This is a genomic window from Nocardia nepalensis, from assembly GCF_048910785.1.
Lineage (GTDB): Bacteria > Actinomycetota > Actinomycetes > Mycobacteriales > Mycobacteriaceae > Nocardia > Nocardia nepalensis.
Map to the genome: position 1 here is coordinate 286,890 of NZ_JBKBET010000036.1, position 57,173 is coordinate 344,062.

The 57,173-nt window shown below is 66.0% G+C and carries 53 protein-coding genes and 3 pseudogenes (2 of these 56 cut by a window edge); 37 read left to right on the forward strand and 19 right to left on the reverse strand.

Going from position 1 to position 57,173, the window contains the following annotated elements; genetic code table 11:
* A protein-coding gene (locus ACHQ4I_RS31075; protein ID WP_420775438.1) for a dihydrofolate reductase family protein crosses the window boundary here: on the forward strand, nt 1–464 show its 3' portion. 82 nt of this gene lie to the left of the window's left edge; the window shows 464 of its 546 coding nt (coding positions 83–546); the start codon falls outside the window, past its left edge; the stop codon is at nt 462–464.
* 144 nt (nt 465–608) lie between these two features.
* Here the strand turns inward: ACHQ4I_RS31075 and ACHQ4I_RS31080 are convergent, their stop codons facing one another.
* From ACHQ4I_RS31080 to ACHQ4I_RS31090, 3 genes and pseudogenes are all read right to left on the reverse strand, one after another.
* A complete protein-coding gene (locus ACHQ4I_RS31080) occupies nt 609–1,292 on the reverse strand; it encodes an IPT/TIG domain-containing protein (protein ID WP_420775544.1) in 684 nt (227 codons plus the stop codon).
* Between the two features lie 129 nt (nt 1,293–1,421).
* Nucleotides 1,422–1,853: pseudogene (locus ACHQ4I_RS31085) on the reverse strand (IPT/TIG domain-containing protein); the annotation flags it as partial.
* 279 nt (nt 1,854–2,132) lie between these two features.
* Nucleotides 2,133–2,936, reverse strand: coding sequence for a LuxR C-terminal-related transcriptional regulator (locus tag ACHQ4I_RS31090; RefSeq protein ID WP_420775439.1), 804 nt, complete (start codon nt 2,934–2,936; stop codon nt 2,133–2,135).
* Between the two features lie 381 nt (nt 2,937–3,317).
* Between ACHQ4I_RS31090 and ACHQ4I_RS31095 the strand changes: the two are divergent.
* Nucleotides 3,318–3,567 (forward strand): annotated as a pseudogene (locus tag ACHQ4I_RS31095) (transposase); the annotation flags it as partial.
* Here the strand turns inward: ACHQ4I_RS31095 and ACHQ4I_RS31100 are convergent.
* From ACHQ4I_RS31100 to ACHQ4I_RS31110, 3 genes are all read right to left on the reverse strand, one after another.
* On the reverse strand, nt 3,542–4,165 hold the full coding sequence (locus ACHQ4I_RS31100) for a hypothetical protein (protein ID WP_420775440.1): 624 nt from the start codon (nt 4,163–4,165) through the stop codon (nt 3,542–3,544). The pseudogene ACHQ4I_RS31095 and the gene ACHQ4I_RS31100 overlap by 26 nt on opposite strands.
* A complete protein-coding gene (locus ACHQ4I_RS31105) occupies nt 4,155–5,966 on the reverse strand; it encodes an alpha/beta fold hydrolase (RefSeq protein WP_420775441.1) in 1,812 nt (603 codons plus the stop codon). The genes ACHQ4I_RS31100 and ACHQ4I_RS31105 overlap by 11 nt, the downstream gene beginning before the upstream one ends.
* Before the next feature lie 82 nt (nt 5,967–6,048).
* Nucleotides 6,049–6,219 carry a hypothetical protein gene (locus ACHQ4I_RS31110; protein WP_420775442.1) on the reverse strand — a complete coding sequence of 57 codons (171 nt, stop codon included), beginning with the start codon at nt 6,217–6,219 and terminating at the stop codon, nt 6,049–6,051.
* 337 nt (nt 6,220–6,556) lie between these two features.
* On the opposite strand from ACHQ4I_RS31110, the gene ACHQ4I_RS31115 reads away from it, so the two are divergent.
* Together ACHQ4I_RS31115 and ACHQ4I_RS31120 are read left to right on the forward strand one after the other, a co-directional pair.
* Nucleotides 6,557–6,775, forward strand: coding sequence for an LppP/LprE family lipoprotein (locus ACHQ4I_RS31115; protein WP_420775545.1), 219 nt, complete (start codon nt 6,557–6,559; stop codon nt 6,773–6,775).
* Between the two features lie 141 nt (nt 6,776–6,916).
* Nucleotides 6,917–8,059, forward strand: coding sequence for an alpha/beta hydrolase family protein (locus ACHQ4I_RS31120; RefSeq protein ID WP_420775443.1), 1,143 nt, complete (start codon nt 6,917–6,919; stop codon nt 8,057–8,059).
* A 189-nt stretch (nt 8,060–8,248) separates the two neighbouring features.
* On the opposite strand, the gene ACHQ4I_RS31125 is transcribed toward ACHQ4I_RS31120, so the two are convergent.
* Entirely contained in the window at nt 8,249–8,863 is a 615-nt protein-coding gene (locus ACHQ4I_RS31125) for a class F sortase (RefSeq protein WP_420775444.1), read from the reverse strand.
* Between the two features lie 29 nt (nt 8,864–8,892).
* Nucleotides 8,893–9,906 (reverse strand): hypothetical protein, encoded by a 1,014-nt coding sequence (locus tag ACHQ4I_RS31130; protein WP_420775445.1) that lies wholly within the window; start codon nt 9,904–9,906, stop codon nt 8,893–8,895.
* A gap of 457 nt (nt 9,907–10,363) precedes the next feature.
* Here ACHQ4I_RS31130 and ACHQ4I_RS31135 point away from each other — a divergent pair, with 457 nt between their 5' ends.
* From ACHQ4I_RS31135 to ACHQ4I_RS31160, 6 genes are all read left to right on the forward strand, one after another.
* Nucleotides 10,364–11,350 (forward strand): GlxA family transcriptional regulator, encoded by a 987-nt coding sequence (locus ACHQ4I_RS31135; protein WP_420775446.1) that lies wholly within the window; start codon nt 10,364–10,366, stop codon nt 11,348–11,350.
* 114 nt (nt 11,351–11,464) lie between these two features.
* Nucleotides 11,465–12,289, forward strand: a complete 825-nt coding sequence (locus ACHQ4I_RS31140) for a dienelactone hydrolase family protein (protein WP_420775447.1) — start codon at nt 11,465–11,467, stop codon at nt 12,287–12,289.
* A gap of 148 nt (nt 12,290–12,437) precedes the next feature.
* Nucleotides 12,438–12,677, forward strand: a complete 240-nt coding sequence (locus ACHQ4I_RS31145; protein WP_420775448.1) for a hypothetical protein — start codon at nt 12,438–12,440, stop codon at nt 12,675–12,677.
* A 9-nt stretch (nt 12,678–12,686) separates the two neighbouring features.
* A complete protein-coding gene (locus ACHQ4I_RS31150) occupies nt 12,687–13,727 on the forward strand; it encodes a hypothetical protein (protein WP_420775449.1) in 1,041 nt (346 codons plus the stop codon).
* Complete coding sequence (locus ACHQ4I_RS31155) at nt 13,727–14,704, forward strand: hypothetical protein (protein ID WP_420775450.1); 978 nt, start codon at nt 13,727–13,729, stop codon at nt 14,702–14,704. Before ACHQ4I_RS31150 ends, ACHQ4I_RS31155 begins: the two co-directional genes overlap by 1 nt.
* A gap of 124 nt (nt 14,705–14,828) precedes the next feature.
* A complete protein-coding gene (locus tag ACHQ4I_RS31160) occupies nt 14,829–15,269 on the forward strand; it encodes a hypothetical protein (protein ID WP_420775451.1) in 441 nt (146 codons plus the stop codon).
* A gap of 37 nt (nt 15,270–15,306) precedes the next feature.
* Here the strand turns inward: ACHQ4I_RS31160 and ACHQ4I_RS31165 are convergent, their stop codons facing one another.
* Nucleotides 15,307–15,903, reverse strand: a complete 597-nt coding sequence (locus ACHQ4I_RS31165) for an MBL fold metallo-hydrolase (RefSeq protein ID WP_420775452.1) — start codon at nt 15,901–15,903, stop codon at nt 15,307–15,309.
* 12 nt (nt 15,904–15,915) lie between these two features.
* On the reverse strand, nt 15,916–16,386 hold the full coding sequence (locus ACHQ4I_RS31170) for a MarR family winged helix-turn-helix transcriptional regulator (RefSeq protein WP_420775453.1): 471 nt from the start codon (nt 16,384–16,386) through the stop codon (nt 15,916–15,918).
* 484 nt (nt 16,387–16,870) lie between these two features.
* On the opposite strand from ACHQ4I_RS31170, the gene dpgA reads away from it, so the two are divergent.
* The 8 genes from dpgA to ACHQ4I_RS31210 all read left to right on the forward strand — a co-directional run bounded on the left by dpgA (nt 16,871) and on the right by ACHQ4I_RS31210 (nt 25,654).
* Nucleotides 16,871–18,013, forward strand: coding sequence for a 3,5-dihydroxyphenylacetyl-CoA synthase DpgA (gene dpgA / locus ACHQ4I_RS31175; RefSeq protein WP_420775454.1), 1,143 nt, complete (start codon nt 16,871–16,873; stop codon nt 18,011–18,013).
* A gap of 34 nt (nt 18,014–18,047) precedes the next feature.
* On the forward strand, nt 18,048–18,782 hold the full coding sequence (gene dpgB / locus ACHQ4I_RS31180) for an enoyl-CoA-hydratase DpgB (protein WP_420775455.1): 735 nt from the start codon (nt 18,048–18,050) through the stop codon (nt 18,780–18,782).
* Complete coding sequence (gene dpgC, locus ACHQ4I_RS31185; protein ID WP_420775456.1) at nt 18,779–20,092, forward strand: (3,5-dihydroxyphenyl)acetyl-CoA 1,2-dioxygenase DpgC; 1,314 nt, start codon at nt 18,779–18,781, stop codon at nt 20,090–20,092. The genes dpgB and dpgC overlap by 4 nt, the downstream gene beginning before the upstream one ends.
* On the forward strand, nt 20,089–20,895 hold the full coding sequence (dpgD, locus tag ACHQ4I_RS31190; protein ID WP_420775457.1) for an enoyl-CoA-hydratase DpgD: 807 nt from the start codon (nt 20,089–20,091) through the stop codon (nt 20,893–20,895). Before dpgC ends, dpgD begins: the two co-directional genes overlap by 4 nt.
* A 39-nt stretch (nt 20,896–20,934) precedes the next feature.
* Nucleotides 20,935–22,743, forward strand: a complete 1,809-nt coding sequence (locus tag ACHQ4I_RS31195; protein ID WP_420775458.1) for a thiamine pyrophosphate-binding protein — start codon at nt 20,935–20,937, stop codon at nt 22,741–22,743.
* A gap of 85 nt (nt 22,744–22,828) precedes the next feature.
* Nucleotides 22,829–23,905: a catalase family peroxidase gene (locus ACHQ4I_RS31200; RefSeq protein ID WP_420775459.1), complete on the forward strand. Its 1,077-nt coding sequence runs from the start codon at nt 22,829–22,831 to the stop codon at nt 23,903–23,905.
* Nucleotides 23,902–24,459 carry a cytochrome b gene (locus tag ACHQ4I_RS31205; RefSeq protein WP_420775460.1) on the forward strand — a complete coding sequence of 186 codons (558 nt, stop codon included), beginning with the start codon at nt 23,902–23,904 and terminating at the stop codon, nt 24,457–24,459. Before ACHQ4I_RS31200 ends, ACHQ4I_RS31205 begins: the two co-directional genes overlap by 4 nt.
* 4 nt (nt 24,460–24,463) lie before the next feature.
* Entirely contained in the window at nt 24,464–25,654 is a 1,191-nt protein-coding gene (locus tag ACHQ4I_RS31210) for a CynX/NimT family MFS transporter (protein ID WP_420775461.1), read from the forward strand.
* A 123-nt stretch (nt 25,655–25,777) separates the two neighbouring features.
* Here the strand turns inward: ACHQ4I_RS31210 and ACHQ4I_RS31215 are convergent, their stop codons facing one another.
* Nucleotides 25,778–26,224, reverse strand: coding sequence for a hypothetical protein (locus ACHQ4I_RS31215; protein ID WP_420775462.1), 447 nt, complete (start codon nt 26,222–26,224; stop codon nt 25,778–25,780).
* Between the two features lie 324 nt (nt 26,225–26,548).
* On the opposite strand from ACHQ4I_RS31215, the gene ACHQ4I_RS31220 reads away from it, so the two are divergent.
* Nucleotides 26,549–27,670: a CapA family protein gene (locus ACHQ4I_RS31220; RefSeq protein ID WP_420775546.1), complete on the forward strand. Its 1,122-nt coding sequence runs from the start codon at nt 26,549–26,551 to the stop codon at nt 27,668–27,670.
* Here ACHQ4I_RS31220 and ACHQ4I_RS31225 read toward each other — a convergent pair.
* A pseudogene (locus ACHQ4I_RS31225) lies at nt 27,651–28,304 on the reverse strand (dienelactone hydrolase family protein); the annotation flags it as partial. The gene ACHQ4I_RS31220 and the pseudogene ACHQ4I_RS31225 overlap by 20 nt on opposite strands.
* A gap of 74 nt (nt 28,305–28,378) precedes the next feature.
* The gene (locus ACHQ4I_RS31230; protein ID WP_420775463.1) at nt 28,379–29,095 is read right to left on the reverse strand and encodes a carbonic anhydrase; all 717 of its coding nucleotides are present in this window, start codon (nt 29,093–29,095) and stop codon (nt 28,379–28,381) included.
* A 457-nt stretch (nt 29,096–29,552) separates the two neighbouring features.
* On the opposite strand from ACHQ4I_RS31230, the gene ACHQ4I_RS31235 reads away from it, so the two are divergent.
* Both ACHQ4I_RS31235 and ACHQ4I_RS31240 read left to right on the forward strand, forming a co-directional pair.
* Nucleotides 29,553–30,035 (forward strand): cupin domain-containing protein, encoded by a 483-nt coding sequence (locus ACHQ4I_RS31235; RefSeq protein ID WP_420775464.1) that lies wholly within the window; start codon nt 29,553–29,555, stop codon nt 30,033–30,035.
* Between the two features lie 147 nt (nt 30,036–30,182).
* Entirely contained in the window at nt 30,183–31,370 is a 1,188-nt protein-coding gene (locus ACHQ4I_RS31240; RefSeq protein ID WP_420775465.1) for an NAD(P)/FAD-dependent oxidoreductase, read from the forward strand.
* Here ACHQ4I_RS31240 and ACHQ4I_RS31245 read toward each other — a convergent pair.
* A complete protein-coding gene (locus ACHQ4I_RS31245; RefSeq protein ID WP_420775466.1) occupies nt 31,343–32,407 on the reverse strand; it encodes a sulfite oxidase in 1,065 nt (354 codons plus the stop codon). The genes ACHQ4I_RS31240 and ACHQ4I_RS31245 overlap by 28 nt on opposite strands.
* A 413-nt stretch (nt 32,408–32,820) precedes the next feature.
* Here ACHQ4I_RS31245 and ACHQ4I_RS31250 point away from each other — a divergent pair, with 413 nt between their 5' ends.
* The 6 genes from ACHQ4I_RS31250 to ACHQ4I_RS31275 all read left to right on the forward strand — a co-directional run bounded on the left by ACHQ4I_RS31250 (nt 32,821) and on the right by ACHQ4I_RS31275 (nt 38,419).
* On the forward strand, nt 32,821–33,852 hold the full coding sequence (locus tag ACHQ4I_RS31250; RefSeq protein WP_420775467.1) for a peroxiredoxin family protein: 1,032 nt from the start codon (nt 32,821–32,823) through the stop codon (nt 33,850–33,852).
* Between the two features lie 176 nt (nt 33,853–34,028).
* Entirely contained in the window at nt 34,029–34,364 is a 336-nt protein-coding gene (locus ACHQ4I_RS31255) for a BP74-related protein (RefSeq protein WP_420775468.1), read from the forward strand.
* A gap of 248 nt (nt 34,365–34,612) precedes the next feature.
* On the forward strand, nt 34,613–34,882 hold the full coding sequence (locus ACHQ4I_RS31260) for a hypothetical protein (RefSeq protein ID WP_420775469.1): 270 nt from the start codon (nt 34,613–34,615) through the stop codon (nt 34,880–34,882).
* Between the two features lie 361 nt (nt 34,883–35,243).
* Nucleotides 35,244–36,359, forward strand: a complete 1,116-nt coding sequence (locus ACHQ4I_RS31265; protein ID WP_420775470.1) for a TerD family protein — start codon at nt 35,244–35,246, stop codon at nt 36,357–36,359.
* 156 nt (nt 36,360–36,515) lie between these two features.
* Entirely contained in the window at nt 36,516–37,673 is a 1,158-nt protein-coding gene (locus tag ACHQ4I_RS31270; protein ID WP_420775471.1) for an FIST signal transduction protein, read from the forward strand.
* On the forward strand, nt 37,670–38,419 hold the full coding sequence (locus ACHQ4I_RS31275) for a Mut7-C RNAse domain-containing protein (protein ID WP_420775472.1): 750 nt from the start codon (nt 37,670–37,672) through the stop codon (nt 38,417–38,419). Before ACHQ4I_RS31270 ends, ACHQ4I_RS31275 begins: the two co-directional genes overlap by 4 nt.
* 25 nt (nt 38,420–38,444) lie before the next feature.
* On the opposite strand, the gene ACHQ4I_RS31280 is transcribed toward ACHQ4I_RS31275, so the two are convergent.
* A complete protein-coding gene (locus ACHQ4I_RS31280) occupies nt 38,445–39,158 on the reverse strand; it encodes a FadR/GntR family transcriptional regulator (RefSeq protein WP_420775473.1) in 714 nt (237 codons plus the stop codon).
* A 147-nt stretch (nt 39,159–39,305) separates the two neighbouring features.
* Here ACHQ4I_RS31280 and ACHQ4I_RS31285 point away from each other — a divergent pair, with 147 nt between their 5' ends.
* The 8 genes from ACHQ4I_RS31285 (at nt 39,306) to ACHQ4I_RS31320 (ending at nt 51,068) form a co-directional block, all read left to right on the forward strand.
* On the forward strand, nt 39,306–40,778 hold the full coding sequence (locus tag ACHQ4I_RS31285) for an amino acid permease (protein WP_420775474.1): 1,473 nt from the start codon (nt 39,306–39,308) through the stop codon (nt 40,776–40,778).
* Nucleotides 40,775–41,842: an asparaginase gene (locus ACHQ4I_RS31290; protein WP_420775475.1), complete on the forward strand. Its 1,068-nt coding sequence runs from the start codon at nt 40,775–40,777 to the stop codon at nt 41,840–41,842. Before ACHQ4I_RS31285 ends, ACHQ4I_RS31290 begins: the two co-directional genes overlap by 4 nt.
* 13 nt (nt 41,843–41,855) lie before the next feature.
* Nucleotides 41,856–43,280: an aspartate ammonia-lyase gene (locus tag ACHQ4I_RS31295; protein WP_420775476.1), complete on the forward strand. Its 1,425-nt coding sequence runs from the start codon at nt 41,856–41,858 to the stop codon at nt 43,278–43,280.
* Between the two features lie 118 nt (nt 43,281–43,398).
* Nucleotides 43,399–43,980 (forward strand): DUF2267 domain-containing protein, encoded by a 582-nt coding sequence (locus ACHQ4I_RS31300; protein ID WP_420775477.1) that lies wholly within the window; start codon nt 43,399–43,401, stop codon nt 43,978–43,980.
* Nucleotides 43,981–44,278: 298 nt separating this feature from the next.
* Complete coding sequence (locus tag ACHQ4I_RS31305) at nt 44,279–45,946, forward strand: fatty acyl-AMP ligase (RefSeq protein WP_420775478.1); 1,668 nt, start codon at nt 44,279–44,281, stop codon at nt 45,944–45,946.
* Between the two features lie 14 nt (nt 45,947–45,960).
* Nucleotides 45,961–46,227 (forward strand): acyl carrier protein, encoded by a 267-nt coding sequence (locus ACHQ4I_RS31310; RefSeq protein ID WP_420775479.1) that lies wholly within the window; start codon nt 45,961–45,963, stop codon nt 46,225–46,227.
* Entirely contained in the window at nt 46,224–50,423 is a 4,200-nt protein-coding gene (locus ACHQ4I_RS31315) for a type I polyketide synthase (protein WP_420775480.1), read from the forward strand. The genes ACHQ4I_RS31310 and ACHQ4I_RS31315 overlap by 4 nt, the downstream gene beginning before the upstream one ends.
* 150 nt (nt 50,424–50,573) lie before the next feature.
* A complete protein-coding gene (locus ACHQ4I_RS31320) occupies nt 50,574–51,068 on the forward strand; it encodes a YbhB/YbcL family Raf kinase inhibitor-like protein (protein WP_420775481.1) in 495 nt (164 codons plus the stop codon).
* Between the two features lie 35 nt (nt 51,069–51,103).
* On the opposite strand, the gene ACHQ4I_RS31325 is transcribed toward ACHQ4I_RS31320, so the two are convergent.
* Entirely contained in the window at nt 51,104–51,880 is a 777-nt protein-coding gene (locus ACHQ4I_RS31325) for an NAD(P)H-dependent oxidoreductase (RefSeq protein WP_420775482.1), read from the reverse strand.
* 669 nt (nt 51,881–52,549) lie between these two features.
* Nucleotides 52,550–53,908 carry a flavin monoamine oxidase family protein gene (locus ACHQ4I_RS31330; RefSeq protein WP_420775483.1) on the reverse strand — a complete coding sequence of 453 codons (1,359 nt, stop codon included), beginning with the start codon at nt 53,906–53,908 and terminating at the stop codon, nt 52,550–52,552.
* 178 nt (nt 53,909–54,086) lie between these two features.
* Here ACHQ4I_RS31330 and ACHQ4I_RS31335 point away from each other — a divergent pair, with 178 nt between their 5' ends.
* The gene (locus ACHQ4I_RS31335; RefSeq protein WP_420775484.1) at nt 54,087–54,641 is read left to right on the forward strand and encodes a TetR/AcrR family transcriptional regulator; all 555 of its coding nucleotides are present in this window, start codon (nt 54,087–54,089) and stop codon (nt 54,639–54,641) included.
* Here ACHQ4I_RS31335 and ACHQ4I_RS31340 read toward each other — a convergent pair.
* Nucleotides 54,611–55,297, reverse strand: a complete 687-nt coding sequence (locus ACHQ4I_RS31340) for a transporter (RefSeq protein WP_420775485.1) — start codon at nt 55,295–55,297, stop codon at nt 54,611–54,613. The genes ACHQ4I_RS31335 and ACHQ4I_RS31340 overlap by 31 nt on opposite strands.
* Nucleotides 55,298–55,305: 8 nt before the next feature.
* The gene (locus ACHQ4I_RS31345) at nt 55,306–56,559 is read right to left on the reverse strand and encodes a saccharopine dehydrogenase family protein (protein ID WP_420775486.1); all 1,254 of its coding nucleotides are present in this window, start codon (nt 56,557–56,559) and stop codon (nt 55,306–55,308) included.
* A gap of 515 nt (nt 56,560–57,074) precedes the next feature.
* Here ACHQ4I_RS31345 and ACHQ4I_RS31350 point away from each other — a divergent pair.
* Nucleotides 57,075–57,173: the 5' portion of a helix-turn-helix transcriptional regulator gene (locus ACHQ4I_RS31350; protein WP_420775487.1), read on the forward strand. The gene runs 768 nt beyond the window's last position; 99 of the gene's 867 nt are visible here — the first part of the coding sequence; its start codon is at nt 57,075–57,077; the stop codon falls past the right edge of the window.

Genomic DNA, 57,173 nt, shown 5'->3' on the forward strand with positions numbered 1-57,173 from the left:
AGGATGCGGCCTACCTGCGCGACGGCCTCGGCTTACTCGAGGCGTGCGACGCACTGCTGTTCGGCCGCCGTACCTATGAAGACTTCGCCAATCTGTATGGCGGCGGTACTCACAAGCCGATGTGGGCCGATCGGCTCAACGAAATCCCGAAGTACGTATTCAGCTCCACGCTGGAGAAGGCCGACTGGGGCGACCCGACCATCATCCGAGGCGACGTCGCCGCCGAAGTGGCACGGCTCAAGCAGCAGGATGGGAGAAACCTGCTCATTCTTGGGCACAGCCTGCTCGGGGAGACACTGCTCCGCGAGCAGCTCATCGATGTGATCGACCTCGCTATCTATCCATTTCTCATGGGCAAGGGGCGGCAGTTCTACTTCCGTGCCGGTCAGCACGCCACATTGAGACTCGCTGCCGTCAAGGCCTTCTCCAAGGTCGTAAAGCTGACCTACGAGGTGGAGAGATAGCCCGCTGAACTCGCAGACACTCTGATCCGGGCCGGACGCGACTGAGAGACATTTCCACCGAAGGGACCGGCCCGTGCATCCGGGTCGGTCCCATTGGTGATCGCATATGTCCTAGCCCGGGCTGAGGCCCGTGCGGGGGTGCGGTCAGATGTAGGTGTAGGAAACGCTGTTACTCGTTCCGGCCGCAGTGGTGACTGTGACCGGCACAGTACCGGTCCCCGCAGGTGTCACCGCAATAATCAGCGAATCCGAGAACACGAAATAGAATGTCGCCGGAGTAGCGCCGAAACTCACCGCAGTAGCACCCGTGAACCCGGTGCCGGTCAAGATCACCAAAGTTCCCCCGACCACCGGCCCCGAAATCGGCGTGATCGAAGCCAGAATGGGAAGCGCGGGCACGGACAGGTAGGTGAACGCCAGCCCGTTACTCGAACCGACCGCAGTGGTGACCGTCACCTGCACCGTACCGACCCCAGCAGGAGCAACCGCCGTAATCAGCGTGTCCGACACGACCGTGAACGAAGTCGCTGGCGTAGCACCAAAACTCACGCCCGTGGCACCGGTCAGACCCACACCGGTCAGAGCGACCGTTGTTCCCCCAGCGGCCGGCCCCGAAATCGGAGTCAACGAAATCAGGATCGGAAGCGGCACATAGGTGTAGAAGACCCCGTTACTCGTACCGCCAGCCGTGGTGACCGTGACCGGCACCGTGCCGAGGCCTACCGGACTGACCGCGGTGATCTGCGTATCCGAATTCACCGTGAACGAAATCGCCGGAAGAATACCGAAACTCACCGCAGTAGCACCCGTGAACCCGGTGCCGGTCAAAGTGACCGTAGTCCCGCCGGTCACCGGCCCCGAATTCGGACTGATCGAAGTCAGCGTGGGAACCGGCACATACGTGAACGGAATCCCGGCGCTCGTACCAGCCGCAGTGGTGACCGTGACCGACACCGTACCCGTCCCGGCAGGAGACAACGCAACAAGCAGGTTGTCCGACAACACGAAAAAGGACGTTGCGGGAGTAGCGCCGAAACTGACCGCAGTAGCACCCGTGAACCCGAAGCCGATCAAGGTGACCAAAGTTCCGCCGGTCACCGGGCCCGCAATCGGAGTGAGCGAAATCAGCGTGGGAACAATGGGAACCGATACGTAGGTGTACGAAACGCCGTTACTCGTACCGTCCGTAGTGGTAACAGTGACCGGCACCGTACCCGTTCCCGGCGGAGCGATCGCGGTGATCTGCGTACTGGAATCTAGGGTGTAAGTGGTCGCGGTCGTACCGAACCGCACCGTCGGCAGGCCGGTGAAGCCGGTGCCGGTGATGACCACACCGTTGAACCCCGAAGCGGGCCCCGATGTCGGCGAGAGCGAAGTGATAGTAGGCATGGCGCTGCCTCCTTGTTGATGTGGTGAAGAGGGGTGGGGTGAATAGGGCTCCGTCTGCACCGGGGTGCCGACTCCTGTGGTGGCCGGGCTCTATCCAGTAACGCCCCGGCACCGGCACTCGGACAATGAGTCCTTGGATCCGTTTTCGAGTGAACCCGGATCCGGACCGATGTTCGCGCTGGTCGGGACGTACTCCAGCAGAACGAAGTCCGGCCGCGGCCACGCCGGCCGGGCGCAGGAGAGGCAGCCGGGTCGGCTACCCGGATCCGGATAGGTCGGTCACTCGGACGGAAGGCAGTTGTCCGGGCGGGATCGGATTCTGTGCCCGAGATGTTCTGCCACGTCCGCGCGTTGAGTCACGCCGAGCTTCTCCAGGATGTTGTGCACATGATTCTTGACGGTGCAAACCTCGATCCCCAAGCAAGCGGCGATCGCACGGTTGCTCAGGCCGAGCGCGATGTGATCGGCGACCTCCGACTCGCGGGCGGTCAGCAGTGGGCGTGAGCGGCGCAGACGATTCTCGTTGGCAAGCGCGGCGACTCGGCGCATCAGCCCGGCCGCGATCTGCGGTGAGCAGAGCGTTTTCCCTTGTGCCGCATGCCGTATCGCCGCCATGAGATCGTCGATAGATCCTTCGCGCGGGACGTATCCGACCACGCCTGCTTCAGCACAGTCGACGACATGCTGCTCGGTTTCCGGAAGCGCGAGAGCCACGATCTTGGTCTCCGGGAACTCTCTGGCGTACAGACGTGCGCTTGCCGAACTGTTCACCGCGGACATGTCCAGCAGGAGGATGTGCGGGACGACCTGACGGGCCAGGTCGAGTCCTTCGACGGGATGCTCGCACGTGGCGATCTCACCGATGCCGCCGAGCGCGGACAGTACCGACGCCAGCCCTTCGCGGTACAGCCGGATCGGCGAGACGATGACTATCCGCAAAGCGGATTCTTCACTTCGGCGAACTGCATTGGCCCCCTCGAACATCCCCCTCAGCACCCCTTCGTGAAGTCCGGCATCAGCAGAGCAACAAGGGTCTTCGCGGTCTCCAGGTCGGTAGCCGAACGGATTCAGTGACGCCATCATTCCTCCTCGACCGCGGCTAGGATTGCGTCCACCTTCACCCCGATCGCCCCCAGTGGCGATATCTCCTTGTTGCTGGTCCTCGGTACCTGGGGGTCCCCGACCTAGAGGTGCCCGGCTCTATACCATTAAGGCCCCTGGACTCGTACCCGGGCAATCTTTTTCAGATTGCTGGTCGAGCACTGAGGAAGTGGCCCTTGGTCTTATGCCGGGCCGAGCCCGCCGTCGGGCCGCGCGCCATCCCGAACGACTCGCGCAATGGTGCGGTCGCGACACGCCGCCGCGCGCCTGAGCCAGCGCCGAGGACCCCGACCAGGGAGCCCTCGACACCGGCCAGGCCGGACACCTGCCGCGCCCACACACCCCAATAACCCGCTATCCCCCGGAGTGTCCACCCGCCGCATGCCGAAAACTGGCCGAAAACCTCGGCATCACAACACTTTCCAAGTCCCAGGTGTCGAGAATGGCCCGCGATCTGGATGCCCGGGTCGAAGCCCGCACCCCCGCTCGCCCCAGGCCCTACACGTTCGTCGCCGCCGACGCCCTCATGTCGAAGGTTCGCGAGAACGGGCACGTGGTCAACGTCCGCTGTCTCGTCGCGACCGGCGTCAACGCCCGCGGCTACCGCGAAATCCGCTCGTGGTGCGCCGTTTATCGCGAGTCGCACACTCAGCGGTTCGACTTTCCGGTGCCCACGGGATGTATTCGGATATGAGTAGGCAGTCGGGTTCGTGGCCGGTGTCGTGACCAGTGTCGGTTGCGATGAGGAATTGGAAACCGCATGGTGGTCCGTCGGGGTGGTCGGTGGTAATGACGCGGCGGACATGTTCGCGGAGCAGGGTGTAGGCGGAGGTCCGGGTGGCGACGGCCGGATGGTTGGCGACGGTGTCGAGTATGTCGGCACAGATGTCGAACAGCGCCTTGTCGTGGCGGCGGCGCGGGAACCACACGGTTTCACGCCAGATTCGTGGAGCGACAGCGGGGATGTCGGTCCATGGGGTCGTGGAGCCGGTGGTGTCGAGCAGTCGGTAGAGCACGTGAAAGTCGGAACGGGCCGGCTCGGGTGCGAAGAAGCGCCAGTTCGGGATGAGTAGCGCGGTGGGGTCGGCTTGCCGCAGGCGCTGGAACATGGGATGGGGGTGCTGGCTCAGTGCGGTGGCCACGAACCAGGCCGCCAGTCCCGCGGCGACGGCGCGTCCGGCGATCCGCGCGTCGGTTCGTTCACCGGCCATGTCCGCCCGGCCTTTCGCTGATGCGCACTGTGCGGGCCGCATCGACGAACAGTGTCAGGCGCTGGGCCACCTCGGATGCGATCGACTCATCGATGAGCAGGCGCAGGTGGTCGGCGCCGCCGATGACCGCCCGCTGCGAGCCGGTCCGGGAGGTGGCCAGCTCGTCACACAGCCTGCCGTAGGCCGGATCGGCACTCTCGGAGTACTCGGCGGTCAGGACCAGCAGAGGTGATCCGAGTACGGGTGTCGCCGTTTCTGCTCGCGCGTCGGCCACGGCCGCGCGGTACTCACGCAGTGCCGCCGACCACGTCCCGGGGTGCCGGTGATGGGCCGCGGCGAGCCGGCGCGACCGCGGCGGCAGGACGTCGATCCAGGGTGGGCGTTGCGCGAGCAGCCCGAGGCCGAGCCGGGTGGACGCGGCGATGAGCCGCAGACCGGCCTCGGCGTCGAGGGCATGCACGGCGCTCCCCGTGGCGGTGCGTAGTTGAGCCGGGTGGCTCGCGTCCAGCAGGACTGCGCCGGCGATCGAGGGATCCTTGGCCGCCGCGCGCAGCGCGAGGTATCCGCCGAGGGAGTGCCCCACGAGGGTCACGGGGCTGTGCCCGCGGACGTGCTGGCCGAGTTCGATCAGATCCGTGATGGCCGAGTCGATGCCGCCGTCACGTCCGGACCATTCGCTGGGGCCGTATCCGGCGCGCTGATAGGTCACGACGCGGAACCGATCGCCGAGGATCCGGACGATTGGATCCCAGGTCTCGGCTGCCATGCCGAGACCGTGGACGAAGACCAGCGTGTGCGCGGGTCGGGCCGGTCCGAATTGCCGGTACGCCAACCGATTTCCCGCCGACGTGGTCAACCACTGCTCGTCGCCGTGTCCGGCGGCCGCGATCCGCCGCGAGAAGCGGGACGCCACGGCGTGGGTGACGAGGGCCGCTATCGTCGCGGTTGCGGTGGCGGGCACGAACGAGTCGTCACGGTCGCGGTGGCGGGGGTCTGTCACGTAGAGCACGGCCGGATACATGGCGGTGAACGCCCACAGGAACCGGCCGAGTCCCATGATGCGTGTGTTGGCGACGTGGAAGCCGCCCATCGCTGCCAGCAGCGGCGGGGCGAGCCTGCCCTGCAATGCGAACACTGCCGGGAATCCGCATTCCAGCGCCACGACACCGTGTGTGGCCAGCCGGGCCAGATGCGGGTGATCGCGAAAGAAGCGCCACACCGCGGCGTCGCCGAAGGTGAGGGTTCGGGTGACACCGGTCAGCGCCTCGGCCTGGCGCCAGGTCGGGCTGATCGCCTTTGCCCAGCCGGCCGCGGTGTAGGACAGCACCGACTGGGCCGCGATGAACCACAGGCAGGCATCGGTGACCTGCGGGCGCGTCCCCGCGGCGCGGGCGACCGTAGCTGACGCCTGCACCACGAACGAGGCGTGGTCGGCACCGTCACTGCCGCGGGCGTAGCGAGTGTGCAGCAGCGGCGCCGTCACCGTCAGAGCGGCGTTCGCAGCCAGGCGCACCCGCCACGGCGTCGGTGCCAGTAGTGCGCCCGCCGCTGCGACGCGGGTGACATGCACGGCCTCGGTGATACCCGGCCGCGCGACCACATCGACAAGCCGTGCCAGCCACGGGGCCCGGGCACGCACCGCCGGCCTGATCAGTGTCCAGTCCTGCAGTCCGCCCTGATATTGCTCGGATCTAGAGGCCAGGTACTCGAGGCTCGCGATCAGCTGACAAACTGCGCTGAGCCGTTCGGCCGCCGACAAGGTGGCCTCACGCGATATCGCGGGAGGGCGCGGTATGGCCATTCCGGTACCCCTGTCAGGTCGGAAACGATCACTGCCCCAACCGAACTGCGTAGGACGGTCCGAGACCGCGCCCGCGGTGAACTCAACCAACCGCCACGGCGGCCGCGGCGTGCACGCCGTCGACAGCGGCGACTACGTTCGCGGCAACGCAGGTAATCGGCCGGGTGCCGCCGAGATACCGAAATTCCTTGCCGGCGATCGGAATCCCGGCGAGTTCATGCTGACGGTTGATCTTGTCGGAAAGTGCAGACATGGCATACTTCCTCGGATGTGCGGGAACACTAAATTAATGCCACTCGGTGTGTGGCATCGAATATCAACTCATCGAATTCTGTCGGGCAAATGCGCCGGACCATTTCACGGTAACATCGAAAACTTTCCAGAACAGCGAATTCCATCCCCCTGGACAAAGCTGGACCGCCCGTCCAGGATGCTCGAGCGCGCAAACCGACCGGATTGTTATATATGAACCAGTGGCCAGCAATCCGAAAACCGAACGCCCTGCATCGATTTCACCATAGTGCGTCAGTCGATCCGATCGCAGCCGTAATTGGCGATACTTTCTGCGGTGCCTCCGAATTACTCGGCGCCTGAGCCGAACAGCCGGCACCTACCTCGGCACTGCGACTGCCGAGCCGTACCCGCACACCGCGGTCATCGGAAAGACCCGGAATACGGTGTCGGTGCAATATCGATGGGCGAATCCAAGTGACCCGCTGTGTTGTCCACAGGGCGGCCCGAGCGTGGTGACATTCACCTCGGCCGGCAGCCAGGTCCAAGCGAGCGGTCAGTTCTCTCCGAGCAAGTGAGCGTCCGTTGCCGATCAGGCCTTCCGCGGCGCCATTGTCGCCGCTGAATTATGGTGCAGGCCGCTGAGTCGGCCAACTTCGAGGGCGTGTCTCACCAGCGGTGGGGAGGATGTGCGGATTGGGCCGGTACGGTTGTGCAGCATGTCCTTAGTGTCCTTTCGGCGAGTGGCGCTGATGGCGGCCGCGATCGTGTGTGCCTCACTCACTGTCGCGAGTCCGCCCGCGACGGCGAAGGTCGCGGATACCGGACAGCTGAGCAGGATCGGACTACTCGATCCCGCATGGTCGTTCGCCGAGGCCGCGGTGTCGCTCGAGGTCGTCTACTCGACGAAGGATCAGCATGACGCGCCCGCCGAGGGGTCGGGTGCGCTGTATCTGCCGTCCGGTGTGCCACCGCTGGGCGGTTGGCCGCTGGTCGTGTGGGCGCACGGCACCGTGGGCATCGGAGATTCCTGCGCACCTTCACATCGGCCGCAAACGGCGCGAAACAGCGCCTACTTCAACCAGATCCTGGACCGCGGGTATGCCGTCCTGGCACCCGACTACCAGGGGCTGGGCACTGCGGGACAGTTCAGTTACTACAACAGGAATGTCGAAGGACTGTCGATACTGGACGCGGTCGCGGCGATTCGCACCACCCCCATTCCGTTGTCGAGCAAATGGGTCGTCATCGGCCAGTCGGAAGGGGCGCACGCCGCGATGAGTGCGGCCAGCCTGTACGCCGAGCGCAGCGGCGGGCCGGCGGCGGGGCTGAGCGGGGTGATAGCCACCGGCCTGCGCACCAATCCGAGTGCGAGCCTGCGGAAGATGTTCGAGCGATCCTCGACCGGCTCCGAGAACCAAGTCGGGTACGCCGGGTACTTCCTGGCCTCGTTGCAGGAGTTGAACCCCGACAGTGTGACCCCGTACCTTTCCGACTTCGGAAAGGAATACGTGGCAAAGGCAACTTCGGAATGCCTTGCGGATCTGGTTGCGCGCGCGGAAGGCCGACGGCCCGCAGCACTTGTCGCCGACCCGGACGAACCGACGCCGACGTTCGAAGCGGACATCACCGCGCTCGCCGGTTACCCGGAGGACCATTTCACCAGTGACCTCATGATCGGCTATGGCACCGCCGACATCGATGTTCCTCCCACAAACACGGAAAGTTACGGGAAAAGCCTCCAAGAGTTGAATCCCGGCATACAGGTGACGGTCGATAAATATCCCGGTAAAGACCATAGCGGCGCGTTCCTGGCATCACTTCCGGATGCGTTGGCTTTCTTGGATACACACCTGCGCTGACTCGAATGGTTTGATCGACTGGTTCTTCGGTTGATCCGCACGGGTGATCGTGAGCGCCGGCCGCAGGCGCGGGACCGGCTGCACGGAGTGATCGTTGACGAGTTGGTCGATGACCGCGACGAGGCACTGTATCGGCGGGGTCAGGGGTGGTGCGCCGCGGGCCCGCGGCGCATTTCGGGATCGGGGCGTCTAGGTGACCGAGTCGAGTGAGGAGAACACGACCACGTTGGATAGGTAAGTCCTGGCGGTCTGGTCGAACTCGCCGCCGCAGGTGACGACCTGTAGGGTCGCTCCGCCGCGGGCACCGAACACGGTCTGATCGGGGAACTGGGCTTTCAGGTACATCCGCACGTCGGTGACCTTGAAATGCGCGGTCTTCCCATCCGCGCGGGTCACGTCGATCATGTCGCCCGGCTTGACCTTCTTCAGCTCGAAGAACACCCCGGCACCCTGGTAGGAGTCGACGTGGCCGAGGATGACCGCCGAGCCCTGCTCACCTGGCGCGGGCCCCTTCTGATACCAGGCGGCCTGCTGATAATCCGCGGGCACCTGCACCGAGCCGTCGGAATTGAGGCCCACCGCGATCAACGACCCCGAGGCGTTGACCGAGGCGATCTTGAACGACACCGGAGTCGACCGGCCGATCGGCGCCGCGGTGTGCACACCCGTGGCCGGCGCGGCCGCAACGCTCGTACTCGCGGTCGAGGAGGTGCCAGCAGACGAACCGCAGCCCGCGACCAGCGCCGCAATGACCGCCACTATGGCGACGAAAACGCCGGGCATCCTCCGGCGAGAGGTCGGCATGCACACGTCCTGTATGCCTGAGGTGGCCACTATCGCCTCACTCCGGCCATGCCGCCGGCGCCGGTGTCGGGCGCGCCCTTGGGGATCACGTATCCGCCGGGCGGGACCAGGTCGGTGACCGCCGGGCCGCCGGGGATTCCAGTGGTCGCGCCCACGGGAATGGCCATGCCGTACACCGTGTCCGAGCTGGCCGCACCCGCTCCAGCAGCGGCCAAGTCGATACCGCCCAGCCCGCCGGCACCGGCGTTCCCGTTGCCACCGGCCTGCACACCCGCTCCGAGATTGCCGTTCCCGCCGACCTGTACACCGCCCCCGGCGCTCGTACCGACCTGTACCCCGCCACCGAGGCCCCCATTGCCGCCGACCTGGACATCGCCACCGGCGTTCCCGCCAGCCTGCACACCGCCTCCGGCGTTGCCGTTACCGCCCGCTTGCACGTCCGCGCCGAGGTTCCCGCCAGTCTGTACGTCAGCGCCACCGTTGCCGCCGACCTGGACGCCGCCGCCGAGGTTCCCACCCCCTTGAACGTCACCACCAGCGTTCCCACCGGCTTGCCCGCCGCCACCGGCGTTGCCACCGACTTGCACACCGCCACCGGCGTTACCACCGACTTGCACACCGCCACCGGCGTTACCACCGGCTTGCACACCGCCACCGGTATTCCCGCTGCCGCCGACCTGGAGGCCACCTCCGGCGCTGCCGCCCGGTGTCGCACTGGCACTCGGCGCAACAGATCCACCGACGTTGCCGCCGAGCCCGCCCCCGCCCTGCACATCGACACCCGTCCCGACACCCACACCGACTCCCCCACCCACACCGACTCCCCCACCCGCACCGACGTTTCCGGTGCCCCCGCCCGCCGCGCCCCCGCCGACGGTCCCCGAGGCGCCGCCCCCGCCGCCGATCTGTACGCCGGCGTCGGCTCCGAGATCGATGCCCGGGGCGGGGGCCGTTGTAGTCGTAGGGTCCGCAGCGGCCGACGATGCGCACACAGCGACCGCGGCCGCCACGACCACCGCAGCCGAGAAAGTCCTTGCCGACATTGTTCAGTTCTCTTCCAGCAGTTGTTATTCGACAACCTGTCCGTCGGATGTATCACGCCTTGTGTTACGGAAAATTGCCCAAAACCTCGAATCGGTCGCCGATTCGGCCATAGCCGCTGCTCGAGCCACATGCGGAGCCGTCAACTGAAACGTAACCGGGGGCATTTGAGACCGAACGTTCGGACAAGACCCTAAAACCGATTAGGGGCCTGTCGAGAAATCCCCTAATCAGCTTCGCCGATCCAGAAAACTCGATGGTAACGACGCAAATGGAATTGCCCACGCCCTCAACGGATTTCGATGCACGCTACGTGCCCGGACACCCGCGCGGGTGCGCCCCGATCTCGTCGAGGTCGAACTCGGGCGGTGATGGATTTGCTTGCCGTCGTCGTGGTTCAGGGTTCGGTGGCACGGGTGCGGGTGCTTTCGGACCGCCGACGCGCATACCGTGAGGTTCATGCGAATCGGAATCCTGGCGTACGAAGACTGTTTCGCGACCGAGGTGTTCGCCATCTCCGATATCCTCCGCATCGCCAACCAGGTCGCCCGGGAGAAGGGCAGCACCGGCACCGAACTGTTCCGGACGTCGGTGGTCGCCGCGCAGGACGGACCGGTGGCCACCGCGGGCGGGTTCACCATCGGCGCACAGCGGTGGCACCACCGATTCGATCAGCTCGTGGTGCCGGGGTTCGACCTGTCCCCCGCCGAGGACCTGGATATCCGTCTCGACGGCCGCAGTCGCGAGATCGAGTTCCTCCGGGCCGCAGGGCGACGGCGCACCCGGATCGCCTCGGTGTGTGTGGGCGCTTTCCTGCTGGGCGAGGCCGGTCTGTTGGACGAACGACGGTCGACGACCTCGTGGCTGTTCGCTGCGCAACTGGCCCGACGGTATCCGCGGTCGACGGTGTGCGCGGAGTCGATGGTCGTCGGCGACGGCCACGTCACCACCACTGCCGCGTTCAGCGCATCGCTCGACCTCGCGACCGCCATCGTTCGGGACCACCTCGGCGCGGGTGTCGCTCGGGCCACCGCGCGCATCACTCTGGTGTCGGAGAACCGCACCAGCCAGGCGCCGTACGTCGTCGAGTCCATGGTGGCCGCGGCGACCGGGCCGTTCGCGACCGAGGTCCAGCGCTGGCTCGTCGATCACCTCGCCGAGCCCTACAGCCTGTCCCGGCTGGCGGACGCCTTTCACGTCAGCACCCGGACATTGTTGCGCCGCTATGCCGACGAGGCCGAGCGCTCGCCACTGGCCTACCTTCAGCAGGCCCGGATCGGCGCCGCCAAGCGCCTCCTCACCGAGACCGATCTGACGGTCGGGAAGATCGCCCCACGGGTCGGCTACCAGGACCCGGGCACCTTGCGGCGACTGTTCACCGAACAGGTAGGCATCGGCACTGCCGAGTACCGCAGGCAGTTCCGTGCACGCAGACACCCCCGATAGGTGGCGCAATCGCCCCGAAACATGGCGATCTCGCCCCTCGCCGTCACACGCTGCCATGGAGAGGATCGACCTGCTCGTCCCGAGCACACCGATCCAACGTCAGGAGCGTCGCCGATGCCAGCCCGCGAGATGAGCGAGGACGATCCACTCGAGGACTTCGAACGCCGCAGTGTCACTTTCGAGTCGGCCACGAAAGTCGTCCTGGTGTCCGGCGCGGGTCCGGCCGTCATCGTGATGCCGGAGATGCCCGGAATCAGCCCCCACGTCGCACGTTTCGCGCGATGGGTGCGCGAGGCCGGTTTCACCGTGTACCTGCCGTCGCTGTTCGGACGCGACGGTGCGACGCCCACCGTCGAGGAGGGCACCGCCGTCGTGCGGCGGGCGTGCGTCAGCGCCGAGTTCCGTGCCTTCGGGGCCAACCGCACCAGTCCCGTGACCCAGTGGCTGCGGGCGCTCGCCCGATCCGCGCACCGGGAGTGTGGCGGCCCCGGCGTCGGCGCAGTCGGAATGTGCTTCACGGGCAACTTCGCTCTCACCATGACCCTCGAGTCGTCGGTACTGGCACCCGTTCTCTGTCAGCCGTCGCTACCGCTCGACGACCCCGCGGGGCTGGAGATCGCACCGGAGGACCTCAGCGCGATACGCGAGCGCCTCGACCGCGAGGACCTGGCCGTGATGGCATACCGCTTCGAAGGCGACAAGTGGTGTCGGGCAGAGCGGTTCGCCGCGTACACCGCGGCGCTCGGCGACCGATTCACCGCACGAGTGCTTCCGGACTGTGCGGCCAACCCCGACCCGTCGCCGTTCTTCGCCGAGGCGGTGGCCAGCCCGCACAGCGTGGTGACGGCCCATCTCATCGACGCCGCCGGTGAGCCGACGCTCGCCGCCCGCGACGAGATCCTGGCCTTCCTCACCGAGCGGCTTGCCCCTTCCGCGTGAACTTTTCAGGCCCGCCTGCGCGCAGGTACCCCGTGTCACTTCGGCGAATTCAAAGTAGTGCGCTACTCATGTGCGCGGGGCGGTCGCCGACCAAACTAGGGAGCGGGCGGATTCAGCCCTGCCGTGGCCTCGGAGAACGGAGGACCGCATGCCTATCTCTGTGCGGATCCGGTTGTGGATCGAAATCGCACTCGCCATCGCGACCGCCGCCCTGGCGGCGCTGACCGTGGTGACCCGCGAGTGGATCGAAATCATCTTCGGCGTCGACCCGGATCGCGGCAGCGGCGCACTCGAATGGGCGGCAGTGGCCGGACTGTGCCTCGCTTGCGTGGCGTGCACGGTGGTGGCCCGGGTGGAATGGCGACGCCACGCCCTCGGACAGGGCTGAGGCACAACGATGCACGCCGCGGCTGCTTTTCTGCGTGCACTGTGGGGCGCGATAGTGGCCCTGTCGACAGGATGGGCCGGTGCGCTGATCGCACTGATTCGCCTGTTACAGGCCATGATTCAGGCTGCCTGCGACCGCGCCCGGCTGCCAGGGCGCACGGCGCGAACCGCCGATTCGAGGTGCGTGCCGATCAAGCATCCCGCCTATCGCAAACCGGATCCGCTCATCTACTCACAGCAATACCTGATGGACCTCGGTCTGGCGGTCACCTGGGACAATCCGGATATCGAATTGCGCAGGGGCGGCGTGGCAGTGCCGTCGAGTGATATCGCCGCCGACACCGACTACGACATCGTCGCCCGCATCTGGAACGGATCGGCGAACGCACCGGTCGTGGGCTTGGCCGTCGAATTCCACTATCTCGACTTCGGCATCGGCACCACACCGATCCCGATCGGCACCACCACCGTCGACCTGGGCGTCAAGGGCGGGCCGAATTGCCCTGCCATGGCGGTGATTCCGTGGCGGACGCCGCCGCGTCCCGGGCACTACTGCCTTCAAGTGCGGTTCAGCTGGATAGATGACGCGAACCCGCTCAACAATATCGGGCAGGAGAACCTGACCGTGGTGGCGGCGCATTCGCCCGCCGAGTTCGGCTTTCGGTTACGCAATCCCGATGCGGCGCCACGGGTTTTCGTATTCGCGACCGACACCTATCGGTTGCCACCGCCGCTGTCTTGTAACGCCGTCGAGCGCCCGACTAAACGGGAACTGCGTCGGCGGGCGGTCGGTCCCGCCGACGCGCGCCTGTTCCCGGAACTGCCCGCATCGGTGCGCGCCCACCACGACCCCGCGGCCCACCCGGTGCCCGACGACTGGCAACTCTGCTTCCATCCCGCGCGGATAGCCCTCGACCCCGACGCCGAGGTCGACATCCAGGTCGTCGCGACTCCCCCGGACGGGTTCACCGGAACCAAGCGATTCAACATTCGCGCGGTGGCCGATGAGCTGATCGCCGGAGGGATCACGGTGGATATCGAGGCACGCTGATGGCCAGGCAATACACGAAATGCATCTCGCGGGACAACCACATCGGTGGCGCGTTGGTACAGGCGCTCATCGCGGCGGCCGTCGTCGCACTTCCGATTGTGCTCTTCGGTGGCGCAGTGATTCCCGGGGTGGCGGTGGTCGCGCTGTCGGCCATCATCGCCTACTGCCGATGGTGGCTCTACGACCGGCTCGTTTGTCTCGGCGGTGACAGGTGTGCGGTCGGGTGGGTCTCGAAAGTCGAACCGCCGTCGAAGAAGTCCGGTTTGGACATGTTCGACACCGACTACAGCTTCAACCTGGTGCTGTACCCACACCCCGAAGGGGCCACCCAGGAGGACGTCCAAGATGACCATCAGCAGGGCTACCTGATCAAGAACCAGCTGGGAGACGACTGGGATTTCAGCGGAATGGACGAGGGCCAGTACGCCTACCGGACGACCGCGGCGCTGCACGCGGAGTTCGAAGGAGCGGGCGTCTACGACCTGATGATCGCCTGCCTCGCGGCGCTACCGTTCGCCACAGCCGCGACCGTCGTCTGCGCCATTCCGGTGATCGGGTGGGCGGTGTGCGCGATCCTCGGCGCGATCGCCGCCGTGATCTTCGTCATCGGAGTCATCGTGGCGCTCAACGACACCGGTGACCCCAACGATGTCGATCCGGGCCTCGGCGAGATCCATACCAACGACATATTCGGCCGAGGCGCCGACATACTCGTCGTGAAGGGCACCTGGGTCTACGACTCCGCGCACTCGGGCTGGAACGAACTCCACCCGATCCTGCACTGCCAGCGCATCGGCACCTGGCAAGGGGGCTGGGCGACCTCGGGCACACCCGACATCGAACGATGGTGCGCGATGATCGCAGATGCCGAAAGCCCCTCGACTGCAACTGAACAGCAGAAACCAGAAAACCAATGGCAGGTGCATCCGGCCGTCGACGGCTGCACGCCCACACCCGACCGCCCCGATATCCGCTGATCACCTCGGCCCTACGGTGCGAGTCGCATCGTAGGAACGTAGCGATTTCCGAAGGAAGGTCCACCTGCGACGAGTTCGAACCACGCCCTTGCCGAATTAGTATGCATGTGCGTACCGTATGCACATGCGTACTATTGAGATTCCTGAACAGCCCTTCGCGGACGGCATCGTGCTCATGCCGTGGAAACCCGGTCCGCGCCAGGATGTTTCCGGGCGTGTGTTCGTCAGCGTGACCGACTTCCTGGCCCGGTCCGAGGAGGAAGTCCGCACCATCTACGAGATCGGGCTCGAGCTGGGGAACACCTGGCCGGTCATGCAGGGCGCGGTGGGTCTGTGGCTCTGGGGCCGGCCCACTGAGCGGCGCGGCGGATCCATCACGGTGTGGGAATCGGAACAGGACATGCGCCGATTCGTGCGATGGCCGGTGCACGCCAAGATCGTGCGGGCCTGGCGGGGCAAGGTGGGCATCGGCACCGACTCGTGGCAGGCCGACCATTTCGAGCCGCGACAAGTACTGGAACGCGCGCGGAACACACTGGAACGTCCACATCGCGACGCCGCATGACCATGTCCGCATACCCGAGCCGAGTTGCCGGTCGAAATCAACCGAGCCGGTAGGTTCGGCCTTCGACACCCCACTCGCCGAAGTCCGGGACGGCACCGCGATCCATGGCGCGGATCGACGGGCGCCCGATGTGAGCGAACACCAATCGTCGGACACCGTTTTCGCGGGCGATGCGGGCGGTGTCACGGACCGCTGCGTGCCCGCCGACGTTGTGTATGAATCGAATCGGGCGGTCCCAGCCAGCGGCGTCGGCGAACATCAGGTCCGCGCCGGCCGCCCACGGCGGAAACTGCCAGAACTCGGGCGCCCACACCACCCGACGCTCGCCGGTAGAGATGAGATATCCATAGGTGGGATGGCTGGTGTGTGCCACCGGGCACGGATCGACCCGCAGTGTCCGATCGGTATAGCGGCCGACTGCGGGCTCGACGGCACAGGCTCGCGCAAGACGGCGTATCCGGCCGATGAGCTCGGCATGGTCGTCGGTGACCAGCCAAGCGTCGATACGACCGCTGGGTTCCGCGCCGGGGCCACCGTCGAACATGATCCGATGTCCAGACGAGCGAAGTCGCAACCCGGCGGGTCGGTACCGGGGCGAGTTCATCGCCCCGACACCGAGCAGAGTGAACTCCATACCGCCACTCTGTCACGGCCGTTCGTCTACCGCCGGTGCCGCGACGTTGCTGAGGTCCTGTAGGACCGCCAGCGCGAGCGAATGGTCCTCCGGGGCCAGCACCGAGAACAGGATCTCTTGCACCGCATCGGCTTTCGGCAACAGCTGGGCGTATTCGCGCCGTCCGCTGCGAGTGAGAGCGATTCGCCGCTCGCGCTTGTCGGCCGGATTGATCGTTCTGTTGATCAGGTTCTTGCGCTCCAGCGAGCCGACCGCCTGGGTCATGGTCGAGGTGTCCGCGCCCACCCGCTGGGCGACCTCCTTCTGCACTGACGGCCCGTCGACGTAGATGACGTTGAGTATGGCGAACTGGATCGGAGTGATGGACTCGCCGACGGTCCTGCTCCAGATCGCATTGTGCCGTTGGTACAGCAGGCGGACGAGGTGACCAGGGGTAGTCGCGAACTCATGCGGCTGCAGCGCTGCCGACTGCGGGTTTCCCATCGGCAAATTAGACCACGGGCACCGACGTGGCACTGCCGCGAAGCCGACCAGACAACATCTAGTACGCGTACGTACGAGTTACCACGATGCAATCAGTACGTGTACGGATCGTTTGCTGCCAGATTAACCGGCGCGAAACATATCCGGTTGACCTGTGGTTTTCCATCCGCCATAACGCATGCTGACCAACAGCCCCCGAATATGGGGGTTGCCGCTGCACGCGACCGCCCGGTACTGTCCAGTCTATCGGGGGCCGGGCCTCGGTTGGACCAAGAAAAGCGCTCGACGATGCGCAAACCGTTGGCTGATCTACGGGGGTAGAAATAATTACCAGCATTGCATGACGGGCATTTACGAGTATGCCCTACGCCGCAAACGGGCGCGGCGAAAACTGCAATATTTCAGATCATCAGCGACACCATCGTCGGGCTGATTCTGCGTGTCATTGTGCGCATATCGCAATCGTTACAGACTGGATGTGAACATGTCGATACTTGGGCAGCCGCTCATCGCGAGCTCGGAACCGGAATTACGAGCGACGGAGTACGAACTGTCCATGCCGAGATTGCTCGGCGTGGCTACCGCCAATCCCCCTGATCGATACGAGCAGCGTGAGCTCATCGACCTGCTGGGAATCGAGGATCCCAAGATTCGCGGGGTGTTCCTGAACGGCGGAATCGAACGGCGTTTCCTCACGCTGCCGCCGCGTGACGAGCAGGGCGGCTTTCGAGTCGAGACCCAGGGCGAATTACTGGCAAAACATCGCGAGCACGGCGTCCGTACCGGCGCCGAGGCGATCCGGTCATGCCTGCACGATCTCGGCCGCGACCTGCGCGATATCGGCTACCTCGTGGCGGTGACGACCACCGGTTTCCTGACCCCCGGCTTCAGCGCTCTGCTGATCAACGAACTGGGCCTGTCCCCGCACACCGCACGATTGGACGTCGTCGGCATGGGCTGCAATGCCGGGCTGAACGGCTTGACGGCCGCGGCGAACTGGTCTGCCGCGCATCCGGGCGAGCTGGCCGTGCTGGCCTGCTCGGAATCATGCTCTGCGGCATACGTTTTCGACGGGACTATGCGAACCGCAGTGGTCAACAGTCTCTTCGGTGACGGCGCCGCGGCGCTGGCCCTCGTCAGCGGATTCGACGCCGAATCGGGCGCGCCGGAATTTCCCGACGCACCGACGCCGACATTGCTGGCGCAGCGCAGCTTCATGATCACCCAGGCACTCGACGCCATGCGCTACGACTGGGACGAGGACGCGGGCAAGTTCAGCTTCTACCTGGACCGGGAGGTCCCCTACGAGGTCGGCGCGCATGTGGAAGTCGTGGTCGATCAGTTGCTGAGCGATAACGGTCTGCGGCGCAAAGACATCGCGCAGTGGATCGTGCATTCCGGCGGCAAGAAGGTGATCGATGCGGTGAAGATCAACCTCGGGCTGACCGGCCACGACTTGCGGCACACGGTCAGCGTCATGCGCGACTACGGAAATCTGTCGAGCGGGTCATTCCTGTTCTCCTACCAGCGGCTGCTGGCCGAGAACACCGTGCGACCAGGCGACTACGGCGTCTTCATGACGATGGGGCCCGGCTCGCAGATCGAAACCGCACTGCTCCAGTTCTGATTCGCCACCGCATTCGACCATATGGGGACAAATGATGACCGCTAGCAGAGCCATCGATCCGGCCGGCGCCGAATCCGATGGCGTCGATATTCATGTCATAGCCGCGGTGATTTCCGCGGACAAGCCGTTGTCGGCCGATCTCGTGGAATCGGTGACCGCGCTCGCGCGCCGCGCCGAAGACGCTTCGTCCGATCGCCCACATGGCGTTGTGCTGTATATCAGTGGGGCACAGCGCGATCGGTCCTTCGCGTGGCCGGGCGATGTGGCCGTCGGGGATGTCGGCAAGTGGGAGACCGCGCTGCGCCGACTCGAACAGGTGCCGGCGCCGATCGTCGCCGTCGTGAGCGGCGACGCCTACGGCCCGGCCGCCGAACTGCTGCTGGTAGCCGACTATCGCGTCCTGCGATCCGGCTCCGTCTTCGCGTTCGCCGCGACCGAGTCCGGAGTGTGGCCCGCCATGGGTCTGCATCGGCTCGTCGCCCAAGCCGGCGTCGGCCCGGCCAGGCAGCTCACGGTTCAGGGGCGCTCGCTTTCGGCTGAGCGGGCCCGCGATCTGGGTTTGATCGACACCGTCATCGCCGACGGAGCCGAGGCCGAGACCGCGGCGATCAATGCCGGACTGGCATTGTTCGGGTCGGTCGCCGGATCCGAGGTCGCCATCCGCCGCCGCCTGCTGCTCGATGCCGGAACCACCCGTTTCGAGGATGCGCTCGGCGCGCACCTGGCCGCGTCGGATCGGACGCTGCGTCGCGGGCGGACCGCGTCGTGACATCAGTGATCGGGCCGAGCACGACCGGCGACCTGCGGCGCGACCGTGCCGAATTACAGCGGGCAGCAACCGAATACGGCGCGACGCTGCGATCCCTCGGCCCGGTCCAGCAGCGTGACGACGCGGAGATCGTCCGGGCGGCACAGGTGCATCGGGCGCTGCGCACGCTGCGTCACAACTTTCTGCGCGCGCACGTAGATGCGGTCTATCGGGCCGCGACCGACGACCTCCACCGGTCGCTGCGGCTGGCCGAACTCGCCGATGCCGCGGCGGAGCTGTTCCCCGGGCTCCTGCCCGACCACGACCAGCTCGCCGCCGAAGCCGACGTGCCGCAAGCCGGAAAAGAAGGCTGGGAGATCGACCAGGGGATCTTCTTCCATGCGGTCTTCGCGCACCCGATCGCGGGCAATCATCTGCTGGATGTGATGCGTGCACCGACCCAACGTGCGCTGACACTGCTCCCGGAGTTCGAGACCACCGGGTCGGTCACACTGCCCGCCGTGACGGTTACCCGGTCCGGCGACGTCGCAACCGTCACCATAACCAATGGCTATTGCCTCAATGCCGAGGACAATCAGCATGTCGCCGATATGGAGACCGCGGTCGATCTGGTGCTGTCGGACCCTCGATCACGGGTGGGCATCGTGCGCGGCGGCGTCATGGACCACCCGCGCTATCGGAACAAGCGAGTGTTCAGCGCGGGAATCAATCTCGCGCACCTGCACGAGGGGAAGATTTCGTTCATCGACTTCATCCTCGGCCGCGAAGCCGGGTACATCGCAAAGATTCTCCGGGGACTGAGCACCGATGCCGAGGCCTGGCCGATACAGCCGCGGACGAAACCGTGGATCGCGGCCGTCGATACCTTCGCGATCGGCGGTGGGGCACAGCTGTTGCTGGTCTTCGATCGGGTAATCGCCTGCGCCGACAGCTATTTCAGCCTTCCGGCGGCCCAGGAGGGCATCGTGCCGGGGGCGGGCAACCTGCGGCTCGGCCGGGCGTCGAACTTCCGGATGTCCCGCGATGTGATCCTCTGGGGCCGCAAGGTGTACGCGACCGAACCGGACGCGCGCTACCTCATCGACACCGTGGTCGAGCCCGCCGAGATGGATCACGAGATCCTCAGCGCCGCAATGCGACTCGCCTCCCCCGCCGTCGTCGCCAACAAACACATGCTGGTCTGCGCGCAGGAGCCGCAGGACGTCTTCCGGGCCTACCTGGCCGAATTCGCGCTCCATCAGGCCGCGCGTTTCTACGGTGACGATGTGCTGGCCAAGGTGAGCCGATTCCACGCGGGAGCCGGTCGATGACCGATCTGGAATTGACCACCGTCGACTACCGCAAGGACGGGCATGTCGCCACCGTCGAACTCGATCGGCCCGAGGTGCTCAACGCGATGAATCTGCGGATGCACGACGAACTAGCGCGGGTCTGGGACGACATCGAGGCCGACGACGACATCTGGCTGGCGGTGCTGGCCGGTAAGGGCGGGCGGGCCTTTTCGGTCGGTCAGGATCTAAAGGAGCTGGCCGCGCGGATCGACAACGGCACCGCACGCTCGAGTTTCGGCAGCGCGGGCATGCCCGGCTACCCGCGCATTACCGAGCGGTTCTCCTTCGCCAAACCACTGATCGCGAAGGTATCGGGTTACGCGTTGGGCGGCGGATTCGAGTTGGCGCTGGCCTGCGACATCGTCGTCGCGTCCAGCGATGCCGAATTCGGGCTCACCGAAGCCAGATTGGGGCTGATTCCCGGGGCGGGCGGGGTCTTCCGATTGCCCCGGCAGGCACCGTATCGGGTGGCGATGGGCCACCTGCTGACGGGCCGGCGCATGTCGGCCGCCCGCGCTGCCGAGCTCGGCCTGGTCAACGAGGTGGTGCCGGCGGCCGAGTTGGACGCCTGCGCCGACCGCTGGATCGCCGACATCCTCGCCTGCGCCCCATTGTCGGTGCGGGCCATCAAGGAGGCCGCCGCCGCCGCGTTCACCACGCCGCTGCCGGAAGCGTTCGCCGGGAAATACCACTGGGAGACCGTCCGGATGAATTCGGCCGATTCGCAGGAGGGGCCGCGTGCGTTCGTGGAAAAAAGGACGCCGAACTGGACCGGTCGCTAGGCCGGAAATCGCAGGACCAACAACATCAGAGAAGGGGCTATGCATCCACCGACCACCAGGCTCGGACGCGATATTATTTTCGACTATCTCCGCGACGCCGGTATCGAATACGCGTTCGGCGTGCCGGGTACCCATGAGATTCCGCTGATCGATGGCACGACCATCCCGGAGAACGGTGTGTCGTATGTGCCGTGCCTACACGAGAACATTGCCCTCGGCGCGGCCATGGGATACGCCAGAATGTCTGGTCGGCCGGGTGCCGCCGTCGTGCACATCACCCCGGGTACCGCGAACATTATCGGTAATTTGTTCAATGCGTACCGATCGAATATTCCGCTCATCGTCTTCTGCGGCCAACAGCACAGTGATCTACTGATCCAGGAGCCGATCCTGGCATCGGATCTGGTGCGTACCGCGGGTCAGTACGCGAAATGGGCACATGAGATCCGCAGCGTCGACGAGATCCCGATCGTCATGCAGCGAGCATTCAAGCAATTGCTGACACCGCCGTTCCGGCCGGTTTTCATCTCGATTCCGTGGAACTTCCTACTCGAATCGCCGACGATGCAGGAGCCGGGCCGGGTGACGCGAATCGCGCACGCCGTCACCGGTGATCCGGACGGGATCGCCGCCGCCGCCGATCAACTCGCGCGAGCGGAGAAGCCGGTGATACTCGTCGGCGACGGTGTCGGCGAGGCCGACGCGTGGCCGGAAATCGAGCGCCTGTCCCATCTACTCGGCGCCGCGGTGTATTCCGAGAACCAGGCCAGCCGGATGAACTATCCGAACGACCTCCCGCATTGGCAGGGCGAATTGGTGCCCACCCAAGACGGTGTGCACATGCAGTTGGGGGACTTCGACACCATATTCCAGATCGGGGTGAATTCGCAGGCCCAGATCCTGGTCTTCCAGTGGCAGAAAGGACCGATCCTGCCGGCACACCTCAAACAGGTTGTGCTGCACAACGATTCGTGGGAAATCGGCAAGAACTCCTATGCGGACGTCGGTGTGCTCGGGGACATCAAGCGGACGTTGCCGCTGATCATCGATGCCATTGCCGAGCACGACAGCCACGACGAAACCGCCGCCGCGCAACGCAACCGGGCGATTCTGGCGCTGGACGCACGCCGCACCGACGCATTCGCGACAGCGGCGGCCCTCGACTCGGCGCCCGAACAGGCCGCGACGATACCCGACTATCAAGTGCCCATGGTTCTCGCCGAAGTACAGAAGACGCTCACGAAACCACTGACCGTCATCAACGAGGATTTCGCCATCCTTCCGGTCGTGCAGAAGGCAATCCAGTACGACTCCCCCGACGCCTACTTCTGCACCTCCGGCGGCGCCCTCGGGTTCTCCCTGCCCGCTTCGCTCGGTATCGCGCTGGCAATCGGCAAGGAGCGGCTGGTGGTGAATATCGTCGGCGACGGCTCGGCACTTTTCCACACCAACGCGTGGTGGACGGCCCGGAAGTTCGACCTGCCGGTGCTCTACCTGGTGATGAACAACCACGAGTACAAAACGCTCATGACTGGTCTGGCCGCGATCGAACAGATCTATGGCTGGCAGCCAACACACGACGCCTGGTACCTGCGCCTGGGCCAACCGAACCAGGACTTCGCGAGGATCGCCGAGACATTCGGTATCGACGGCGAGGTCGTCACCGAGGGCAAGAAGCTTCGCGCAGCCATCGAGCGCGGACTCGAGGTCGTCGAGAACGGCGATCCGTACATCATCGATATTCGAATCGCATCGGCATCCGCCCCGCCGATCGACATGCTGTTGGCCGAGAAACCCGGTGTCGACGCTGCGGTGATCGAACAACAGCAGGCGATGGGGCCACCGTGAACCCACCGTCCGAGCGCAATCGCGCCGCTTTCCCGAGGCCGATCGACAGTCGGCTCCCGCACACGCGATCGGAAGAGGTAGAGCCATGACCGATGCCAAGCCGAGTTTGCAGTTGAACCGCCGCACACTGCTCGGCGGCGCCGTCATCGCGGCGGTCGGCGTCGCCGGGATCGGCGGGTTCCTGTATACCGAAAACACCATCGGGCCTTGGCGATTGACCGCCCGCGGACTGGTCGACCGGCTGCAAGCGACGGCCGGTGGCAGCTTCCCGGGCTGGCGGCGCAACCACGCCAAAGGCGTTGCGGTCGCCGGGTATTTCGAATCCAATGGCAACGGCGAGGAGTTGTCGAAGGCATCGGTGTTCCGAACGGGCCGCTACCGATTGGCCGGACGGTTCTCCCTCGGCGGCGGCAACCCGCACATGCCCGACGACCCCACCGCCCCACGCGGGTTGGGGCTGCAACTGTTCCTGCCCGGCGGCGAGCAATGGCGAATGGCGATGATCAATATCCCGGTCTTCCTCGACGCCACCCCGGAGGACTTCTACACCCGCACACAAGCATTCGCCGCCGACCCCGCAACCGGCAAGCCCGACCCGGACCGGATGAAACAGCACATCGCAACCCATCCCGAGACCGCCGCGGCGCTGGATATCATCGGCGCGGGAAAGCCCGCACCCGATTTCACCACTTCGGCATTCTTCGGACTGAACGCCTTCGAATTCACCAACCACGACGGCCACACCGTGCCGGTGCGCTGGCAACTGCGGCCCGAGCACAGCGACCGGACCGCGTCCGCGGGGCAGGGTGACAATGCACTGTTCGACGGACTCATCAGCGATATCAAGGCCGCTCCGGTGCGCTGGAAACTCGTTGTGGTCGTGGGGATTCCGGGCGAGGACCAGACCCATGACGCGACAAAACCGTGGCCGAACGACCGCAGACAGGTCGTGGTGGGCACCGTCGTCATCGATGAAGTGCGCACCGAGACGGCCGACAACGTCCAGGATGTGAACTTCGATCCGCTCGTGCTGCCCAAGGGCATCGCGCCATCCGACGACCCCCTGCTACAGGCTCGCTCGGCGGCCTACGCCGAGTCCTACCGCCGACGTGCCGGTGAGCCGAGACCGGCGGGTGCGATCCGCGTGGAGGGTGCCCGATGACGCTGCGCACCGAGAGCCTCGATGCCACGCGCTTCGGGACCACGGCACGAATCCTGCACTGGCTGATGGCGGTCCTGATCGTGGTGATGATCTTCGTGGGCGCCGCGATGGTCGGTTATCTCGGCGACTACAGCCTGCTGCTGCACATTCACAAATCCGTCGGACTGGCGATTCTGGTCCTCGCTGTCATTCGGATCGGCAATCGGGTGCTGCATAAACCGCCACCGCAGATCGACACCCTCAGTCGGCCCGAACGGTTCGTCGCCACCGGATCCGAAATCCTCATGTACACGCTGTTTCTGGTGCAGCCGATCGTCGGCTGGTGCCTGGTGTCGGCCTCCGGGATCCCGATCCAGATCGTCGGCGGCTTCCGCATTCCAGCCATTGCGCCCACCGACGCGGGCGTGTACGCGACACTGCGGACCCTGCACAGCGTCCTGGCCTACGTCCTGCTCGCAGCGTTCGTCGCACATATCTGCGCGGTGCTGTTCCACGCAATGCTATTGCGGGACAAGTTACTTCGGCGAATGACTTTTCCGGTCCTACGGCGCTAATGCGATGACCGGTTCCCGCACCGATCGCGACCCAACGGCCCTCGGCCGGTTCACCGGGCCGGTGATCGGGATCGTGCTCGTCGGCGCGAACCTGCGGGCCGCACTCACCGGTGTCGGCCCGCTACTGCCCGCCATCGAACAGGACACGGGGCTGTCGAGTGCGTCGGCGGGACTGCTCGTCGCGCTGCCACTGCTGATGTTCGCCGCCGTCTCGACCATGGTTGTCCATACGATTCGCCGAGGACCGGCGCTCGTCGTGCGAATTGCGCTCGCGGTACTGATCGTCGGCGTGCTGATCCGGTCGACACCCGGCGTGATCTTTCTGTTCGTCGGTACCGCGATCCTCGCGGCCGCCCTCGGTTTCGGCAATGTCCTGTTGCCGGCCATGGTGCGCGGTGTGGTGCCCGAAGGCCGCGTCGGCGTGGTGACCGGCGGCTACGTCACCGCGATGTCCTTGGCGGCCGCGGTGTCCTCGGGGATTGCGGCGCCGATGGCCGAACACCTGCCGGGCGGCTGGCGCACCGCGCTGGCCGGTTGGGCGGTGCTGGCGATCGCGGCGCTGTTGGTGTGGTCGGCGACGGAACGGCGGATGGTGATGGCGCCGGTCGCCACCGATCGGGCTCCGACGCCGTGGCGGTCGCCGCTCGCCTGGCAGGTCAGTGTGTTCATGGGTCTACAGTCGCTGGGCTTCTACGCAACACTCGCATGGCTGCCGAGCGTCATGCACGACCACGGGATCTCACCATCGGCGGCGGGCATATATCTGTTCTTCTTCCAGATTCTCGGCTTGGTCGCCATCAACGCGCTGCCACAACTATCGCGACGGCTCGGCGGCTACCGGTGCCTCGCGGTCATAGCGTCGGTGCTCGATGCGCTGGGTTTCGCGCTGCTGGCCTGCGCGCCACAGTTCGCGCTGGTCTCGATTGCGCTGCTCGGCCCAGGGGCGGGAATCTGCCTGGTTCTCGCGATGACATTCCAGACCGAGCGAGCCCAGGATGCGCCGCAAGCAGCAGCATTGGCGGGAATGGCACAAACGGTCGGGTTCACACTGGCAGCGGTCGGTCCCCTAGTCCTCGGCCTACTGCACTCCCGCACCGCACGGTGGGAACCAGCGTTGATCACCCTTGCCGCCGTGACCATCGTCCAAGCGGCCGTCGGCGTGGGCGCCGGCCGCGACACGCATGTCGGCGCTTGATGAACCCGGCAGTCGACCTACACCTACCGAGTATTGGTCGCCGCGCCTCCCGACGACGGGCGGTACCAGCGGCACATCATGGTCGCGTCAGGCGACACGCCGCATTGCCAACTCTGGGAAGGGTTAGCTGATATCGATCGTCCCGTTGAACACCATCGGGGTCGGGCCCGGGTCGCAGTCCTGGAACGTGCTCGTCGGCATGGGCATGCCGTAGCCGATCATATTCGGCCCACCGTCCTCGCCCTTCTTGACGGTGATCTGGATTGCCATCGCGTCGGGTGCGAACACCATCACCGGTTCGGAGTTAGTGATCGGGTAGACCAGCGATACTGTGTTGCCGTTGACCCTCAGACAGGTGACCGGACCGGTGAACTTCACCGGCAGCGGCATATTCCCGAACTTGCCGGTGGCGACATAGGTGCCGGTCGCCGGACCATCCCCCTGCCCCTGCGCATCGACGTGCAGGATGCTCATACCCATCACTTGCATATCGCCGTTGATCGACACACTGGCCTGGTCCGCCGCTGCCTGCCCTGCCGCCGCGACCACGGCCGCTCCGGCCGCAGCCACGGATACAGCAAAACGAGTAAGCCGAGTTGTCATGTCGAGACCTCCCTAACGGTTGGATGTGCCGTCGGGTACCCGGTGCGCAAACAACCATGCCTCGTGCCGTCACGAGCAGGGATCCGCCCATAGCATCCCGACAGCAACTCGCCTGCCCTACTGGAACGCGGCCATCTTTCTGGGCTCCAGTTTCTCTGAGCACGGATGGACGGCTCTGATGCGTTCGATGGACATCGGCGATCGTCGTGCGCCAGGCGTGCGACGCGGCTTTTGGCAATTAGCTGGCGAACATGTGCTCGCCAGCCTCGCGCATTGAACGATGTGACGGAAATGATCGACAATGGCGGTATGGCGACGGTGCTGCTGGGCGGCGACGTCATGCTGGGCCGCGGGGTGGACCAGATTCTTCCGCACCCCGCTGATCCGACGCTGCTCGAACGGTGTGTCGAGGATGCGCGGACGTATGTGGAGCTGGCGGAGCATATGCACGGCGCATTTGCCCGTCCCGTGGATTTCGGCCACCCATGGGGTGAGGTCCTGCCGCTTCTGGCTCGACTCGCCCCGCAGGTGCGACTGATCAACCTGGAAACCTCGATTACCGCCGATGGCGCCTTCGCGCCCGCCAAGGGCATTCACTACCGCATGAACCCGGACAATGTGCCGGTGTTGACCGCAATCGCGCCGGTCGTCTGTGCGCTGGCCAATAATCACATTCTCGATTTCGGTGTTCGAGGGCTGGCCGACACCGTGGAAACACTCGATACCGCGGGGATCCAGCGCACCGGGGCGGGGGCGGACTTCGACGAGGCCCGGGCCCCGGCGATATCGGAACTCGATGACGGACGACGAGTGGTGATCGTCTCGGTCGGTGCGGGCTCGAGCGGGGTTCCGCACCATTGGGCGGCGCGCCGCGACCGGCCGGGGCTGTGGTGGATCGGCGATACGCCGAATATTCGCGCCGCCGACGAGGTGGCGGCAGAAGTGTTGGCGCACAAGCGCGATGACGATATCGCGATCGTCTCGGTCCACTGGGGCCCCAACTGGGGCTATGGGGTGCAGCGCAGCGAGAAGCAGTTCGCGCATCGGTTGATCGATGCCGGAATCGATCTCGTGCACGGACATTCCGCACACCACCCGCGGCCGATCGAGATCTACCGGGGCAAACCGATTCTGTACGGATGCGGTGACGTCATCGACGATTACGAGGGCATCCGCGGCTATGAGCGGTACCGCCCGGATCTTCGCCTGCTGTATCTGGTGTCAATGGATCCCGGCGCGATGGAGACGCGAATGATTCCGCTGCGGATCCGGCACATGCGCCTGGAATCGGCCGCGCACGGCGAATCTCGATGGCTGTGCGAGACGATCGAGCACATCAGTCGCGACTTCGGCACCCGGGTCGCATCGCGGCCCGACGACCTGCCGGTGGTGTTCAAGACCGCACGACGCTGAGATGGCGGCGGAACCAGTCGCGGGCCAGTTCCGCCACCTGCTCGAGCGCACCGGGCTCCTCGAACAGATGCGTCGCGCCGGGGACGACATCGATCTCGCTCGGACACGGCATCTGCAGCTGGGCCTCGCGATTGAGCTCCAGCACCTGCCGGTCGTCACCGCCGACGATCAGCAGCGTCGGCGCGCGAACGTGCGCCAGCCGCGGACCGGCCAGGTCGGGGCGGCCGCCACGGGAGACGATGGCCGCGATCTCGGCGCCGGGTTCGGTGGCCGCCCACAGCGCGGCGCCGGCACCGGTACTCGCCCCGAAATATCCGGTCGGAAGACCAGTCAGCATCGACCGCGTGCGCACCCCGTGGGTCACCGCGACGAGACGTTCGGCGAGCAGCTCGATATCGAAAACCCGCGCACGGTCACCCTCCTCGGACGCGCTCAGCAGGTCGACGAGCATCGTCGCGAGTCCCGCTCGATTCAGTACACCGGCGACCAGCCGATTGCGCGGACTGTGCCGACCACTACCGCTGCCGTGCGCGAAGACGACCAGACCGGTGGAGTTCTGCGGGACGGCGAGTATCCCGGTCAGCCGGATGGACTCCGACGACACGATGACCTCTTCTGTCCGCGTCAAGGGATCGGATGCGGAGGGCGACATGGGAACACCTCCTGGTATCCGGAGTACTCGCCCGGCCGATCATGTGCAAGCGGCTCTCACCCCGGGGCTCCGCCGAGCACTTCGACTCGGCCGGTGTCGAGGTTGTAGTAGGCGCCGACGACGGAAACAGCGCCACGCTCCACCATCGGCGCGAGGTCGTTGTTGCGCCGTAGATCTTGTGCGGTCAACTCGATCTGGATATGGGTCATCGTCTCGACCGGGTCGTTGCCCGGCGACTCCATCCGCTCGTATGCCGGGCGCAATGCCTCCACGATCGACTGCAGATTGCCCGGCAGCGGGGTGCCCTCATGCAGAGCCTTGTATGCCGCGGCGACTGCACCGCAGCGCTGGTGCCCGAGGACCATGATCAACGGGGTGGCGCTGGTCATCGGGCCGTATTCGACGGAACCGATCACGACGGGACCCACCGCGAGGCCACCGGTGCGCATCACGTACAGATCGCCGAGCCCGGTGTCGAACACCAGCTCCGGCGGGACGCGCGAGTCGATACACGACAGTACGACGCCATACGGCTGTTGATTGCGAGCCAGCAGCTCGCGTCGATCCGGATCCCGGTCGGGGTGGTCCAGGTTGCCGTCGATCCAGCGCCGATTGCCCGCCATCAGCCTGTCGAAGGCGGCCTTGGCGGTCTGCGGCGGCGCTTGCGTCGTAGGGACTTGCTCCGATTGCTGATCGCCCCCGCAACTCGCCATCACCGCTGTTGTCGCGGTCAGGGCGCCGACCATAACTGTTCGGCGATCGAGCACACCCATGTTGTCACCTCCGCGCACTCGGTGGATCTGGTTACGAGACCGGCGAAACGGTGCCACAGCGATTGCTGCAAGTATGCGCGCGGGTGAAATCGTGGTTCCATCCGGCCACCGGGGCGGGCACAATGGATACGCAATCAATACGCTCGTGAACGACGGACTATCGGGGAGCCTCGCCGACAACACGGTCGAGAAGGAACCGGTCATGGCTCGTTCCACCGCTACGGCATTGTCGTCGCGTTTCAGCGGCCTCTCGAACCGGACGCACGGCGACTTCTCGAGCATCGATGCACCGCAAACGCGCCGCCACGCGCGGTATCCCGATCCCGATTCGAAGCTGCGAGAACCCCTTGCCGATCAACGACTGCGGCCAGGGAACAGGGGGCGCAACGGCGCGATCGCGCCGCGACAGAGCCCGCTCACGGTGAGCGGACCAGATCAGGAAGGCAGGACCCGAGATATGACCGCGGAACAGGTGGTACGGCCAGCAGGCGCAGGCGATGCGGTGTGGATGCTGGGCGGTCGCTACACCGTGAAGGTGTCCGGCGCCGACAGCGACGGGCAAGTGACCGTGATGGAGATGGCGATGCCCGCCGGGTTCGGACCGCCGCCGCATACCCATCCGGGTGGCGAGTCGGTCTACGTTCTGGACGGAACGGCACGGTTCAATATCGGCGACGAGGTCGTCGAGGCCGGACCCGGCTCGTTCCTGCACATCCCGGCCGGCACGGTGGAGAATTTCGAGCCGACCTCGGACCTGCGGCTGCTCGTCGCCTACACGCCCGGCGGTATCGACAAGTTCTTCCTGGAACTCGGCGACCGCGCCGAGGGCCCGGGCCTGCCGCCCACGCCGCAGGGGCCGCCCTCGGAAGAGTTCATGAACCGGATGGTCACGGTGGCCGCCCGCTATGGCATGGATATGAAGCTGCCGGCGTCGCATTGACCCGTGATGCACCCCAGCACGTCCGCTCGGTCGCGGCGATCTCCGTGTCGGCCGAGCGGGCCGCACCATCTCCAACGCGAAAGTATTTGTGCGGCAACACAACCGATAATCCGGCGTCGAGCGATCGAGGCCGTGGAGGAGTGAGCGATGTCCATCCCCGCGAAGAACGGACTAACGCCGACGGTGCTGATCCTGGGAGCCGGGTTCGGTGGGCTGGAACTGGCCGCCTGTCTGTCCGAGTCAATGCCCGGCGAGATTCGGGTAATACTCGCCGACCGCAATGACGGGTTCACGTTCGGTTTCTCCAAACTGGAAATCCTGTTTCGCGACCGGACCCCGGAATCCGTGCGCGTCAGCTACCGCGACCTCGTCCGTCCCGGAGTCGAGTTCCGCCAGGAGCAGGTCACATCGATCGACCCGCAGACCCGCCACGTCGTCACCGACAGCGCCAGCTACGACCCGGACTTTCTGGTTGTCGCTCTGGGCGCCGAATACGACCCCGCCGCTACCCCGGGGTTCGTCGCGGATGGTCACGAGTATTACTCGATCCAGGGAGCTTGCCGACTGCGCGATCGGCTGGCCGGTTTCGACGGTGGAACCGTTCTCATCTCGGTGTTGAGCGTGCCGTTCAAGTGTCCGCCCGCCCCGTACGAGGGCGCGATGCTGCTGCACGAGCTGCTGACCCGGCGTGGCATCCGCGACCGCACCCGCATTCACGTGCTCAGCCCGATGGATTCACCGATCCCTGTCTCCGCGGACACTTCTGCCGCACTTGTCGAGGCGCTCGCGCGGCGTGGGATCGACTACTCTCCCGGGCGGCGGGTCCGCGCGCTCGACCCGGCGAACCATGTCGCGACCACCGGCGCCGGTGACCTCGGCTACGACCTGTTCATCGGCATCCCGACCCACTGTGTCCCGCCCGTGGTCGAGGCATCCGGGCTGACCGTCGGCGGCGCCGACGGCTGGATCCACGTCGACCCGCAGACCCTCGCCACCCCGTATCCGGGCGTCTACGCCATCGGCGACTGCGCGGACGCGCCGGTGCCACGCGCCGGTGTATTCGCCGAGAATGCCGCCCGCACGGTCGCAGCGCACATTGCCGCGCAGCTGCACGGAACACCCGCGCCCGGAAAGTATCTCGGCCAGGGGTCCTGCTATATCGAATTCGGGGACGGCCTCGTCGGCAAGGTCGACGCCGACTTCCTTTCCGGACCGAAGCCGGTCGCACCGTTCATCGGCCCCTCGACCGAACTAGCGACCGAGAAGGCCGAATTCGCCGCCACGCGGATTCGGCGCTGGTTCACCGATCAGCGGACGGTGACCGGAACCTCCTGAATCAGGTTGTTCCCCATGCCCTGGCGGTTCCAGAATTGCTCGGCCGGTTGCACATTCCCGTCCGCGTCGGTGGCGCGGCAACTCAGTCGGTATTCGCCCGGTCGCGCATCCCAGGCGTAACTCCAGCTGTGCCAGGCGAATTCGGCGAGTCGGCTATCCAATCGGGCGTCCTGCCAGACGCCGTCGACGCCGACTTCCACCCGGATCACGCGCGAGGTTCCGCACCACGCGCGGCCGCGCAGTAAGACGGCGCCGGCGTCGACCGTGCGTCGCCGACTCGGGAAATCGGGAATGCCGGGCGGAACCATCAACGCACGCACCCTGATTCGCGACACCGGTAGCCCCGGATCGTCGGCATCGTGTTGGTAGCGATAGGCCGCCGCCTGTTGGAACCCGGTGAAAGCCCGGTCGACGACTTCGATATGCCGCAGCCATTTGACGCTCGCCATGCCGTACCACCCGGGGACGAGCAGTCGCAGTGGAAAGCCGTGCTGCGGCTGGAGCGGCGCACCGTTCATTTCGTAGGCGAGCAGAATTTCGGGTCTTCGGCATTCGCCGATGCTCAGGGAGCGTTGATAGTTGTGCTCCACATTGTCCTCGAATCCGCGATCGGCCCCGGTGAATACAACCTCGACCGCCTCGTCCCGGATTCCGCAATCATCGAGAATCCCGCACAGTGCGGTGCCCGTCCACGCCGCCGTACTGATCGCCTCTAGCCCCCACGGTTGGCTGACGTTGCGCGGGTCCATCCCGGTGCGTCCGTTACCCGCGCATTCGAGGGTGACCGGAATCGTCGTCGCCGGTCGCGATCTGATGTTGTCGAGCGATAGCTCCAGTTCGCGCTCGACTTTTCCGGTAACCCGCAATCGCCACGTCGCTGCGTCGATCTCCGGGATATCGAAATGAATCAGCAAATAGTGCATGCCGACGGGCGTGATGTCGTACCGCATGCCTTCCAGTTGCATGCCGTGATTGCGCGTCGCCAGCGCGAGCTCGTCGAACCGGACGCCTTGCGCGCGCGAGATGAGTTCGGTCATCGGCTCGGCTGATGTTCTGATCGAGATGGAACAGGCTGTCGGGGTCAGTATAGGACCGCCCGACCGGCGCGAACAGCGCCGGAAGCGCCGCTGCCTGCGGATTTCGCGCGTCCATCGGGTCAGTTGTCGATCACGATGTGACGACTGAATGCGCGAACGGCTTGCTCGAGGCCCGGTGCCAGGTCCTGATTCGTCGCCATCGACTCGATGCGGCCGCCAGTGCGATCAACCGCGCGTGGGTAGGTTGTTTCGTCGCTGATCAATCCATCGGCCCAGCCACTGCGCGGAAAGCGCGAGTTCACGACGGCGTCGTCGCAGGAAACCGGGATTTCGGTCTTTTTGGTCGGATCGAAACGAAAGCTGTTCCGGTCAATTATTTTTCATACGGCCGAGGCGTATGAAATGGTGCGGTCATGCTGATCGAATACGGGGTGTGGGTTTCGCGGCTGTTGGTCGGCGTGGTCTTCGGCCTGTCGGCGTGCGGGAAGTTGGCGGATCGGGTCGGGACCAGGACGGCGGTCGCCGATTTCGGTGTGCCGGTTCGGTGGGTGCCCGCAGTGGCATGGGCACTGCCGGCGGTAGAGGCGGTGGTCGCCGTGGGGGCGCTGCTGCCGTGGACTGCCGCGTGGGCAGCGCTGATCGCATTTCTGTTGCTCACGGCGTTCACGGTGGCGATCGTGCGACTGCTCGTCCGCGGGAAGCGGCCTGCCTGCTCATGTTTCGGTGCATTGAGTGCCACGCCGATCGGTGCCAGGACTGTGGTGCGCAATGGATTGTTGATGGTGCTGGCGGTGGTCGTCGGCTGGGGTGCATTGCAGCATTCGCGGGTGCCCGCCGACCTGCCTGCCGACAACGCGGTGGGCCTGGTGGTGATGGCTGTGCTGGTGGCAATGCTCGTGTGGCTGTTCGGTGCCGTCGGCATTTTGCGCAGACGGCTGGATGCACAGGCGCTTTCGACGCTCGGCGCGGAGGGCCTGCAGGTGGGTGCGGTAGCGCCGGAGTTCCAGTTGCTCGACATCGCCGGGGAACGGACCAGTCTGGAATCTGTGCTGGCACAGGGTAAGAACGTGCTGCTGGTATTCGTCCATCCCGGCTGTGAGATGTGTGCGGCGCTCGCTAGGGAACTGCCGCGCTGGCAGATGCGGACCAAGGACACACTGTCGATCGTGGTCGTCGGCAACGGCGATGCCGCCGAACACGCGGTCTGGGGCCGAGAACAGGAGCTGGGCGATATCCCGGTCCTGGTACAGCAGGGCAACGAGGCGGCCCTGCGATACCGCGTCCGCGGCACACCTTCGTCCGTGCTGATCAGCGCGGACGGTCGTATCGCGGCTCCGGTCGCGCGTGGCGCCATGGCCACTCGGGAGCTGATCATGTCCGCGAAAAAGGTGGTACGGCTGCAATCACCCGACCATGACGGGGTCCCCGCCGGGACTCACCAATAATTTCACATACTCGCCGCCACTTACACGGTCCGATACAGACCAGTTGTCAAATTATGCGGGCAAGCCGATCGATATCGTTGACGAATGACCAACGGCCTGGTCGGACGGCCGATACCATCGAATGGCAACAATGCACTATCCGCGACCCATCGAAACACTCGACGAAGGGGAATATCATGGCGGACTTCGCATTCACGGATTACTCCGGCAAAGAATTCATCATCCGGCTGACAAACGAGCAACGAATCGAAGAGGCGCGCCGAATTTTGTCCGGCGAGGAACAGATGTCGACCCACGTCATGGGCAGGATCAGGAAAATTCCCGCCGACTACAACCCGGGGTGGAGCTTCCACCTCGACCCCGACACGATCTCGTTCTTCACCGTCGCCATCGAGGTCTGCGATGCGAGCATCACCTACACCGAGGACTATCTCGACGAGGCCTGCGGCGCATTCCTGCCGGGCTGCTTCTGGTGTCCATGGTCGTCCAAGCTCACCCGCGAAGTGGCCTGACCTGGTGTAAAAGCTGTCGGGTTCCGGCCGACGTGAGTGCCGTCGGCCGGAACCGCGACGCTCGTATCGTCCCGGGCCATGCGCGCCCAGGTGTCCAGGCTTCGGCTGGTGATGGGCATGATCCGACCGGCCCGGCTCCCTGTGTTCAGTTGTAGAGCACCGGCTTCCACCCGGGCACGCGGTCATCGAGAGGGCATGGCCCACAACACGATCCGAGCGGCCTGCCGGGTTCCGGTAATGTTCGGTGCGTGACGGACGGCGAGGGGGGACCACCGCCCGGGTCGCGATACTCGGCGGGAGCCGCGGTGTCGGCTCGGTTACGGGAAGCGATGCTCGCCGCACACGCCGAGGCCGTGGATGTCGTTGGCCGGTACGGATTTTCGATCAATCGCGAGCTGGTCGAGTTGCTCGCGTTGCAGCGGCGCGTCACTCGAATCGCGGATGAACTCGACTGGGGCAGTGTCGATATCGGCGCCTCTAGTAGTGCCACGCGGATGAATCGCTTTCGAAGCAGCTAGCGAACCCGACCCCGATCGTGGTCGGGCTCGGCTCAGATGCACCGGCCGCGACGGGCGCGGATTTCGATCTCGATGCCAGTGCGCCGGCGACCGGTCCGAACCAGCTCCGAGACCGCCCGCACCGAGACCGCACCGAGACCGCGAAGGTGTACGGCGAGCTCTGACACAACTGTGCCGAGTGGAAGTTCCCGGCCACTGGCACCGGGCATGCATCCGACTGCGGGTCGATGTCCGACCTTGGTCGGGCGTTGCGGGTGCGGCGTCGATGGCTCCGGCCGATGGACCATCGATCGGGGCCTCGACGCCCTGGTCAGAGCCGTATTTCCGATCATGCGATGATCATCACCGTAGAGTGGGGCAAGTGGCGGCACTGCTGACCCAGGGACAGACCGGTCTGGTCGGCACCGACGACATCACCGTGTCGGTGCTGCACACCGCTCGCATCGACCTGGCCGCGTTGCTGCTGGACCCCCAGGGCCGGGTGCACGCCGACACCGACCTCATCTTCTACAACCAGCCCACCGGTCCCGGCCTGCAGCTGATCCCCGGACAAGCCGCCCTGGCCATCAATCTGCGCGCGATCGCGCCGGGTGTCGTCCACATCCGCATCGTCGTCACCCTCGACGACCAAACCACCCGCTTCGACCGGCATTCACCCCCACACATCACCGTCACCGACCCCCACGCACAGCCGTTGTACGAGTACACGATCGAGGGATTGACCAGCGAAACGACGGCGATCGCACTGGACCTGGATCGCACCCCGGCGGGCTGGCAGGCCCGCGCCCTCGGCCACGGCTACGGCAGCGGGTTCGCCGCGCTGCTATCCGCCCACGGCGTCACCGTCGGCGCCACTGCCCAACAACAGCCGCCATCGGCGGCGCCGAATCCGCCCGCACCGCCGTTGGGACCGAGGCTGGGAGACGGTCAGGAGGTGGCGCTGGTCAAGCACGGCGGCGACGAACTGGCGTATGTGAAAATGGCGCTGGGCTGGGACCCGGTCCGGGTCCACGGCAGATGGGGCAGCCGTGCCATCGAGATCGACCTCGACGCCTCGGCGCTGGTATTCGCCGACCGCGACCTCGTCGACGCCTCCTACCACGGTCAGCTCAGCACCCGCGACGGCGCCATCCGCCACTCCGGTGACAACCTGACCGGTGAGGGTGAGGGCGACGACGAGACCATCGCCGTCGATCTGACCCGACTGCCCGTGCATGTGACCGCGGTGGTATTCGTCATCACCTCCTACGCCGGGCACACCTTCGAACGGGTCCGAAACGCCTTCTGGCGCTTGGTCGATGGCACCACCAACGCCGAACTCACCCGCGCCAACCTCCGCAGCGGCGGCGCACACACCGGCATGCTCGTCGCCAAGCTCCATCGCGAAGACGGCGCCTGGAAACTGCAGGCCCTCGGCCACCCCATCCAGGCCAGTCACCCACTCGAGGCCGTCGACCAAATCGGCCCCTATCTCTGAACGACAACCACGGCACCGGGGTGCCACCGTCGAACGCACGGCCACCACCACACCGACGCCGTCAGGACCGCAACTGCGTGACTTGGCCCGCTTCGGCCGAAATACGTTGTGCGACAACAACAACCCCGTTCCCGCAGGGTTCGCTACGATGGAAGGGTGCGGATCGGAGTCGGACTCTCCACCGCGCCAGGAGCGCGGCAGGCAGGCGTGGAAGCCGCAGCGAACGCACGCGACCAGATCGCGGGCGAGCCGCCATCGCTCGCTGTGCTGCTGGCGTCACGGGCACACACCGATGCGGCCGCGGCCGTACTCGCCGGAGTCCACCAAACGGTCCGGGTGCCCGCACTTGTGGGATGTGTGGCGCAGGCGATCGTGGCCGGCGACCGCGAGATCGAGGACGAGCCCGCGGTGGCAGTCTGGCTGGCCTCCGGGTTGCCCGCCGCCGCCGAGACCTTCCAACTCGACTTCGTCCGCACGGCGACCGGAGGGCTACTGGCGGGCTACCGATTCGACAAGGCCGCCCGCGACTTCCATCTGCTGCTGCCGGACCCCTACTCGTTCCCCGCCGACGTGCTGCTCGAGCACCTGAACGCCGATCTGCCCGGCACCACCGTGATGGGCGGGCTGGTGAGCGGCGCGGGCGGGCCCGGCGGCTGCCGGCTGTTCCACGACCACGATGTGGTGACCTCCGGCGCCGTCGGCGCGCGACTTCCCGGCCTGCACGGTGTCCCCATCGTGTCGCAGGGCTGCCGACCGATCGGGTACCCGTACATCGTCACCGGCGCGCGTGGCGCGGTGATCACCGAATTGGGCGGGCGACCGCCGATCGAGCGGTTGCGCGACATCGTCGAGGTGCTGCCACCCGATCAGCAGGAACTGGTGACGCACGGGCTGCAGATCGGCATCGTGGTCGACGAGCATCTGGCAGCGCCCGGGCAGGGCGATTTCCTGATTCGGGGGCTGCTCGGCGCCGACCCGTCGAGCGGCGCGATCGAGATCGGCGAGATCGTCGAGGTGGGCACGACCGTGCAGTTCCAGGTCCGTGATGCGGTCGGGGCGGACCACGATCTGCGGGCGGCCCTCGTACACATGGATTCGGACCTGCCCGGACGCCCGGCCGGTGCGTTGCTGTTCACCTGCAACGGACGCGGTCGGCGGATGTTCGGGGTCGCGAACCACGACGCCGCGACAATCGAGGACTTGCTCCATGGCATTCCGCTGGCGGGCTTCTTCGCCGCGGGCGAGATCGGCCCCATCGCGGGCCGCAACGCGCTGCACGGATTCACGGCCTCGATGGCGGTATTCGTCGAATGAGCGTCGACATGCGGGTCTACGCCGAGCTGAACGACTTCCTGCGGCCCGACGAGCGATATACGGTGCTGCGCCGATCGTTCCGTCCGCACCAGACCGTGAAGGACGTCATCGAGGCGGCCGGCATCCCGCACACCGAGGTCGACCTGGTGCTGGTCAACGGGCAACCGGTGGCCTTCGACCAGCGTCCGCGCGAGGGCGATCGGATCGCCGCCTATCCCGTGTTCGAGACCCTGGACATCGGCCGGGTTACCCGGGTGCGCCCACACCCGCTGCGCGAGCCGCGCTTCGTCGTCGACGTCAATCTCGGCGGCCTCGCCAAACTGATGCGGCTGATGGGCCTGGACGTGGACTGCCGGTGGGACGCCGATGATGCCGCACTCGCCGAACTGTCGGCGGCCCAGCACCGGATCCTGCTCACCCGCGACCGCGGACTGCTGAAGCGGCGCAATGTAACTCACGGTGTATACGTCCGGTCGGACCGGCCGATCGATCAGATCGTGGAGGTGATCCGGCGGCTCGACCTGGTCGAGCACCTGGCGCCGCTCACCCGCTGCCTGCGCTGCGGTGGCGCCGTCGTCGCGGTCGGCAAAGCCGAGGTCGAGGATCGGCTGCAACCGCTGACTCGCCGTCATTACGACACGTTTCAGCAGTGTCGAGGCTGCGGGCGGGTCTATTGGCGCGGCTCGCACCAGGTCCGGCTCAATGCGACCGTCGCGGCGATCCGCACCGGGCTTAATCGATCCTGACACCGTCCCTGGCGAGATGGCCGGGCTATTTCGACGCCGTTGCGCCGCCGACGGCGACCGTGGGAGCGCCGATCCGGGCTACCGTCTCGGCGACGCGCTCCAGGTGCTCGGTCATCGCGGCGCGGGCGGACTCCGGTGAACCGGCCTCGATGGCCCGCACGATGGCCTCGTGCTCACGGTCGGAATCGGCGCGGCGGTCCTGGGTCAGGTTGAGGAATTCCGATTGCGGGTCCAGCGCGCGGCGGGTGTCGGCGACCATGGCGGCCAGCATCGTATTGCCGCTGGCGGCCGCGATCGCGGTGTGCAATTCGCCGTCGTATTGCACCCATTCGTGCGCGTCCGCGGCCGCGGCCAGCTTGTCGAGGATCTCGAACAGCCGCCGCAGGTGCTCCGGTGTGCGTCGCTCGGCGGCGAAACCCGCGGCCGGGATTTCGACGAGTCGGCGCGCCTCGATCAGGTCAGCGGCGCCGACGCCCGCGAAGGTCGGCTGCGTATCCGCATTCTTGGAGATGACGAAAGTGCCTCGGCCGGTGTGGGTTTCGGTGAGTCCGAGGATCGCGCAGGCATGCAGCGCCTCGCGGACCACCGGTCGGCTCACGCCGAACTGCTTGGCCAGGGCCAATTCCGCGGGCAGACGGTCGCCGACCGCGTAGTCCTCGCTCTGGATGAGGCTCTTCAACCGACGAAAGACCGCTTCGGTGGCGCCGATGCGCTGCACGTGTCCTTCTTCGACCGTCACCGAACCAGTATCGCATTGACAGTCGCTGTGACCCCCATTACAGTCCAACCTGTCTGACAGCCTGACAGCCTTACTTCTGAGCGTTATACCAGCGCCGAGGCGCCCGCCCATCAGCGGAGGCTGGATCCGGCCCATTGGAAGGTTTCGATGCAAGACCACGACCAACAGTCGACCGCCACCGCCAGCGCGCCCGCACCGCGCATCGATATCGGCGACCTCGGCTACCAGAAGCGGCTGCGCAAGCGCCACATGCAGATGATCGCGATCGGCGGTTCGATCGGCACCGGGTTGTTCCTCGGCGCCAGCGGCCGGATGGCGCTCGCCGGTCCCTCCCTCGCCCTCGTCTACATCGTGTGCGGGATCTTCACCTTCATGGTGGTGCGCGCGCTCGGCGAACTGGTGATGTACCGACCATCGTCCGGGGCGTTCGTGTCCTATGCCCGCGAATTCCTCGGTGAGCGCGGCGCGTATTCGGTGGGCTGGCTGTACTTCCTGAACTGGTCGACGACCCTCGTCGCCGACATCACGGCGGTCGCGCTGTACGCGCATTACTGGTCGTTCTTCGTGCCCGTGCCGCAGTGGCTGCTCGCCCTGATCGCGCTGACGGTCGTCGTCGGGCTCAATGTGGTGTCGGTCCGGCTGTTCGGCGAGCTGGAATTCTGGTTCGCGCTGGTCAAGGTCGGGACCATCGTCTTGTTCATGGTCCTCGCCATCGGGTTCATCCTCACCGGCGCATCGGTCGACGGGAATGTGCCCGGCATCTCGACGATCACCGATCACGGCGGGCTGTTCCCGCGCGGGCTGGCACCGATGCTCACCATCGCCCTCGGAGTGGTGTTCGCCTTCGGCGGCACCGAGATGATCGGTGTCGCCGCAGGCGAATCCGACAATCCGCGGGCCGTGGTGCCGCGCGCGGTGAACTCCATCATGTGGCGGATCATCCTGTTCTACGCGGGGTCGGTCATCCTGTTCACGCTGCTGCTGCCGTGGACGGCCTACTCCCCCAGCGAAAGTCCGTTCGTCACGGTGATGAGCTCGATCGGCATCCCGCACGCCGGCGATGTCATGAATATGGTGGTGCTCACCGCCGCGATGTCGAGTCTGAACGCGGGGCTATACGCGACCGGCCGCACCCTGCGCTCGATGGCAGTGGCGGGCACGGCGCCGCGCTTCGCGCAGCGGATGAATCGAAGCGGCGCCCCGTACGGCGGAATCCTGATCACCAGCGTGGTCGGCATCGCCGGGGTGGTGCTCAATCTCGCCATGCCGCACAAGGCCTTCGAGATCGTGCTGAACCTGGCCGGATTGGGCATTGTCGGCACCTGGGCGTCGATCATGATCTGCCACTGGATCTTCGTGCGCAGAGCCCAGCAGGGGCACTACGACCGGCCCGCCTTCCGGCTGCCCTACGCGCCGGTACTCAATATTCTCACCCTCGGCTTCCTGGCCGCGGTGATCGTGCTGATGTTCTTCGACGCCGAGATCGGTCGCATCACGCTGGCGGCGTTCCTGCTGGTCGTCGCGGCCATGGTCGCGGGCTGGTTCCGGGTTCGCGGCCGGCTCGATCCGGACGTGCTCGCACCGATGCGGCGGCCCGGCACCGGATCGGTGGACGCGTGACCGCTCGAGAAATCTCGGTTGCCACTGTGCCGCAACCTCTTTCGGAGATCAGCGTCGACATCCTCTACACCGGGGGAACATTCGGGATGGTCGATCACGGTGACGGCCTGCGGGCCCGCCCTGGCCTCGGCGGCGAGATCGCCGACGCCATCGCACAATTCGAGCGCGCGAGCGGCATCGCGGTTCGGTTCGACTACACCGAACTCGAGCAGGTCATCGATAGTGCCGATGCCGGCCCCGGCACCGCCCGCCGGATCGCCGAACGGGTCCGGTCCGGTATCGCCGACCGGCGTCCCGACGGGGTCATCGTCGTGCACGGCACCGACACAATGGCCTACGTGGGCGCTCGGATGGCGTTCGAACTGCACGATCTCGACGTGCCCGTCGTGCTCACCGGCGCGCAGATCCCGCTGGGCCAGCCCGGCAGCGACGCCATGAGCAACCTGAGCCTGGCGCTGAACCATATTGCCGCCCAAACGGTTCCGGGAACCTTCATCGCCTTCGGCGCCGCGCTGCATCCCGCCGTGCGGGCCAGCAAACGCGCTAGCGACGACTACGACGGCTTCACCACGGTCCGGGAATTCATCCGGCCGCCGACGCCGCCCCGGCTCCCCGAGATCCCGCCGCGCGCCGACAGCCCACCGGTCGGACTGTTCGCCGTGTTCCCCGGCATGCATCCGGACCTGCTCGACGCGGCACTGCACCACTACCGCGGCGGACTCGTGCTCGAATGCTACGGCTCGGGCACGCTGCCGCTGCACGGTCACGCCACCGCGGCGGCCATCCGCGCGGCCACCACACGCGGGACGCCGGTGGTCGTCATCACCCACTGTGACAGCGGCGCAGTCGATCTCGACCGCTATCAGCCAGGGCGCGCCCTGCGCGATGCCGGCGCCATCGGCGGCGGGGACCTGACCAGGGAGGCCGCACTCGCGAAACTGGCCTATCTGGTCGACCTCGGCATCTCCGGTAGCGGGCTGCGCCGGTGGATGACGACCAACTTACTCGGCGAACTCTCGAATCACCTTGCGATACAGCCGATCCCGAATCACTCATACAACTGAACCGGAGCTCCCGATGATCGAAAGCACGCGCACCGAACGCGATTCCCTCGGCGCCCGCGCGGTACCACGCGAGGCCTACTGGGGCGTCCACACCGCCCGCGCGCTGGACAATTTCGCCATTACCGGCGACCGCATCGGCAACTACCCGGCCCTGATCACCGCGCTCGCCGCGGTCAAGCAGGCCGCCTGCCGCGCCAACCGGGACCTGGGCCTGCTCGACACCCGCCGCGCGGACGCGATCGATGCGGCCTGCGACGAGATCCGCGGCGGCGCACTGCACGATCAATTCCCCATCGATCCCGTCCAGGGCGGGGCCGGGACCTCGACGAATATGAACGCAAACGAGGTCATCGCCAACCGCGCGCTGGAACTGCTCGGCCACGACCGCGGCAGCTATACCGAACTCGACCCGCTCGACCACGTGAATCTCGGCCAGTCCACCAACGACGTCTATCCGACCGCGGTGAAACTCGCCGTCGTGCACCACATCCACGACCTCGTCGCCGCGCTGAGCCGACTGGCGACCGAATTCGACAGCAAGGCAAGTGAATTCGCCGACGTCATCAAGATGGGGCGGACCCAGCTGCAAGACGCGGTGCCCATGACGCTGGGGCAGGAGTTCGGCACCTTCGCGATCATGGTGCGCGAGGACTGCGCCCGCCTCGACGAAGGCACCGCGCTGCTGCGCGAATGCAACCTCGGCGGCACCGCGATCGGCACCAGGATCAACGGCCACCCCGACTACCCCGCGCTGGCCTGCACCCATCTCGGCGAGCTCACCGGCGTCGCGGTGACCTCGGCCGCCGACCTCATCGAGGCCACCCAGGACTGCGGCGCCTTCGTGCAGGTCTCCGGGATCGTCAAACGTGTCGCCGTCAAGCTGTCCAAGATCTGCAACGACCTGCGGCTCATGTCCTCGGGGCCGACCACCGGTCTCGGTGAAATCTCCCTTCCCCCAGTACAAGCCGGATCATCGATCATGCCGGGCAAGGTCAATCCGGTCATCCCGGAGGTCGTCAACCAGGTCGCGTTCGAGGCCGTCGGCAACGATATGACCGTCACCATGGCCGCCGAGGCCGGGCAGCTCCAGCTCAACGCGTTCGAACCGATCATCGCCTACAGCATGCTCCGCACCACCGCGCACCTGAGCGCCGCCGTCGACACCCTCGCGACCAAATGCATCGCGGGCATCACCCCCCACCGCGAACACCTGGAACGGGGCGTGCGCCGCTCGATCGGCATCGTCACCGCCCTCACCCCGCACATCGGCTACGCCGCCAGCGCCCGAATCGCCAAGCAGGCACTGCACACCGGCCGCTCCGTCGAGGAGATCGCCACCGAACTCGCCCTACTCCCGGCCGACACCGTGCAATCACTTCTTGCGCCGCACCGGCTCGCCGGGCTCGCGAGCCCGGCGACGGGAGATGCGATCCCGTAGCCGGGCAGCCACCGGTCCGGCCCGCCGTCGTGCCTCGGATCGCGATCAGCGATGCCATCGAAGGGGGCAGTGGGAATACCCTGGATTGTGGGGGTTCATGAGATCGAAAGAAGGCGAAATGAACCGCGAAGGTGACCCATTCGCCCACACCGAACAGACAGCGCGAATCTGGCTCGACACCGTGATGGATTGTCTGGGGACCAGTGATCGCCGGTATGCGCATCGTGTGCTGCGCGCGTGGCTGCACATTGTGCGTGATCGTCTGACGGTGGATGCGGCGGCGCATCTCGGCGCGCAACTACCGGAAGTGTTGCGCGGCATTTACTACGAGGGCTGGCGTCCGAGTGACGTTCCGAAACGCTACGACAAACCCCAGTTCGTCGAGCTGTTCGCCGGCGCGGCCAGGATCGCCGCCGACGATGTGCCGCTCGCGGCGACCTGCGTGAGCTCCGCGTTGCAGGATCGGTTCTCCCCTGGCACGTTGGAGCACGCCCTCGGGCAGGTGCCGCCTGCCATGCGGGAATTCCTGGTGCCCGCTGAACCGCCCCCGGCCAGGTCGGTCGGCCCGCGCGGCACATCCGACCGGTTGGATCGGCTGGAGCGGTCGGTCGAATCGCTTTCGGCCACGCTCGCGCGCATCGATCAGCGGCTGGCCGGCCTGCCCTCGGACCAGACCGGTAAGTACGAGACCGTCTATTAGTGCGGGCAGGCACGACAACCCGCACCGAACCAGGAATGATCCGGTCACGAAACCCCCGCCCGTGCGGCGGTGGCGGATACCGTGGCCGCGACTAGGACTGTGCGGGCATATCGACGCGCCAGCCCGCTGTTGACCGGGTGTTTCGCGGGTCTCCCGGCGACCGCGTACACCCAGGGTGCAGACTGCGCACCCTCAGGTTTGCTGGGCACTACCTGAGGTCCCTACTTTCGGCGGGGCGCAGCGTGGACAGTCATTTGTACTCCCGATGACGTCTCTCCCCCCGAAGGAAAAACACTCTATGCAGCCGAGCTATGTCCACCATCTCCGACGGCGAGTACGCGAATACGGGGACACGAGGACGTACACCTACCTGCGTGAGGCCGGTCGCGAGCTCGCTGAGGAGATCGTCACCTATCGCGAACTCGATCGCGACGCCAGGGCGGTGGCCGCTTGGTTGGCACAACGTCCGGAATCGGCGCAGCCGGTCCTGCTGCTCTATCACGACGGCCTGGCCTTCCTGCGGGCATTTCTCGGCTGTCTGTACGCCGGTGTGGTGGCCGTGCCCGCGCCGCTGCCGCACGACGAACGCAGCACGCGACGCGTCGTCGGCATGATCGAGGATTCCGGTGCGCGACTGGTGCTCACGACCGCCGACGTGCACCCACTGGTCGCGGCGGCGACCAGCGCGACCGTCGTCGCCACCGACGGTCCGCTCGGTGATCCCGACGCGTGGCGCATGCCCGAAATCGACGCGGGGACGATCGCGTTCCTGCAGTACACATCGGGTTCGACCGGCACACCGAAGGGTGTCGTCGTGACGCACGGCAACCTCATGCACAACGAGGCCGCCATCGCCGCGCTCGGATTGGACGACTCGATGACCGCCGTCAGCTGGGTCCCTCAGTTCCACGATATGGGGCTGATCGGCATGCTGCTCGGAGCGGCCTACACCGGCATCAATCTCGTATTCATGGCGCCGACGACGTTCCTGAAACGTCCGGTCCGATGGCTGCAGGCCATCGACAAATATCGCGCGACCCTCACCGCCGCACCGAATTTCGCGTATGAACTGCTCGTGCGGCGGGTGAGCGACGACCAGTTGGCCGAACTCGATCTCAGCACCTTGGCGATCGCGATGTGCGGGGCGGAGCCGATCCGTGAGCGGACCATCACGGCGATGCTCGAGCGGTTCGCGCCAGCCGGTCTGCGGCCGACGGCATTCCTGCCCGCCTATGGTCTTGCCGAAGTGACATTGATTGCCAGCGGTGGAGCAGTCGACGCGGCACCGGTCTATTTGGACTCCGAAGGCGGCGCACGGCTCGTCGGCTGTGGCTCGCCCGCCCGCGGTCTCGATATCCGCATTGTCGACCCTGATACGGGGGAACAGTTGCCGGACACCATGATCGGTGAAATCTGGATCCGCGGCGAAAGTGTCGCGGCCGGTTACTGGAACCGCGCCACCGAGACCCGCGACACCTTCGAGGCATATATCGGCACCGAAGGACCATTCCTGCGCACGGGCGACCTCGGCCTGCTGCGCGATAACGAGTTGTTCGTCACGGGCCGCCGCAAGGATCTGCTGATCATCAACGGCCGCAACGTCTATCCCCAGGATATCGAGGATCTGGTACGTGAGCTGCATCCGGCACTCGCCGCCAGCGCCGGTGTAGCGGTCGCCGTCGACGCGGGCGGCCGGGAACGACTGCTCATGGTGCAGGGTGTACAGCCCGCACTGCTCGATGCCACGACATTGACCGAGCTGACCTCGTCGATCAAGGTCGCCGTCGCCCGTGGCTTCGATGTGCCCGCGCCGAATGTCGTTCTGGTGGAACGCCGCGCGGTGCATCGCACCACCAGCGGCAAGGTGCAGCGCAGCTCGATGCGTGACGCATTCCTCCAGCACCGCATCGACGGTGTCCTGCACGAGGACCTCGAGCCGGCACTGACCCCAGCACTGAACGTCTGAACCAGGAGTCGAACTTGTTCACCACCACTTTGACCCGCCCGACCACGATCGAGGGCTGGCTTGTGACCCGCATCGCCGACTACACCGACCGTGCACCGCACCAGGTGCATCCGACGATCCCGCTCGCCGAACTCGGCCTCGACTCGGTTTCGGCGGTGAGCCTGTGCGGCGAGATCGAGGACCGCTGGCACCTCGATATCGACCCGACCATGGTTTTCGACTATCCCACCATCGCCGATATCGCCGAGTATCTGTCCGCCGAACTCACCGAAGCCGCATGACGGATATCGCCATCGTCGGCCTGGATTGCCGATTCCCGCAAGCACCCGATCCGAATGCGCTGTGGCAGTTGCTGCTCGACGGACGAGACGCGATCTCGGAGGTGCCCGCGAACCGCTGGCACGCCGATGACTTCCACGACCCCGCCGGTGCGCCGGGCACCATCAATACCCGCAGCGGTGGATTCATCGATGACGCGGACGCGTTCGACCACGAATTCTTCGGTATCGCACCGCGCGAGGCCGAGGCGATGGATCCACAACAGCGCCTGCTGCTGCAGGCCACTTGGCGCGCCTTCGAGGATGCCACGCTCGATCCGCGGGCCCAGTCCGGTTCGCGCACCGGTGTTTTCGTCGGCGTTATGGCGAATGAATGGGCGAATCTGCAGATGAGCGATTACGCCGCCATCACGCCGCAGCACGGTTCGGGCAATGGGTATTTCATGACCGCGAACCGGCTGTCCTATCAGCTCGATCTGCGCGGCCCGAGTATCGCGGTCGATACCGCCTGTTCGTCATCGCTGGTCGCGATCCATCTCGCCTGTGGCGCACTGGCTTCCGGCGAATGCGATCAAGCGGTCGCCGGTGGCGTGAACCTCGTTCTCACCCCGGCCATCGGTGTCTTCTACACCCAAGCGGGCCTGTCCGCGCCCGATGCCCGCTGTAAACCGTTCAGCGGCAACGCCGATGGGATCGTGCGCGGCGAGGGTGTCGCCGTGCTCGTCCTGCGGCGTCTGGCCGATGCGGTGGCCGAGGGACTGCCGGTCTACGCGGTGATCAAGGGCAGCGCGGTCAACTCCGACGGCCGCAGCAATGGCATCACCGCGCCGAACCGGTGGGCACAGCAGCAGGTGATCACCGAGGCCTATCAGCGGGCCGGGGTTCGACCCGAGGACGTGGACTTCATCGAAGCACACGGCACCGGAACGATTCTCGGTGACATGATCGAGGTCAAGGCGCTGGGCGCACTGCACGGGACGAACCGCGCCGAACCCTGCGGCATCGGTTCCATCAAAGGCAATCTCGGCCATACCGAGGGCGCCGCGGGCGTCGCCGGATTGATCAAGGTCGCGCTCGGCCTGCACCACGGTGTTGTCGCGCCGACGAGATTCGCAGAGCAGGAGAACCCCCGGCTGCGGATGAGTCACCATGGTCTGCGCCTGGTCGCGGAGCCGATGCCGCTGCACGGACCCGCGCTCGGCGGCGTCAGCAGTTTCGGCATCGGCGGCACGAATGCGCACATCGTGCTGGCGAGCGCACCCGCGACGGCAACTGCGGCGGCGTCGGGCGGTGGCGTGCTCACGCTGTCGTCGAATGATCAGGAAGGGTTGCGGCGCAACGCACTTCGACTCGCCGACGCATTGACCACGATGCCGGAGGATCGGTTCGCGCAGCTGTGCTGGACCAGTAACCAGGTCAAATCCTCCGGACGCACTCGACTCGCGATCGTCGCGGCCGATCGCGCCGAGGCTATCGCACGCCTGCGGGGTGAGCCGGAATTCGGTGTGGCACACCCGGTCGACACCGGATGGATGTTCACCGGTCAGGGCTCGCAATTCGCCGGAATGGCAAGGGCGTTGGACGCTGTGAACCCATCGTTCCAGCACGCCCTGTGGGCAGTCGACGATTGCATGATCGAGTACCTGGACCGATCGGTGCGTGACCTACTGCTCGACGAGAGCACCGATATCGACCGCACCGAACTCGCGCAACCCGCCATCTTCGCGATGCAATACGCACTGGCTCGCTCACTCGCCGACGCGGGCGTGCGGCCCGCATGGCTCATCGGACACAGCATCGGCGAATTCGCGGCCGCCGCGGTCGCGGGCGTTTTCGACCTCGACGACGCGTGTCGGCTGGTGGTCGCGCGCGGTCGGCTGATGCAGCAGTTGCCAACCGGTGGCGCGATGCTCGCGGTACGCGCGGCCGAGGACCGGGTTGCCGATCTGCTCGCCGAGCAGCCGTTGGTTGCGGTCGCCGCCGTCAATGGCGCGGCGGACCTGGTGCTCTCCGGTCCGGCCGCGGCGATCGAGCGGATCCGGGAGGCACTCGACAAGCGTGCGGTGATCACGAAGACGCTCAACGTTTCCCACGCGTTCCACAGCCCGCTGATGGCGCCGATGCTGGCCGAGTTCGAGGCCATCGCCCGCGACTGCGTCTACCGTGCACCGAACATTCCCGTCTACTCGACCGTCCGCGGCCGCCTGCTCGAAGCGTCCGAACCGATGGACGCCGCGTACTGGACCGAACACGTCCGTGCCACCGTCAGATTCGCCGATGCCGTGGATGCGGCACTCGGCATCGAGCCCAGCCATGTCATCGAGGTCGGCCCGCGAAAGGTGCTGGCGGCCCTGGTCGGCCGGATGCGGCCCGAGCTGGCGGCGCGCTGCCTCGCACCCAGCCCGGGGCCGGGTGCGACCGGCGCCGAATTCGCCCAAACCCTCGCCGCGCTGTATCGCGACGGTTTCACCCCCGATTGGGATCAGCTCTACGGACCGGCGCAGCGAGTCCGTCGCCGCCTGCCGACATACGAGTTCTCGACCGAACACCGATTCTGGGTCGAACCCCGCACCAGCACAACGACTTCCACCACTTCAGAGGCAACCACAATGGACCAGTTGATCGCGCTCTTCCGCGAACAGGCCGCCGTATTGGCAAGCGTCGCAACGACACCCGCCGAGATCGCGACGCTGACCCCCGAACCGGCGGTGAGCGCGGACAGCGCCGCCGACCTCGTTCGCGCGGAAGTGGCAAGGGTGAGCGGCTTCCCGGCCACCCTGCTGCGGGACGACCGAACCATCACCGATGGCCTCGGACTCGATTCGATCATGCTCACCGACCTGTTCGGCGGGCTCGCGCGCAAACTCCCGGGAGTGACCATCGATCCGACCTGGTTCACGGCGACGACGACGCTCGGCGATCTCATCGGCTACGTCGCGGGTCAGGTCACCGACACGCCGGCTCCGGAACCCGAGCGGGCGGCCGTCGCGCCGGAGTACCGGATCTGCGACTTCGCCGAGGTGCGCGCGATCGACGACCGGCTCGCGGGCGCCGAAGCGCTCGGCCTGTCCAACCCGTACTTCCTGGTCAACGATGGCGTCACCAGGGACACCTCGGTGATCGACGGCGCCCCGGTGCTCAACTTCTCCAGCTACAACTACCTGGGCATGTCCGGGCATCCGGCGGTCGTCGCGGCCGTCCAGGACGCCGTCGCCCGCTACGGCAGCTCGTGTTCGGCCAGCCGCGTGCTCTCCGGCGAGAAGCCGGTGCACCGCGAACTGGAGGCCGAGCTCGCCGCATTGCTCGGCACCGAGGACGCGATCGCACTCGTCGGCGGTCATTCGACGAATGTCACGATCATCGGGCACCTCGTCGGACCGGAGGATCTGGTGATCCACGACAGCCTGGCGCACGACAGCATCCTGCAGGGCTGCAAACTGTCCGGCGCGACCCGTCGTCCGTTCCCGCACAACGACCACCGGGCACTCGACCAACTGCTCACCGAAATCCGGCACCAATACCGCCGGGTCCTGATCCTCATCGAGGGCATCTACAGCCAGGACGGCGACATCCCCGACCTGCCCGCCATCATCGAGGTCAAGCGCAAACACCGAGCGCTGCTGATGATCGACGAGGCGCACAGCGTCGGTGTACTCGGCGCGAGCGGCGGCGGGATCGGCGAACACTTCGGCGTGGATCGTGGCGAGGTCGAGCTGTGGTCCGGCACCATGTCGAAGGCGCTGGCCGGATGCGGCGGGTATGTGGCGGGCAGCGCCGAACTGATCCGCTTCCTGAAATACACCACGCCGGGATTCGTCTACAGCGTCGGTATGACGCCGATGAATGCGGCCGCATCCCTGGCGGCCATGCGCCAGCTGCGGGCCGATCGCGCGCCGCTCGACCGGCTGCGGCACAACGCGCAGCTCTTCCTGCGCCTGGCCCGCGACGTCGGTATCGACACCGGCGACAGCCTGGATACCCCGATCATCCCGTGCATCGTCGGCGACTCGCTGAAGACGCTGAAACTGTCCAATGCGCTGCTGAGGCGCGGCATCAACGTCAACCCGATCCTGTACCCCGCCGTGCCGGAAAACCTTGCGCGCCTGCGATTCTTCGTCACCGCATGCCACACCCGGGATCAGATCCGCGACACCGTCAAGATCCTCGCCGAGGAGCTGGCACTGCTCGCGGCACACTGACCATCTCGAACGACAAATCACACCGAACGCTGCGGTTTAGCAGGTGTCTCAGCGGTAACTCGCAGGATGATGACGCTGCTCGGCGAGCGCGAAATCGCCGCGCTGCGAGTACACGCGGGCAACGCTCAGCACAATCGATGGGAGGAAACGATGGCGAATCCTGCTAGCCACAAGTCCGACGTGCAGCGGACCCCGCTGCGTGCCGAGCTGCGCAGTGCCGCGTTCAGCGACCACACCACGATGCCCGACCGCTACTCATACGACGGCGGAAATGTACCGCCGCCGCTCGAGTGGCACGGCATCCCCGAAGACGCCGCGGAGTTGGTCCTGCTCTGCGAGGACCTGGACGCACCTGGTGGCCCGTTCACGCATTGGCTCCTGACCGGCATCGCACCCACTGCGACCGGCTTCCGCGCGGAGGCGTCGCCACCCCGGGCCGTCGCGGGTCGCAATGACTTCGGCGAAGTCGGCTGGAGCGGTCCCCGGCCGCCCGTCGGCGACGATCCGCACCGGTACTTCTTCCGCCTCTACGCCCTCGACCAGCCGCTTGGGTTCACCGAGGAAACCAGCGTCGACGTGGTCCGATCCGATATCACCGACCACGTCATCGCCAGCGGCACCCTGGTCGGGCTATACGCCCGCTGACCGCTGGTAGGCCGATTCGGTTCAGCGGTGTCGGATCAGGCGCGAACGTGCAGTCCGAAACCGGTGCGACCCTTGGGTTCCAGACCTTCGCGCAGGCGCAGGGCGGGCAGTTCGTAATCGCCGCTGTTCTGGGGGCGGAAGGGGATCGGGTCGGTCTGTTCGAGCGAGAGCAACCGCTGCTGCCAGGCCTTGGCGGCGTCGGTGAAGTCCTCGGGTGATAAGCGATCCGTGCCGTAGGTCACGAACGGCGGCAGCACGTCCATGCCCGGGTAGTAGAGGATGCCGTGCTGGATCGGGAACAGCAGATCCTCGATGGGGCCGTTGATGCCGCGGTCGGTGTAGTGCGGTTCGCGGCCGCCGATCGTCACCGCCAGCATGGCCCGCTTGCCCGCGAGGGTGCCCTCGCCGTAGCGGTCGCCATAGCGGGTGTCGTTGTGCTCGCCGACGCCGTAGGCGAAGTGGTAGGTGAAAACCCGGTCGAACCAGCCCTTGAGGATCGCGGGCATCGAGTACCACCACAGCGGGAATTGGAAGATCACCGCATCGGCCCAGCGCAGTTTTTCCTGCTCGGCCGCGATTTCGGCGGTGAGCGTGCCGGTGTCGTATGCGCGACCGGAGTCCTCGACGACCCGCAGCGGACCGCTCGTCCCGCCGAAATCGTCGGCATCCACTGCCGACTTCCATCGCATCGCGTATAGATCGCTGACCCGCACCTCGTGCCCGGCCTCGCGCAGGGTGGTCACGGCGATGTCCTTGAGCGCGCCGTTGAGTGAGCGTGGCTCGGGGTGGGCGTAGACGATGAATGTGCGCATTCGCTGCTCCTTCGGATCGGATGTCTTCGATCTTGGGAGCCGACCCGGCCGCCGTTCAGGGACGCTTCTTCCATCGGACGCGACTTCCTGGTATCGACAGGACCACCATCGCCCGCCCAGCCCTGGCAATACTGAAGGGATGATTCGACAGTATGTTCGACTAACGTGGGTCAGGTCCCGCCTCCACTAGGGGGTGTATTGCCGCCGAGATGAACCGAATGACCACCTGGCTTACGGGATGGTGTAACGGTTAGCCGACCTACTTTCAGGTCAACGAATATTCGGCAGAGGACGTTTCCGCGAACCGGCCCTTCGGAGAGCGGAGTTGGGCGGCGGCGCGAGTGGATCGCGCCGCCGCCCGTACTGCGGCATCAGTTACTGATGCGGCCGTGAATCCGACTATGTGGTGGAACTGCGGATGGCGCGGCGGGCGGCGATCGAGCCGAAGGTTCTCGGTCGGCGAGGAAACCTTCGAGGGCGAAGGTGGCGGCGCCGAGGCTAGAGGGGTTGTTCCAGATTTGCCGGTCCGATCATGGCGGCCGCGGCCGAACATTCCATAGTGCCGAGTTTCGCGCATATCCTCCGTTTGGTGATTGAAGCCGGATTTGTGCTGTAGGTACCAGCGGCTGGTGTGCTGTCGATGGTGGCGCGGAGGGCGATGGCGCCGGGTCAGTGCGACCGGCCCAGGCTTGCCAGGACGGCTTTCCCTGCTTGTTCGCCGGATTCGGCGGCGTCGGCGAGTGAGGGCAGTTCGAGCTGGTAGTCGCCGGCGAGGTAGATGTTTCCGAGTGGGGCGCGGAGCGCGGGAAGGGACGCCTTTCGCCCGGCTGCCCAAAAAGGCACCACCCGATGGTGTCGTCGCACGATGCCCTCGCCGAGCTTGCCTTCGAGTTCCGGGAATACTGTGGTCAGGTCTTTCGCAAAGCGTGACACGACCTCCTCGTCGGACAGCTCGAACAGCGTGTCGGCGTGCGCGCCACCCGCGAAACAGGCCAGTGCGCCACCGGGTTTGCGGTCGTCGCCGGTGCGCATCGCCGCGGCGTGGTTGAACATCGCCTGGAACGACAGCTGCGGAGTCGAGACGCCGAAGTACTTGTCCCAGCGTTGCGGGCCGACCTCGTCGGTGAAGAATCCGACGACCATATAGCGGCCGTAGGCGATGTCATCGAACGCGTTCCGATATTGATCGGGGAGGTCCGGGATGATCCGCTCCGTGATGTCGGCGGGTGTGGTCACGATCGCGCGCCGGGCTCGAAGACGCTTGGGTCGATCGCCGTCGAGGTAGTCGACGACGACGCTGTCACCGTCCTTGCGGACCGACCGCACCACCGAATTCAACCGGATCCGGTCACCCAGATCAGCCGCCAGCACATCGGTCAATGTCTGATTGCCGCCCACCGGCAGCGAGAAGTTCGGAACCTTCTCCGGGTCGGTCAATGCGATGCCCACCGACGTGACGAACTGGGTGGCGGCGGTTTCCCGCACCTCGCAACCCATCCACTGCGCCGACCAGGAGCCGACGATCTCGGCGGCCAGTTCGGACCGGACACCCTTCAGCAGATACGACGCCGATTTGGCGTCGAGCTTCGCGCGGACCCTCCGGGCGAGACGACTCTGCGATTCCAGGAACGGGGCGACCGCGAAGATGCGCGCGCCGACGACGGCCATGCCGACCCGATCCATGAACGACATCCGCGTCCGGAACATGAGAGCGAGGGGATTCGCGGTGTCGACTAACCCGCCGTTGAGGTACAGCGCGACGCTCTTGCCCGCGAGCGAGCCGCGTTCGATGCCGTGCCGGTCGAGGGCGTCGATCAGCGCGCCCGTGCCCTCGGTGAACTGGGTGCCGACATTGATCCAGTAGTCGCCCTGCCGGACGGTGTCGACTCGCCCGCCCGTGCGATCGCTCGCCTCGAGCACCACCACGTCGGTCTCTCGCGCCAGTGTGGTCGCCGTGGTCAATCCCGCGATTCCGGCGCCGACGACGACTACCTCGGCGGTTTCTTCGTGCACTTCGTGCGATGTCATAGGGACTCCTGAAATGGAATTCGAATCGAATTCGACTTTAAGGACGGGTGTGTTCCCTGTCAATCGTTGGCAGGGTCGCGCGCCGCTTTTGTTACGATCTCGAATCGTGTTCGAAAATCGGCTGACTTCACGGGCGTCCGCTCGCCCCGCTCCGGTGCAACGCCGTGGTGTGGAGCGTGTGCAGGCTATTCTCGATGCCGCCGAGACCCTGCTCGCCGAACAGGGTTATGCCGCGGCCACGCTCAAGGCGATGGGCGAGCGCGCCGGCATCCCGCTCGCGTCGGTCTACCACTACTTCGCCGACCGCAGCCAGGTCGAAGCCGAACTTGCGCAACGGCATATGCGTCAACTCGACGCCCGCATCGCCACGGTGCTCGAGTCCGCCCCCGGCACCCTGGAGGGTGTCTGCGATGCCGTCATCGACCTGTACCTCGGCTACTTCCGCGAGCATCCGAGTTTCGCGGCGCTCTGGTATGCCGGGCGCAATTCGACGCTGGGCGAGCTGGCCGGAACGTTCGACGTGGCGCAGGCGGCGCGGTTGTGGCGGCATCTGGTGGACCGGGAGCTGCTCCGGCCCGATACGCCGGAACTCGTCGTCGAGCTGGCGTTCGAAGCCGGTGACCGGCTCTTCGACGTCGCGTTCCGGAAGTCCCAGACCGGGGACGACGAAACGATCGCGCAGGCACGCCGATTGGTCTCGGTCTACCTGGCGAGCTTCGCGCCGACGGCTTGAACCCGGTCACCACTGTTCCGCAGCAGCGCGCGAAAGCCGTAGTAGTACACGATCATCTGGCAGGCCCATGTGGTGAGGGCCAGGATGTAGAAGGTCGTGTGGTGGTCGTCATCGCCGGGAATGCGATAGAAGTCGTACATCCCGGCGATCGCGGCTGCCACGACCGAAACGGTCGCAACGGCGATCGCGTGACGGTGTTCTCCGATTCTCCAGAGCCGCCAGGCGAAGTAGAGAAGGAACAGCGTGGTCAGAGCGTTCATCGCGACATAGAAGACCGCCCCGGCCAGACCGAGGTCCTCGGCGAAGAAGGACATGACCAGTCCACCTGTGATGGCCAGTCCGAAGACGCCGATGTCGGTGGCGAGCGATGGCTTGTATCCATGGGTCGCCTGCATCAAACCCAGCACGAGAATCACCGTGATTCCGACCGATCGGGAGAACGCGTCGAAGAAGAACGCCAGGTGATACATCGGACTGTCCTCGCCAGCGCCGACCAGCCCGAAAACGAGGAAGTTCGTGCCCGAACTGGCGACGATGATCCATTCGAGGCCGAGCAGATAGTTGCCGTAGTTCCGGATGAACTTCCACCCGTAGGTGAATCCGGCGACGATCATGAACAGATCGGCGAGTGCGTACAACGCTGTTTTGATATCCATGACCACCCTTAGTGCGAGACCGCGAAAATCTCGTCGCGCGGGGTGCCGACACGTTCGAGGGCCTTGTAGAACCGCTCGGGCTCCGCCCAGTCCTCGGGAGTGAAAACGCCCGCGCGAGTTCCGGGTTCTTCGTCGAGAGCAACCACCATGAACGCGGCGCAGGCCGTGCCTGTCGCGGCGGCCATATCGGTGAACAGATAGGTGCCCGGACCGCTGACCGGGGTGCGACGTTCGACCACTGTGGGCAGGCCGTTTCGGAGGCCGGTCACCTCGACCTTCAGCGCGGACTTGTGAGGGAAGGTATGGCCCACCGCCGCCATGGCGAGGAACTCGAGCAGCTCACCGCGCGTCGCCTCACCGGTGCGCACGAGGTTCCGCAGGCCGGACAGGGCGTACCGCCACCCCTTCACACTGCCGAACTTGTTGGCCATCAGTGCTTCCAGGTGGTCGATGGCCTTCTCCATGGGCATCTTTCCCGTTTGCACAGCCAGGCCGACGCCGCGGATCATGCCGTTGTAGCCCGCCGGATCGAGCCCGCCGAAACAGCGAATGTTCTTGGCATTCGGGTACTTTCGCGGCAAAGTCACCGGTTCGGGGTGTGCCGTCTCGTGCACCATGGTCAGCCCCAGTCCCGCACCGAGCTCGGTCCAGCGGGTCTCCACCCAGGACTGATGCAGGACCGGTCCGCCATTCTCCCACGTCATGCAGGGGCCAGCGGCGACACGCAGCATATGGTCGAGCACCGCGCGCCCGACGGATCCACGCTCGTCGCCGACCACCCAGTACACGTCGATGTTGTCGACACGATCCAGTTCGCCCGCCGCGTCGGCCACCAGCACGTTGGTGAATCCGGGTGACGCACCGCAGCCGATGTACATGGGAACCCCTGCCGCCCGGGCGTCTTCGTGCAGGGACAACGCGTGCAGGGTGCTCTCGATGTCGTCGTCGAAATCGAGATAGGGCACCTTGGCTTGCAGGCACGCCTCCATCACCGGGCCCGCGGTGCGGTTGTACGGCCCGGCGCCGAGCACCACGAGAGCGGCTCCTTCGATGGCGGCCCGTAGCCCTTCCCGGTCGTAGAGGTCGAGCCGCGCGGCCGTCGCCAGTCCGGGCGGCAACCGTCGCACCAGCTGTTCGAGCAGCTCGGGGCGGATGTCGTACAGCGCCAGTTCCCAGTCCCCGTCGGCGACGGCGAACCGTTCGATGGCGAGACGACACATCTCTCCCGCCGCTCCGATGAACACGATTCGTTTGATGCCCATGGGCGTACTCCTGAGGGTCGAGGGCCACTGAGAGGCCCGAATGTCTCGTACTCGAATCGAGTTCGAGTTTGCATAGATTAGAGCTGAAACGGGTTCGCCGCTACCCATTCCGATCGATATGTGCGACCGCATATTCGAGGTGCCCATCAGTAGGCTGGTGCACATGGTGCCCGCCGTCGTGAGGGCCACAGTATCGACTGCGACAGTGACCGGGGTCATAGCGCCCATGTCCGGGATGAATCGAGAGAGGTGCCGATCGTGTACGACTACGTCGTCGTAGGCGCGGGGTCCGCGGGATCCGTGCTGGCCATCGCGACGCGCACGCCCTTCAGAGTCGCGGGGACGTTGATCATGTCCGACTCCTTCCGGATGACTGAGGGTGACCTCTAGAACACAGGTCCGAGGCGCTTGGGAGCCGACCCGGCCGCCGTTCAGGGACGCTTCTTCCATCGGACGCGACTTCCTGGTATCGACAGGACCACCATCGCCCGCCCAGCCCTGGCAATACTGAAGGGATGGACGATCTCTCCGACTTCCTGCGCACACGGCGATCCAGGGTGGATCCGGGATCCGTCGGCATTGCGGCCGATTCACGCCGCCGAGTGGCCGGATTG

Bases quoted from the DNA above. Each gene is read 5' to 3' on its own strand.
- ACHQ4I_RS31090 (WP_420775439.1), bottom strand. From the start codon at position 2,936: ATGATGGCGTCACTGAATCCGTTCGGCTACCGACCTGGAGACCGCGAA.
- ACHQ4I_RS31100 (WP_420775440.1), bottom strand. From the start codon at position 4,165: ATGGCCGGTGAACGAACCGACGCGCGGATCGCCGGACGCGCCGTCGCC.
- ACHQ4I_RS31105 (WP_420775441.1), bottom strand. From the start codon at position 5,966: ATGGCCATACCGCGCCCTCCCGCGATATCGCGTGAGGCCACCTTGTCG.
- ACHQ4I_RS31110 (WP_420775442.1), bottom strand. From the start codon at position 6,219: ATGTCTGCACTTTCCGACAAGATCAACCGTCAGCATGAACTCGCCGGG.
- ACHQ4I_RS31120 (WP_420775443.1), top strand. From the start codon at position 6,917: ATGTCCTTAGTGTCCTTTCGGCGAGTGGCGCTGATGGCGGCCGCGATC.
- ACHQ4I_RS31125 (WP_420775444.1), bottom strand. From the start codon at position 8,863: ATGCCGACCTCTCGCCGGAGGATGCCCGGCGTTTTCGTCGCCATAGTG.
- ACHQ4I_RS31130 (WP_420775445.1), bottom strand. From the start codon at position 9,906: ATGTCGGCAAGGACTTTCTCGGCTGCGGTGGTCGTGGCGGCCGCGGTC.
- ACHQ4I_RS31135 (WP_420775446.1), top strand. From the start codon at position 10,364: ATGCGAATCGGAATCCTGGCGTACGAAGACTGTTTCGCGACCGAGGTG.
- ACHQ4I_RS31140 (WP_420775447.1), top strand. From the start codon at position 11,465: ATGCCAGCCCGCGAGATGAGCGAGGACGATCCACTCGAGGACTTCGAA.
- ACHQ4I_RS31145 (WP_420775448.1), top strand. From the start codon at position 12,438: ATGCCTATCTCTGTGCGGATCCGGTTGTGGATCGAAATCGCACTCGCC.
- ACHQ4I_RS31150 (WP_420775449.1), top strand. From the start codon at position 12,687: ATGCACGCCGCGGCTGCTTTTCTGCGTGCACTGTGGGGCGCGATAGTG.
- ACHQ4I_RS31155 (WP_420775450.1), top strand. From the start codon at position 13,727: ATGGCCAGGCAATACACGAAATGCATCTCGCGGGACAACCACATCGGT.
- ACHQ4I_RS31160 (WP_420775451.1), top strand. From the start codon at position 14,829: ATGCGTACTATTGAGATTCCTGAACAGCCCTTCGCGGACGGCATCGTG.
- ACHQ4I_RS31165 (WP_420775452.1), bottom strand. From the start codon at position 15,903: ATGGAGTTCACTCTGCTCGGTGTCGGGGCGATGAACTCGCCCCGGTAC.
- ACHQ4I_RS31170 (WP_420775453.1), bottom strand. From the start codon at position 16,386: ATGGGAAACCCGCAGTCGGCAGCGCTGCAGCCGCATGAGTTCGCGACT.
- dpgA (WP_420775454.1), top strand. From the start codon at position 16,871: ATGTCGATACTTGGGCAGCCGCTCATCGCGAGCTCGGAACCGGAATTA.
- dpgB (WP_420775455.1), top strand. From the start codon at position 18,048: ATGACCGCTAGCAGAGCCATCGATCCGGCCGGCGCCGAATCCGATGGC.
- dpgD (WP_420775457.1), top strand. From the start codon at position 20,089: ATGACCGATCTGGAATTGACCACCGTCGACTACCGCAAGGACGGGCAT.
- ACHQ4I_RS31195 (WP_420775458.1), top strand. From the start codon at position 20,935: ATGCATCCACCGACCACCAGGCTCGGACGCGATATTATTTTCGACTAT.
- ACHQ4I_RS31200 (WP_420775459.1), top strand. From the start codon at position 22,829: ATGACCGATGCCAAGCCGAGTTTGCAGTTGAACCGCCGCACACTGCTC.
- ACHQ4I_RS31205 (WP_420775460.1), top strand. From the start codon at position 23,902: ATGACGCTGCGCACCGAGAGCCTCGATGCCACGCGCTTCGGGACCACG.
- ACHQ4I_RS31210 (WP_420775461.1), top strand. From the start codon at position 24,464: ATGACCGGTTCCCGCACCGATCGCGACCCAACGGCCCTCGGCCGGTTC.
- ACHQ4I_RS31220 (WP_420775546.1), top strand. From the start codon at position 26,549: ATGATCGACAATGGCGGTATGGCGACGGTGCTGCTGGGCGGCGACGTC.
- ACHQ4I_RS31230 (WP_420775463.1), bottom strand. From the start codon at position 29,095: ATGGGTGTGCTCGATCGCCGAACAGTTATGGTCGGCGCCCTGACCGCG.
- ACHQ4I_RS31235 (WP_420775464.1), top strand. From the start codon at position 29,553: ATGACCGCGGAACAGGTGGTACGGCCAGCAGGCGCAGGCGATGCGGTG.
- ACHQ4I_RS31240 (WP_420775465.1), top strand. From the start codon at position 30,183: ATGTCCATCCCCGCGAAGAACGGACTAACGCCGACGGTGCTGATCCTG.
- ACHQ4I_RS31245 (WP_420775466.1), bottom strand. From the start codon at position 32,407: ATGACCGAACTCATCTCGCGCGCGCAAGGCGTCCGGTTCGACGAGCTC.
- ACHQ4I_RS31250 (WP_420775467.1), top strand. From the start codon at position 32,821: ATGCTGATCGAATACGGGGTGTGGGTTTCGCGGCTGTTGGTCGGCGTG.
- ACHQ4I_RS31255 (WP_420775468.1), top strand. From the start codon at position 34,029: ATGGCGGACTTCGCATTCACGGATTACTCCGGCAAAGAATTCATCATC.
- ACHQ4I_RS31275 (WP_420775472.1), top strand. From the start codon at position 37,670: ATGAGCGTCGACATGCGGGTCTACGCCGAGCTGAACGACTTCCTGCGG.
- ACHQ4I_RS31285 (WP_420775474.1), top strand. From the start codon at position 39,306: ATGCAAGACCACGACCAACAGTCGACCGCCACCGCCAGCGCGCCCGCA.
- ACHQ4I_RS31295 (WP_420775476.1), top strand. From the start codon at position 41,856: ATGATCGAAAGCACGCGCACCGAACGCGATTCCCTCGGCGCCCGCGCG.
- ACHQ4I_RS31300 (WP_420775477.1), top strand. From the start codon at position 43,399: ATGAACCGCGAAGGTGACCCATTCGCCCACACCGAACAGACAGCGCGA.
- ACHQ4I_RS31305 (WP_420775478.1), top strand. From the start codon at position 44,279: ATGCAGCCGAGCTATGTCCACCATCTCCGACGGCGAGTACGCGAATAC.
- ACHQ4I_RS31315 (WP_420775480.1), top strand. From the start codon at position 46,224: ATGACGGATATCGCCATCGTCGGCCTGGATTGCCGATTCCCGCAAGCA.
- ACHQ4I_RS31320 (WP_420775481.1), top strand. From the start codon at position 50,574: ATGGCGAATCCTGCTAGCCACAAGTCCGACGTGCAGCGGACCCCGCTG.
- ACHQ4I_RS31325 (WP_420775482.1), bottom strand. From the start codon at position 51,880: ATGCGCACATTCATCGTCTACGCCCACCCCGAGCCACGCTCACTCAAC.
- ACHQ4I_RS31330 (WP_420775483.1), bottom strand. From the start codon at position 53,908: ATGACATCGCACGAAGTGCACGAAGAAACCGCCGAGGTAGTCGTCGTC.
- ACHQ4I_RS31340 (WP_420775485.1), bottom strand. From the start codon at position 55,297: ATGGATATCAAAACAGCGTTGTACGCACTCGCCGATCTGTTCATGATC.
- ACHQ4I_RS31345 (WP_420775486.1), bottom strand. From the start codon at position 56,559: ATGGGCATCAAACGAATCGTGTTCATCGGAGCGGCGGGAGAGATGTGT.